The organism is Streptomyces montanisoli, from assembly GCF_017813245.1.
Taxonomy (GTDB): domain Bacteria; phylum Actinomycetota; class Actinomycetes; order Streptomycetales; family Streptomycetaceae; genus Streptomyces; species Streptomyces montanisoli.
This window is the reverse complement of record NZ_JAGIQL010000027.1, coordinates 1-55,609: the sequence shown is the minus strand read 5'-3', so window position 1 is coordinate 55,609 and position 55,609 is coordinate 1. Positions and strand designations below refer to the sequence as shown.

Below are 55,609 nucleotides of genomic sequence, written 5' to 3'. Positions count from 1 at the left end.
GTCGCTCCTACCGCTGCCGGCCGCCGCACGTCGACGGGGGTGGCCCTGGTGACCGGTGCCTCTTCCGGCATCGGGGCCGCCGTCTCGCGGCGCATGGCGGCGGGCGGCTGGGACCTGCTGGTCACCGGCCGCGACGCCGAGCGCCTGCACGAGGTCGCCACCGCCACGTCCGGTGTCGCGCTGCCCGCCGACCTGTCCTCGCCCGAGGGCGCACGCGGGCTGGTGTCGAGCGCGTTCGCCACCACCGACAGGATCGACCTGCTCGTGGCCGGTGCCGGCGTCGGCTGGGCCGGGCCCTTCTCGGCCATGCCGGCGGCCGCCGTCGACCGGGTGGTCTCCGTCGACCTCACGTCGGTGCTGCACCTGGTGCGGCTCGTCCTGCCGCACATGCTCGCGGAGAAGCGCGGCCACATCGTGCTCGTCGGGTCGGTCGCGGGCACGCTCGGGGTACGCGAGGAGGCCGTCTACTCGGCGGCCAAGGCCGCGATCTGCGTCTTCGCGGACGCCCTGCGGTACGAGCTGCGGGGTACGGGGGTACGGGTGACGCATATCGTGCCCGGCGTGGTCGACACGCGGTTCTTCGAGCGGCGCGGCCGGCCCTACACGCGGACGCGTCCGCGGCCCGTGCCGGCCGAACAGGTGGCCGACGCGGTCTGGGACGCGCTGGTGCACGGACGGGACGAGGTGTACGTGCCCGCCTGGCTCCAGTGGCCGCGCAGGGTCCGCGGCGTCGCCCCCACCGTCTACCGGCGCCTCGCCGCGCGGTTCGGATGAGGACGACCGGACGATGAACGCCGTCAGCGTCGCGCTGGCGCTGATCGCCGCGATGGCCAACGGTGGCGCTTCGGTGCTGCAGCGCCGCGCCGCCATGGAGCAGAAGGACCAGGAGAACCGGGGCGGCGACACGGAGGACGACGGAGGCGACGGCGACGGCGACGGCGACGGCGACGGCGACCGCCCACGATCGCCGTCGCCCGCGTCCCCTCCGTCGCCCGCGTCGTCGCGCGTACGCTCCGGGCTGGCCCGCATGGTCGACCTGCTGCACCGCCCCTACTGGCTGACCGGCACCGCCGCGCTCATCGTGTCCGCGGGCTGCCAGGCGGGTGCGCTGGCCGTCGGCAGGCTCTCGGTCGTGCAGCCGCTGCTCGCCACGGAGCTGCTGTTCACCCTGGTCATCGGCAGCATCGTCTTCCACCACACGCCCGATCGGCGGACGTGGCTGTCGTTCCTGATGCTCGCCGTGGGCCTCGGCACGTTTCTGATCTCGGCCTCGCCCACGGCGGGAACCGCCACGTCCGACGCCGGGCGGTGGCTGCCGACCGGGGCCTGCGTGGCGGCGGTCATCGCGCTGCTGCTCCTGGCGGCGAGCCGGTTCGGCGGCGCACCGCGTGCGGCACTGCTCGGCTGCGCGTCGGCCGTCTCGTTCTCCACGACGGCGGCGTTCATGAAGGAGGTCACGGGCAGGCTGGGGGAGGGGTGGGTCCAGCTGCTGACGACCGGCTACCTCTACGTGGGGTGCGCGGTCGGGCTGCTGAGCTTCCTGCTGCTGCAGAGCGCCCTGCGGGCGGGGTCGCTGGCCGCGTCGCAGCCGGCGCTCACCCTGGGCGACGCCATGTCGAGCGTCGTCCTCGGCTGGGCCCTGTTCCAGGAGCGCGTCATGGGCGGCCTCAACGTCCTGCCCGAGGTCTTCGGCGTCTGCCTGATGGTCCTCGGCGCGGTCGGCCTCTCGCGCTCGCCCGCGGTGGCCGGGAACTGGGACACCACCGAGGATCAGGCCGAGGGCGCCGGAAAACGCGAGGAGACGAGCCGGAAGTGATCAGGACCGAAGCACCCAGGACACCGGCGACCGGCCGACAAGGGCCTCACGCATCGGTCGTCCGCACGCGAGGGGCACGATGATCCGCGACCTGGCCAAGCCGGCCGCGGCCGCCTCGCTGCTCGCCCTCGCCGCCCACGTGCTGCCCGCGGGCACATGGCTGCACGGGCCGCGCAGGAGGCTGCTGCCGGGGCTCGCCGGCATCGGGCACCCCGGGCACGTGGCGCTCACCTTCGACGACGGGCCCGACCCCGCCAGCACGCCCCTCTTCCTCGACGCCCTGGACGACCTCTCGGCGCGCGCCACCTTCTTCGTACTCGGCGAGAGCCTGGCACGCCACCCGGAGCTCGGCCGCGAGGCGGTGCGCCGCGGCCACGAACTCGCCGTGCACGGCTGGACCCACTCGCGCCCCTGGCTGCCGGGCCCCGCGCGCGACGCCCGGGAGGTCGCGCGGGCCGCCGAAACCGTCAGGCAGGTGAGCGGCGAGTACCCCCGCTGGTACCGGCCGCCGTACGGCATCCTCACCGGCGGCCGCTGGTACGCCGCCGCGCGCGCCGGGCTGCGGCCCGTGCTGTGGAGCGCGTGGGGCAGGGACTGGACGGCCGACTGCACGCCCGCGTCCGTCGTGAGGACGGCGGAACGCGACCTCGCCGGCGGCGGGACCCTGCTGCTCCACGACACGGACCGCACCTCGGCCGAGGGGTCGTGGCACGCCACCCTGGGCGCCCTGCCGGAACTGGTGCGCGGCCTCAGGACAGCGGGCCTCGCGGTGGGCACCCTGTCGCAGCACTGGGAAGCGCCCGCGCGCTGACCCGCGCGCCCGGCCGGGCGCGCACTCGCGGTCCTGAAGCTCACTCGCGTCCTGGGCTCATTCGGCGCGGTCCCCGGCCGGCGGCCCGCCGGTGCGTGCCGACGGTTCGGCCTGCTGCTGCGAACCCGTTGGCATCATCGGATGGCGGCCGAGCAGGAAGACACCGGTGACGACGGCGACGAGCCCGGCGGCCTCCCCGGCGAGCGCGCCCGGGGTGGTGCGGACGTGGTCGCCGAGGAAGCCGATGCCGCAGGCGATGCCGATGAGGGGTTCGCTCGCGGTGAGGGACGGCAGTGACAGGCGCAGCGGCCCGGTCTCGAAGGCGCTCTGCACGAGCATCAGGCCGGTGACGGCCGCCGCGATGACGCCGTAGGGCTGCCAGGTGAGCAGCAGGCCGCTGACGCCCTTCTCGTCGAAGTTCTGGGTGGAGACGCGGGTGAGCGCGTCCTGCAGCCCGTAGAGCGTGCCCGCGGCGGCGGCGAGGAGGGGCGGCTCCAGGGTCGTGACCCGGCGGGCGAAGGCGACGAGCAGGAGCACCACGGCCAGGACGCTGCCGACGACGAGCCAGTGGCGGAACGCGCCCGCGTCGTGGGTGGACCCCGAGGGACGGCCGGCGATCATGAACGCGGCGACGCCGCCGCTGAGGAGTACGACTCCCGTCCAGCCGGTGACGCCGAGGCGCTGCCCGGTGAGCCGGCGGGCGAGCGCCATCGCGAAGATCAGATTGGTGCTCAGCAGCGGCTCGACGGCGCTGAGTTCGCCGTGGTCGAGCGCGAGGACGCTGACGAGCTGCCCGGCGACCATGCAGCCGATGCCCGCCAGCCACAGCGGGACCTTCACCAGGTCGAGGAGGAGGCGGAAGGACAGGACGTCGGCCGCGGGGGCGCGTTCGGCGGCGTGCTGCTGGAGTACGAACGCCAGGCCGAGCAGGCAGGCGGCCGTCAGACCGTATACGTACAGCACAACAGCCTCCTCGCAGGTCGGTCGCGGCCCATCGCCACCGTGCACCGGCCGGCCGGCGCAGCGTGGCGTGCACGGCGACGATACGAGCTACCGCCCGCGCCCCCCGGTAGCCGGGCCCGAGCGTCCCAGGACTGAGCCGATTGCCCCGCCCGGCGCCCCCCGCCGCGGCAGGACACACGGTGAACCGCGCCCCACCTGGGTACCCGCATGGCTCCGCCGCATCCCCGGACAGGAGAGCAACCATGGCGTCAACCATACGAAGGCGTGCTGTGTCGGCAGGCCGGGAGCTCAGCAGCGCCTACGCCCCCGACGAGGCCATCCCCCTGGGCGGCTACGCCACCCTGGCGGGGCTCTACGCGGGCGGGGTCGGCGCCTTCGCGCTGGCAGCCCGGCGCGCCGGCGTCCGGCTGCCCGAGCGGCTGTCGCCCTTCGACCTCCTGCTGATCGCGGCAGCCACGCACAAGGCGTCGCGGCTGATCGCGAAGGACAAGATCACCAGTTTCGTGCGCGCGCCGTTCACGCGCCGCAAGGAGGCCACGACCGCCAGCGAGGTCATGGACGAGCCGCGCGGCCACGGTCTGGCGCTCGCCGTCGGCGAACTGGCCGCCTGCCCGTTCTGCCTGGCCGCCTGGGTGGCGGGCGGGCTGCTCTGCGGCTACGTCGCGGCGCCGAGGGCGACCAGGCTGGTGGCGGGCGGACTCACCGCTGTCGCCGCGTCGGACTGGCTGCAGTACGCGTGGAGCTCGACGCAGCAGACCGTCGAGGGGTGAGGCGGCCGCACGAAGATCGTCGTGAACCGCCTCACGGAATGCGGTAAGACATCCCGCCCGCGCGACACGAACATGGCTGTGAGCTGTGCGAGGAGTGCGTTCTCCTCGGAAGTGTCAGCGAGAACGGGAGGACGTCATGGGAGACGGCGAGCAGGAGAACGGACTTCTGCGATCCCAGGAAGAACTGGACGAGGACGAGATAGGTGACTACCTCGACGCCGGCTACTCGCCGGCCGAACGTCCCCTGGCCGTCAGGGAGTGGGGCATCACCGAGCGGGAGTCGCACGGCCACGAGTCCCTGTCGCGGCGCCTCGCCCGCGAGGAGAAGCCCGTCGACCGCCTGGAGGGCGAGGGCGACTTCCCGGGCGACACCACGGACACGGACGGAGAGATCATCGACGACCAGGTCGGCGCGGTGCGTTCCGGACGTCTCGTGTCGTGGGACACGGACGTCACCGGCGTCGCGTACGACGGTGACGACTACTGGGCCAGGGACGTGGGGACAGACGGCGGCGCCGCATCGGCTGAGGAGTCGGCCGTCCACATCGTCGACCCGGACCAGTACGGCCCGCGTTGACGTCCTCGAAAGTTACGAATCTACTCATCATGGGAAAAGCTCCCATATCGCTGATCCCCGAGGACGGTGAGTGCGGTGATCATCTCGCGCGGATTCCACGGCAGGCGGCCCACGGCCGACAGGAAACTGCCGCCCGGCCAGTACGAGACCACCGGCTTCCCGGTGCTCTCCGCGGGCCCGACACCGCGTCTCTCGGCGGCTGACACCGAACTGAGCGTGACGGCCGAAACCGGCCGGCGCCACACGTGGCGGTGGGCGGACCTGATGGCCCTGCCCTCGGAGCGCCCCACGGTTGACCTGCACTGCGTGACGAAGTGGTCCAAGTTCGAGACGCGGTGGGAGGGCATCTCCCTGGACGTCCTCCTCGCTGACGTGGAGACGGACGCCGATCACACGCTCGTGTCGTCCCACGGCGGCTACACCACGAACATCCCGCTGGCGGATCTCCTCGACGGGAAGGCGTGGGTCGTGCACACCTACGAGGGCGAGCCGCTGGCGCCCGAGCACGGTGGTCCCCTCAGGCTGCTCGTACCCCACCTCTACCTGTGGAAGTCCGCGAAATGGCTGCGGAGCATCGAGCTTCGCGATGAAGACGAACCCGGCTTCTGGGAAAGCGCCGGCTACCACGACTACGGAGACCCATGGCGCGAGCAACGGTACAGGGGAGACTAGGCGAGCGACTCCGCTGGAGGACGGCCGAGGTCGTCGGGCGCGGCAGCGAGTACGCCGAAGCCACGACGCTGATGCTGAAGGTGCCCGACTGGCCGGGGCACCTCGCGGGCCAGCACGTCGATGTGCGGCTGACCGCCGAGGACGGCTACTCGACCCAGCGGAGCTACTCGGTGGCGTCGACGCCCGAGCCCGGGTACCTCGAGATCACGGTGCAGTCGCTGCCCGACGGCGAGGTGTCGCCCTACCTGGCCCACGACATGGCCGTCGGCGACCTTCTGGAACTGAGGGGACCGGTGGGCGGCTGGTTCGTGTGGCGCCCGGAACAGGAGGAACCCGTCCTGCTGGTGGCGGGTGGCTCCGGCCTCGTGCCGCTCATGTCCATGATCAGGGCCCGCGGCTCCTCCGGCGGCCGTACGCCCTTCCGGCTGCTGTACTCCCTGCGTTCACCCGCGCACGGCCTCTACACGAAGGAACTGCGGGAAGGCCTGCCGGGACTGGACGTGACGTACCTGTACACCCGCGAGGCGCCGGAGGGCGCGAAGCGCGAGCCGGGCCGTATCGTCCCGTCCGATCTTGTCGACCACGGCTGGCCGGCGGAGTTCGCGCCCACGTGCTACGTGTGCGGACCCACGGCCTTCGCCGAGAAGGCGTCCGCCTACCTCGTCCTTCTCGGGCATTCCCCCGAGCGTGTGCGGGTGGAGCGATTCGGCGGTACAGGAGAGTGACATGACGTCAGAAGAGCACCTGCCCGACGATCACGTGGACGGTAACGCCCTGGCCGGCCCCTTGGCCGAGGTGTTCACGGCCGACGTCACCGTCGCGCAGAGCGAATGCGCCCATTGCGGCGCCACAGGACCGGTGGCCCGGCTGCTCGTGTACCGGGACGCGCCCGGCCTTGTCGCACGCTGCCAGGAGTGCGGCCAGGTCGTCCTGCGCTACGTCCGCACGGCGAGCGCGGCGCATCTGGACATGCGCGGCACGGTGACCCTCGCCTTTTCCCTCGCGCCGGAGTGAGTGCGCTCGCAACCGGCGGACAGCCGAAGCCCGATCACCCTGAGAGGTGGACGCCATGGTCACGTGGAGCCACGTGTCGCCCGGTGAAGTCCGGCGCGCCATCGAAGAGTACGACCGCCTGGGAGCGGAGCGGTTCTTCTCGGCCCACGGATTCGGTCCTTCGAGGAGTTACGAGCTCGTGAGCGGAGGTCGGCGCTACCCGCACAAGGCCATCCTGGGCACCGCCTACGAATTCGCGACCGGTGAGCGGCTGAACCCGGGCGACTTCGAAGGCGGCAAGGCGGGTGCCGTTCACGTACTCGAGAAGATGGGCTTCGACGTACAGGCCAGAAAGCCCGCATAACGCCCGGCTCCAACCTCGGCAGTCTCCTGCGCCCGGCGGGATCGCGCATACGCGATCCCGCCGGGCGCAGAATCTTTGACCGTCGTGCAACGCGGGCGGGACCGGCGTCGTACAAGAGGTGTCCATGTGGCACATGCCGACGCCGGAGGGCGTACATCTGTGAGATCGACCAGCGAGCAGGACCGGGAGTTCAGCGAGTACGTGAGAAGGCGGCGCACGGAACTCGTGCGCCTGGCCACCCTTCTGCTGTCGGGCGACCCGAACAGGGCCGAGGACGCGGTGCAGGTGGCGCTCACCCGCCTGTATGTCGCCTGGCCCAGAATCCGCCCCAACACCCGGGACGCCTACATACGCCGTTGTGTGGTGAACGCGACGATCGACGACCGCCGCAGTGTGTTCCGCCGCCGCGAGCAGGCCCACGCCGAGGTGCCCGACGTGCCCGCCGCCGAGCTCGAAGTCGCGGACCACGCGGGGCTCGTGACCCTGCTGGACGTGCTGCCGGCCCGGATGCGGGCCGCGGTCGTGCTGCGCTACGTCGAAGGCCTCGACGTTGCCGACACCGCCAGGGCGCTGGGGTGCCGTGAGGGCACCGTCAGAAGCCAGAGCGCCCGCGGCCTCGAACGGCTGCGCGCCAACCTCACCCGTCTCGAAGCCGCCCACGTCTGAGGGGAACAGGACCACACCATGGAGGAATCTCCCGTGCAGGACGTGATCGACGCGCTCGGGGCGCTGCGCACCACGGGTGCTCAGCCCGACGCGGGCACGGAACAGCTCGCAGCGGACCTCGTCCGCGGACATCGCGCGCTGAACCGCAGGCGCCGCCTGCGCATCGTGGGCGCGGGCCTGACGGCCGCGGTCGCGGCCGCCGGTCTGACCGCCGCCGTCAGCGGACCCTTCGGCGGCTCCGCGCCGAGCGTGGCGGCGCCCCGCACGTCGGCGGTTCGGGCCTCGTCCGCCCCGGTGACCGGGACCCCGCGGACCGGGTCCCCGCAGACCGGGTCCCCGCAGTCATCGGTGGCTGCCGGCTCCCTGCAACTCGCGGCCTACACCGGCGCGCAGCCGGCCGGGTTCAAGGTCGCCACTCTGCCGAAGGGCTGGAAGGTGCGTTCGGTGAGCCAGTACGACTTCGTCGCCGTGCCGCCGGGGACGCCCGAGCGCACGATGCCCCAGGGCGCCGTCTACCTCGCCGACGGCATCGCCGTGTCCTTGCAGGGTGCTTCCCGGTTCTCCGCCGGCGAGTCCCTGAAGAAGGTCAGCGTGCGGGGCAGGACGGGCCAACTGGGATTCACCGGCGACAAGCAGGCAAAGTGGCTCATCTTCCCGTCCGAGGAGGGCCAGAAGGTTCTGATCCAGGTGCCCGTCGAGCTGGGCCTGACCGACTCCCAGATCGTCCGGTTCGCCCAGGGGGTCTCCGCCACCGGCGACGCGAAGCCCACGGGCGGCTGAGTCCGTAAGAGATGTGCCGGGGAACACGCGCCGACGACGAGGGATGCACCGCTGTGCGAGCGACCACTGAACGAGACCGCGAGTGCGGCGGATGCGTGAGCGCATGACGGGCCGAAAGGGGTCCTCCCATCGACGCGCCGGCCGGCGCCGGCGGCCCCTGCTCGCCACGCTGGTGGCCGTCGCCCTGGCCGGCGCGGCGTCGTTCCTCGTCAACGGCGTACGAAGCGACTCGTCGAGCGGATCGCCGCGCGCTGAGGGCCGGACGCACACCACGGCGTCCGGGCCGAACGCCCCCACACCCTCGCCGCCGCCCTCCCCGTCCCCGAGCCCGACGCCCACCCGGATCGAGGTCCCGGCGACGGGCCCCGGCACCTTCGAGACGGCCCGGGCGTCCGGCGCGAGAGTCGGCCAGGGGGCGAAGCCGCTCCGCTACAAGGTCGAGGTCGAGGACGGCGTCGACGTGTCGCCGACGCAGGCGGCGAACGAGATAGCGGACATACTCGCGGCTCCCCGGGGCTGGACCGCCAACGGGACCTCCGCGTTCCAGCTGGTGAGCTCAAAGCCCTACGACCTCGTCGTGAAGATCGCGACACCGGGCACGACCGACGCCCTGTGCTGGGCGGGAATCCATCAGGACACCGAGGGCGAGTACGACTGCGAGGTGCCGGGCGGAGTGGTGGTGAACCTCAAACGCTGGGTCGAGGGCTCACCCACGTTCGACGGGCCGATCCACGACTACCGCGCGCTGATCATCAACCACGAGATGGGGCACTACCTGGGCTTCCAGCACCAGACCTGCCCGGGGCAGGGCCGCCTGGCGCCGGTGATGATGCAGCAGATCAAGGGGCTGCACGGCTGCGTGGCCAACGCATGGCCCTACGACAAGAGCGGCCACTTCGTCTCGGGGCCGCCGGCGGGGTGACGCGTCTACCGTGGCTGCGTGATGATCTGGATCAGGTTGCCGCACGTGTCGTCGAAGACGTTGGTCAGACGGATCCTCATGGACACCGCCTAGCACTCGATGATGTTCACCGCGAGCCCGCCGCGCGCCGTCTCCTTGTACTTGACCGACATGTCACGGCCCGTGTCCCTCATCGTCTTGATGACCTTGTCGAGGGAGACCTTGTGGCTGCCGTCGCCGCGCAGCGCCATCTTCGCGGCCGTCACCGCCTTCACCGCCGCCATGCCGTTGCGCTCGATGCAGGGGATCTGGACCAGGCCGCCGACCGGGTCGCAGGTCAGGCCGAGGTTGTGCTCCATGCCGATCTCGGCCGCGTTCTCCACCTGCTCCGGGCTGCCGCCGAGCACCTCGGCGAGCGCGCCCGCCGCCATCGAGCACGCCGAGCCGACCTCGCCCTGGCAGCCGACCTCGGCGCCCGAGATGGACGCGTTCTCCTTGAACAGCATGCCGATGGCGCCCGCGGCCAGCAGGAAGCGGACCACGTCGTCGTCGCGCTCCCGCTGCGTCGCGCCGTGCGCGCAGAAGTTCATGTAGTAGTGCAGCACCGCGGGGATGATGCCCGCCGCGCCGTTGGTGGGCGCGGTGACGACGCGGCCACCCGCCGCGTTCTCCTCGTTCACGGCCATCGCGTAGAGGGTGATCCACTCCATCGCGTGGCGGTGCGGGTCGCCCTCGGCGCGCAGCTGGCGCGCGGAGTGCGCGGCGCGCCTGCGCACCTTCAGGCCGCCCGGGAGGTTGCCCTCGCGGCTCATGCCACGGCTGACGCACGCCCGCATGACCTGCCAGATCTCCAGCAGGCCCGCCCTGACCTCGTCCTCGGTGCGCCAGGCCAGCTCGTTCTCCATCATCATCGCGGAGATCGACAGGCCGGTCTCGCGTGAGAGGCGCAGCAGCTCGTCGCCCGTCCTGAAGGGGTGCTTGAGCACCGTGTCGTCCAGCTTGATCGGGCTCTCGCCGGCCTTCTCACCGTCGAGGACGTCCTGGTCCACGACGAAACCGCCGCCGACCGAGTAGTACGTCTTCTCCAGCAGCACCTCGCCCGCCGCGTCGCGCGCCGTGCACGTCATGCCGTTGGCGTGGTACGGCAGCCGCTTGCGGCGGTGCAGGACCAGGTCGGCGTCCGGGTCGAACGGGATCTCGTGCACGCCGAGCAGGTTCAGGGCGCGGCCTGTGGAGATACGTTCCGCCTCCTCGTCCGCGTGCTCCACGTCGACCGTGCGCGGCGCGTTGCCCTCAAGGCCGAGCAGCACCGCCTTGGGGGTGCCGTGCCCGTGCCCCGTCGCGCCCAGTGACCCGAACAGCTCGGAGCGCACCGACGCGACATGGACAAGCAGCCCCTCGTTCTTGAGGCGGGTGGCGAACATGCGCGCCGCGCGCATCGGGCCGACCGTGTGGGAACTGGACGGGCCGATGCCGATCGAGAACAGGTCGAAGACCGAGATGGCCACGGGTGACTCCTTGCTGGTCGGTAGACGCCGTTGTCTGCCATATGGGGCATTGCTCGTGGCGCCGCGGCACTCGGGCCGCGCACGCGCACAGGCGCACGGCGGGGCACCGCACGCCACACTCCAGTGTGCGCGATGCCCCGCGTGCACGTGCGGTGACGAGACCGCTACAGGCTGGGGTACAGCGGGTGCCGCGCGGCGAGCGCCGCCACCCTCGCCGCGAGCGCGTCGCGGTCGAACTCGGGCTTCAGCGCCTCGGCGATGACGTCCGCCACCTCGGCGAAGTCCTCGTCCCCGAAGCCGCGGGTGGCAAGCGCCGGGGTGCCGATCCTCAGGCCCGAGGTCACCATCGGCGGCCGCGGGTCGTTGGGGATCGCGTTGCGGTTGACCGTGATGCCGACCTCGTGCAGCCGGTCCTCGGCCTGCCGGCCGTCGAGCTGTGAGTTCCTGAGGTCGACCAGGACGAGGTGCACGTCCGTGCCGCCGGAGAGGACGGAGACTCCGTGCTCGGCGACGTCGGCACGCACCAGCCGCTCGGCGAGGATGCGCGCGCCGTCCAGCGTGCGCTGCTGGCGGTCCTTGAAGTCGTCGGACGCGGCGACCTTGAACGCGACCGCCTTGCCCGCGATGACGTGCTCGAGCGGGCCGCCCTGCTGACCGGGGAAGACCGCGGAGTTGATCTTCTTGGCCAGCGCGGCCGTCGAGAGGATCACACCGCCGCGCGGGCCGCCGAGGGTCTTGTGCGTCGTCGTGGTGACCACGTGCGCGTGCGGCACCGGGTTCGGGTGCAGCCCCGCCGCGACGAGCCCCGCGAAGTGCGCCATGTCGACCATCAGGTACGCGCCGACCTCGTCGGCGATCCGGCGGAACGCCGCGAAGTCCAGCTGCCGCGGGTACGCCGACCAGCCGGCCACGATGAGCTGCGGACGCGACTCCTTGGCGAGGCGCTCCACCTCGGCCATGTCGACCTGGCCCGACTCGCCGTCCACGTGGTACGGGACCACGTTGTACAGCTTGCCGGAGAAGTTGATCTTCATGCCGTGGGTCAGGTGCCCGCCGTGGGCGAGGTTCAGGCCCATGATCGTGTCGCCGGGCTTCAGCAGCGCGAACATTGCGGCCGCGTTGGCCTGCGCGCCCGAGTGCGGCTGCACGTTGGCGTGCTCGGCGCCGAACAGCGCCTTCACCCGGTCGATGGCGATCTGTTCGACCACGTCGACGTGCTCGCAGCCGCCGTAGTAGCGGCGGCCCGGGTAGCCCTCCGCGTACTTGTTGGTGAGGACCGAGCCCTGGGCCTCCATGACGGCGACCGGGGCGAAGTTCTCCGAGGCGATCATCTCCAGCGTGGACTGCTGGCGGTGCAGCTCGGCGTCGACGGCGGCGGCGACGTCGGGGTCGAGCTCGTGCAGCGGGGTGTTCAGGAGGGAAGACAAAGCGGATCAGTCCCTGGTGTCGGCCGGTCCGTGACCGGGCGCGGGTCGGCGGGTCAGTTGCCGGCGAAGTCGGTGTACTCGTCGGCCGAGAGCAGGTCCTTCGGCTCCTCGGAGACGCGGACCTTGAAGAGCCAGCCGCCCTCGAAGGGCGCGGTGTTGACCAGCGACGGGTCGTCGGAGACGTCCTGGTTGACCGCCGTGACCTCGCCGTTCACCGGCGAGTAGAGGTCGCTGACCGACTTGGTGGACTCCAGCTCGCCGCAGGTCGCACCCGCGGCCACCGTGTCCCCCACATCGGGGAGCTGCACGTACACGACGTCGCCGAGGGCGTTCGCCGCGAACTCCGTGATGCCGACCGTCGACACGCCGTCCTCGGCGGCCGTCAGCCACTCGTGTTCCTTGCTGTAACGCAGCTGCTGCGGGTTGCTCATGGGATGCATTCTCCTGTACGCGGGTGGGCGGCCGTGAGCGGCCGGGGGGTGGTGCGGCGGGCGGCCGAATCCGCATCCGAGTCCGTTTCCGGATCCGATTCCGTGTCCGGCCGACGAAGCGGTACGCCTATCACTTCCGGCGCTTGTAGAACGGCAGGGCCACGACCTCGAAGGGCTCGTGCGTGCCGCGGATGTCGACGCCGACGCCCGTCGCGCCGGGCTCCGCGTGGGCCGCGTCCACGTACGCCATCGCGATCGGCTTGCCCAGGGTGGGGGAGGGGGCGCCCGAGGTCACCTCGCCGACGACCGCGTCGCCCGCGACCACGTGGTAGCCGGAGCGCGGCACCCTGCGGCCCTCGGCGACGAGGCCGACCAGCTTGCGCGGCGCCTTCACCGCGGCGAGCTCCGCCGCCGTGGCAAGCGCCATCCGCCCGACGAAGTCGCCTTCCTTCTCGAACTTGACGACCCGGCCGAGACCGGCGTCGTACGGCGTGAGGCCGGTGGTCAGCTCGTTTCCGTACAGCGGCATGCCCGCCTCGAGGCGCAGCGTGTCGCGGCAGGACAGGCCGCACGGCGTGAGGCCCGCGTCCGCGCCGGACTCCGTCAGCGCCTGCCACAGCCGCTCCGCGTCGGCCGGCGCGACGAACAGCTCGAAGCCGTCCTCGCCCGTGTAGCCGGTGCGCGCGATCAGCGCGTCCACCCCGGCCACCGTGCCGGGCAGCCCCGCGTAGTACTTGAGGCCGTCCAGATCCGCGTCCGTCAGCGACTTCACGATCGCCGGCGAGTTCGGGCCCTGCACCGCGAGCAGCGCGTACGCGTCGCGGTCGTCGCGCACGGCCGCGTCGAAGCCGCCGGCGCGCGCCGTCAGCTCGTCCAGCACGACCTGCGCGTTCGACGCGTTCGCGACGACCATGAACTCCTCGTCGCCGAGGCGGTAGACGATCAGGTCGTCGAGGATGCCGCCGTCCTCGCGGCAGATCATCGTGTAGCGGGCGCGGCCCACGGCCAACGCCCCGATGTTGCCGACCAGCGCGTAGTCGAGGGCCGCGGCCGCGCCGGGGCCCGTCAGGGTGATCTCGCCCATGTGGGAGAGGTCGAAGAGGCCGGCGGCCGAGCGTACGGCGTTGTGCTCGTCGCGCTCGCTGCCGTACCGCAGCGGCATGTCCCAGCCCGCGAAGTCGGTCATGGTCGCGCCCAGCGCGCGGTGCACGGCGTCCAGCGCGGTGCGGCGTGTGTCAGGGCTCATCGGTGGCTCCCGGGGTGGATGGCGAGGACGGTCCTCCCCATCTGTCATCGGAACCTGAGAGGTTCGTCATGACCGCCCGGACAGGGCTCATGACTTGCACCTTGGGTGGGGCGCGCGACGCGGCCCGCTTTTCAGATCTGCCTCGCCCGCGCGGTATCGGTGCCTGAGAGATTCAAGGGAGGAACTTGCTCCTTCGGCGTCCGGCGCACCCGAGGTGACCGGAACTCTCCCGCGCGGATTCAAACGGCCGGTATGCAGTTGGCGCCGCCATCATCGCACGCGCGCCCCGCCACGGAAACCTCGGTTGGCATTACCCTTTCTTTACCGAACTGCGGGGGCGGCCATGGTGTTACGGAACGGGACGGCGACGGAACGGGGAGCACCCGCCGTCCGCGACCTACGGGGCAGGCCGCTCGCGCCCGGCGGCGATCTCGTCTACGCGCCGGGCGACCTGGTCGTCGTCTCCGGGCTGCCGGGCAGCGGCAAGTCCACGCTGATCAGGCGGGCCGCGCAGGGCGGCGTCGACTCGCAGGACGCCCGCGAGCGCTGGGCGGGCCGGCTGCCGCGCGTCCCCTACGCCCTCTACCGCCCGCTCGTGCGCCTCGCCCACTACGCCGGTCTTTGGCGCGTGCTGCGCTCGGGCCGCAGCGCCGTCGTGCACGACTGCGGCACGCAGCGGTGGGTGCGCGGCTGGCTCGCCCGCGAGGCACGCGGCCGGGGCCGGGCGCTGCACCTCGTCCTGATCGACGTGGCGCCCGACGTGGCACGTGCCGGGCAGCGCGCACGCGGCAGGGGCGTGTCGCGGTACGCGTTCGCGCGCCACCGCAGGGCCGTGCGGGCGCTGCTGGCCGCCGTCGAGTCGGCCAGGCTGCCCGCCGGCTGCCACTCCGCCGTGCTCCTCGACCGGGAGGCGGCCCGGGCCCTCGCGGGCATCGCCTTCACGGCCGCGGGAACCGGTGGCGAGCAGGGCCGTTAGGGTCTGCTTTCGAAACCACAGGGACGGAGGACGACGCGCAGTGGACACGGCATGGCCGGGCAACGAGCTCGAAGAGGTGCTCGCCGCCTCGCTCGGCAACGAATCGGCGGGCGCCCGACTGGTCGAGGTACTCGGCCGCAGCGAGGTCTGGGTGCCGCTGCCCGAGGGAGGCGGGCCCGGCAGCGCGGACCTCGACCTGCCGACGATGGAGATAGCGGGCGGGGCCTACGTCCCCGTCTTCAGCTCGCGGGAGCAGTTCCTGCACTGCGTCGGCTCCCACATGTCGTTCACCGTCGCGCCCGCGCGCGACTTCGCCCGCGGCCTGCCGCCGCAGCTCGGCATCGTCGTGAACCCCGGGGGCGTGGTGGGCGTTCCGCTGCCGCCCGCCGCGGTCGCCGAGCTGTGCCGCTCGGGCCGCACCCCGCTCGACGGTCCTGAAACGGGCGGCAGGGTCCGGCTGTTCGAGCCGGACTGGCAGGACGAGCCGCTCGACTTCCTCGCCGCCGCGTCCGCCGAGTTCGAGGCGTCCGCGGTGGTCGCGACCGCGCGCCGCGCCCTCGCCTCCGTCGAGGGCGGCGCCGACCAGCTCTTCGTCGGCGTGCAACTGATGCCCTGGGGGCCACTCGACGGGAACGCGGCGCTCGACGCGCTCGGCAGGGCGCTCGGCCGGGTCAACGTGCCCTGGCAGGTCAACCTGCTCCTGCTCGACGTGGCGCGGGAGGACCCGGTCGCCGACTGGATCCTCGGCCGGGTGCGCCCCTTCTACCAGCGCGCGCAGGCCTGACCGCGCGCCGTGACGCCACGCGGTGGCGCCGCGCCCTGCCGCCGTACCTGTAGGGGCGCGGCCGCCTAAGCTGGTTTGATGGCCGATGGCCGATGGCCGATGGCCGATGGCCGGCGGTCGGCGGTCACGGCCGGGGGAGCGGACCGGTCGGCGGGACAGTCGGCGGGACAACGGCTTGCGGGGTCAGTCAGAGGGGCGGGGAACCTTAAGTGAGTGCGCCAGGCACCGCGGAGGCGGGGCAGGTCGAGCAGACGCTGCGCCAGGTGGCGCCGGGCCGCTACGACGCCTACGAGGCACTGCTGCACGCCCTCGCCGACGAGACGGCCGGCCGCCTGTGGATGCTGCTGTGGCAGGGCAGCCCGGGATCGCCCTCCGCGCAGTACGGCAACATGCGGGTGGACGGCCACGGCTACGCGCCCTGCGTGACCTCCGCGCGCGAACTCGCGGCCAGCGGCTGGAACCGCTCCCACGAGGTGGTCACCGCCCGCGACATCGCCGGCGCCCTGTACCCCGACGGCTGGGGCATCTGGCTCAACCCGCACGCGCCGGGCGGCGGCGTCGGCATCCCCTGGCCCGACCTGCGCAGGATCGCCACGGGCCTCGACCGCATGCCCGCGGGCCCCCTGCGGATCACCGAGCCCACGCTACGGATTCCGCGCTTCTACGCTCTCCTCACCCAGAACGCGCACCGCACGCCGCCCGTCAGGTCGCTGCGGCGCGCCTGGGTGCAGCCGGCGCTCGGCGCGGCCTACCTCGCCGTCGGGCTCGACCTCTACGAGACGAGCGGCGCGGCCGTCGGCGCCGTACGCGCGATGATGCGCGAGGCGGTGGCCGCCGTGCCCGAGGGGCTGCCGGTGTCGACGGTCTCGATGTCCGACGACCACGACCCGGTCACGATGTGGCTGCGCGCCAACGCCCGTCCGTTCTACGACCGCGAAGCGCACGGGCCCGCAGCTCCCGCCGTCGGGTACGGATACCCGCCCCCGGCACAACGCTACTGATCAGAGCCGTGCACGGGCGCCGCACGCGCCGTCCGCCGGCCGGCGGACGGGGCCGGCCGAGGCGGCCGGGGATGTCCGGAAGATCCGCTCAGGAGTACCCGGCGTCCGCATAACGGAACCTGATGGGATGCATCACGGTTGAGCAACCATTCCCCGTCAGGTCTGGCGGGTGATCGCGGACTCGCAGAAGACTCCCCCCAGCACGTGGTTCCGTGACGAGGGCACCCCGAACCTGCGGGTGGCGGCCTTCACGTGGCACGGACCGGGCCCCGGTGTCGTATCGGGGACGGGACACATGCACCATGTTGATCGGAATTGATCAGTGAATCGGCCGCCACAGCGGCGCAGTTCCGCCATGTCGGCGGTCGTGGGCCGGTCATCGTCGGCCGAGAAGAGGGGTCTCCAGCGCAATGACGGCACCAATAGAGACCACCAAGTCCGCTGCGAGCGCGCAGCCGGAGGAGGTACTCGCCGGCGCGTCGGGCAAGCAGATCGAGGGGCGCTCGCTCGGCCGGATCGCCTGGACCCGCCTCAAGCGGGACAAGGTCGCGATGGCGGGCGGGGTCGTCGTGGTGCTCCTGATCCTCGTCGCCATCCTGTCCAAGCCGATCCAGGCCATCTTCGGCCTCGACCCCAACGCCTTCCACCAGAGCCTCGTCGACCCGACGCTGCTGGCCCCCAAGGGGGCCTTCGGAGGCATCAGTTGGCACCACCCGTTCGGCGTCGAGCCGCAGACGGGCCGTGATATCTTCGCCCGCATCCTCGACGGCTCCTGGGTGTCGCTGCTCGTGGCGGGCGGCGCGACGATGCTCTCCGTGTGCATCGGCGTCGTCATGGGCGTCGTCGCCGGGTTCTACGGCGGCTGGGTGGACAGCACCATCAGCCGTGTGATGGACACCTTCCTGGCGTTCCCGCTCCTGCTGTTCGCGATCTCCATCTCCGCGACGCTGCAGGGCAAGGCGTTCGGCCTCAGCGGCCTGACGCTCCGCATCGCCGTGCTGGTCTTCGTCATCGGGTTCTTCAACTGGCCGTACATGGGCCGCATCGTGCGTGCGCAGACGCTGTCGCTGCGTGAGCGCGAGTTCGTCGAGGCGTCCAGGTCGCTCGGTGCACGGGGCGTGTTCATCCTGTTCAGGGAGTTGCTGCCGAACCTCGTCGCGCCGATCCTCGTCTACGCGACGCTGCTCATCCCCACCAACATCCTCTTCGAGGCTTCCCTGAGCTATCTGGGCGTCGGCATCGAGCCGCCCCAGTCCTCCTGGGGCGGCATGCTCAACCAGGCGACCGACCTCTACCAGGTCGACCCGATGTTCATGGTCATCCCCGGTGTTGCGATCTTCGTCACCGTCCTGGCCTTCAATCTGCTGGGTGACGGGCTGCGTGACGCGCTCGACCCCCGTGGCAAGTAAGAGCGGCCGTGCCGCACCTGACAACTGAGGGGGACATCCTCACCATGATGAACAGAAGGACGGCCGCGGCGATCTCCGCGGTGCTGGCGCTCGGCTTCGCCGCCAGCGCCTGTGGGGGCGGCGGCTCGAGCGACGGCAGCAACGGCGGCAACGCCAAGGCCAACGCCGCGGTCACCGGCATCGCCAACAAGACGACGAAGAAGGGCGGGACGGTCACCGCGGAGATCTCCAGCGGCGCCGACTCCCTCGACCCGGGCAACACGTACTACGGCTGGGTGCAGAACTTCTCGCGCCTCTACGGCCGCACGCTGCTGACCTTCAAGCCCGTCCCCGGCTCGGGCAACCTGAAGGTCGTCCCCGACCTCGCGACGGGCCCCGGCAAGTCGAGCCCCGACGCCAAGACCTGGACGTACCACATCCGCAAGGGCGTGAAGTTCCAGGACGGCACCGAGGTCACCTCGAAGGACGTCAAGTACGCGATCGAGCGCAGCAACTTCGCGCCCGAGGCGCTGTCGAACGGCCCGACGTACTTCAAGACGTACCTCGCGAACGACAAGGGCTACAAGGGTCCCTACAAGGACAAGTCCGCCGACGGCCTGAAGTCGATCGAGACGCCCGACGCGAACACGATCGTCTTCCACCTGAGCAAGCCGTTCGCCGACATGGACTACCTGGCGACGTTCTCGCAGACCGCACCGGTGGAGAAGAAGTTCGACACCGGCGCGTCCTACCAGAAGAACATCCAGTCGACGGGCCCCTACAAGTTCTCGTCGTTCAGCGAGTCCACGGGCGCCACCTTCGTGCGCAACCCGCAGTGGGACCCGAAGACGGACCCGATCCGCAAGGCCCTGCCGAACAAGATCGTCCTCAAGTACAACGTCAACCAGACGACGGTCGACGAGCACCTGATCAACGACGAGACCACCGTCGACATCGGCGGTACGGGCGTCGCGTCGAAGACGCAGCCGAAGGTGCTCAGCAACCCGCAGGAGAAGGCGCAGACGGACAACCCGTTCGCCGGCGCCCTCCAGTACCTGGCCCTCGACAACAAGGTCAAGCCGTTCGACAACGTCAACTGCCGCCTCGCCGTGCAGTACGCCGTCGACAAGTCCGGCATGATCGACGCGGTCGGCGGCTCGGTGAAGGGCACGCCCGCCACCACCGTCATCCCGCCCACCGTCAACGGGTACAAGAAGTTCGACCTGTACCCGACGGCCGGCAACAAGGGCGACGTCGCGAAGGCCAAGCAGTACCTGGCCAAGTGCGGCAAGCCGAACGGCTTCGCCACGACGCTGACGGCGCGCTCCGACCGGCCTGACGAGATCACGGCGGCCACGCAGCTCCAGCAGTCGCTGAAGAAGGTCGGCATCACCGCCAACATCAAGACCTTCCCGGCCGACAAGTACTTCACGGACTTCGCCGGCGTCCCGGACTGGGTCCACAAGAACAACGCGGGCATGATGATGATGGCGTGGGGCGCCGACTGGCCGACCGGCTACGGCTTCCTCGACCAGATCGCCGACGGCCGGGCCATCAAGCCGTCCGGTGGCACGAACCTGTCGGAGCTCGACGACCCCGCGATCAACAACGAGTTCGACAAGGCCATCGCCACGGTCGACGACACGGCGCGCAACGCCGAGTGGGGCAAGATCGACCAGATGATCATGAAGCAGGGCTCGATCGTCCCGCTCTACTACAAGAAGAACCTGCTGTACCGCCCGAAGTCGGCGGCCAATGTGGAGGTCGCGGCGGCCTACCTCGGCATGTACGACTACACGACCCTGACCTCGACCAAGTAGGAACCACCTCCGGGGGCCGCGGCCCCCGGAGGTCTCCGAGGCTTTCCCTGAAAGGCAGGTGAAGGCGTCGGGCCGGCCGGGACCCACCCGGCCCCGCCGGTCCGGTGCCGTACGGCTGTGGCTGCGTACATCATCCGACGCGTATTCGCCGCGGTATTGCTGCTGCTGGTGGTCAGCGCAGTCACCTTCGCGATCTTCTATCTCCTTCCCCGCGCTGCCGGGCAGTCCATCCAGTCGATGGCCGCCCAGTACGTCGGGAAGTCGCCCGACCCCGACGTGATCAAGGCCGTCATCAAGAACCTCGGCCTCGACCAGCCGATCTACGAGCAGTACTGGCACTTCATCAAGGGCCTCGTCGCCGGTGCCAACTACTCGTTCGGCCCCGACCCGGCCCACTGCTCGGCGCCCTGCTTCGGCTACTCGTTCAAGACCCACACCGCCGTGTGGCCGCAGATCCAGCAGCGCGCCCCGATCACCTTCTCCCTCGCCATCGGCGCGGCGGTGATCTGGCTGATCACGGGCATATCCACCGGCATCCTGTCCGCGCTCAAGCGCGGCTCGATCTGGGACCGCCTCGCCATGGGCATCTCGCTCATGGGCGTCTCGCTCCCGATGTTCTTCACCGGCCTGGCGCTGCTGGCGCTGTTCAGCTTCAACTGGCTGCACATCTGGAACGTGCACTACGTGTCGTTCGTCGACAACCCCGCCCAATGGGCCTGGAACCTGATCCTGCCGTGGGTGTCGCTCGCCTTCCTCTATTCGGCCCTCTACGCGCGGCTCACGCGCGCCGGGATGCTGGAGACCATGGGCGAGGACTACATCAGGACGGCGCGGGCCAAGGGGCTCGTGGAGCGGAAGGTCATCGTCAAGCACGGCCTGCGCTCCGCGCTCACCCCGCTCATCACCATCTTCGGCATGGACTTCGCGCTGCTGCTCGGCGGCGCGGTCATCACCGAATCGGTGTTCTCCTTCCAGGGCCTCGGCGCGTACGCGATCCAGGGCGTCACCGACAACGACCTGCCGATCGTCATGGGCGTGACCCTGCTGACCGCCTTCTTCATCGTTGTCTGCAATCTGCTGGTGGACCTCGTGTACGCCGCGATCGACCCCCGGGTGAGGCTCTCATGAGCGACGACACGCACAAGGACGCCGCCACCAAGGACGCTTCCGCGGCGGCGAAGGACACCGCCGCCAAGGACAGCGCCGGCAAGGGCGCCGCCGGCAAGGCGGAGGGCGCGCGCGAGTTCCTCTCCGTGCGCGACCTGAGGATCCACTTCGACACCGACGACGGCCTCGTCAAGTCCGTCGACGGCGTCAGCTTCGACCTCAAGGCCGGCCAGACCCTCGGCATCGTCGGCGAGTCGGGCTCCGGCAAGTCCGTGACGTCGCTCGGCATCATGGGCCTGCACACCTCCGACCGTGCCAGGATCTCCGGCGAGATCTGGCTCGACGGCGAGGAGCTGATCGGCGCCGACAAGCAGCGCGTACGGGAGCTGCGCGGCCAGAAGATGGCCATGATCTTCCAGGACCCGCTGTCCGCGCTGCACCCCTACTACACGGTCGGCGCGCAGATCGTGGAGGCCTACCGGGTCCACAACAAGGCGGACAAGAAGACCGCGCGCAAGCGGGCCGTCGAGATGCTCGACCGCGTCGGCATCCCCGAGCCCGCCCGCCGCTTCAACGACTTCCCGCACCAGTTCTCCGGCGGCATGCGCCAGCGCGCCATGATCGCCATGGCGCTGGTCAACAACCCGCAGTTGCTGATCGCGGACGAGCCGACGACCGCCCTCGACGTCACCGTCCAGGCGCAGATCCTCGACCTCATCCGCGACCTGCAGAAGGAGTTCGGCTCCGCGGTCGTGATGATCACCCACGACCTGGGCGTCGTCGCCGAGATCGCCGACCGGCTGCTCGTGATGTACGCGGGCCGCTGCATCGAGCGCGGCACCTCGGAGCAGGTCTTCGAGCACCCCCAGCACCCCTACACGTGGGGCCTGCTCGGCTCGATGCCGCGCATCGACCGCGAGCAGACCGACCGGCTCGTGCCGGTCAAGGGGGCGCCGCCCAGCCTGATCAACGTCCCCTCCGGCTGCGCCTTCCACCCGCGCTGCCCGTACGCCGACGTGCCCCCCGACAACGTCACCCGTACCGAGCGGCCCGAGCTGCGGGAGACCACCGGTGGCCACTTCTCCGCGTGCCACATGACGCGCGAACAGCGCGAGAAGATCTGGACCGAAGAGATTGCGCCGAAGCTGTGAGTGAACCGACGAAGCAGGCAACGAACGCCGGGCCGGCCGCGGGTGCGGCGGGCACGGAACCCGAGCCGCTGCTCAGGGTCACCGACCTGGCCAAGCACTTCCCGATCACCAAGGGGATACTGAAGCGCAGGGTCGGCGCCGTCCAGGCGGTCGACGGCCTCTCCTTCGACGTGCGCCCGGGGGAGACCCTCGGCGTGGTCGGCGAGTCCGGCTGCGGCAAGTCCACCATGGGCAGGCTGGTCACCCGGCTGCTCGAACCGACCGGCGGCAAGGTCGAGTTCGAGGGACGGGACATCACGCACCTGTCCGCGGGCCGGATGCGCCCGATGCGGCGCGACGTCCAGATGATCTTCCAGGACCCGTTCGGCTCGCTGAACCCGCGCCACACGGTCGGCGGCATCGTCGCCACCCCCTTCAGGCTCCAGGGCGTCACGCCCGACGGCGGCGTGAAGAAGGAGGTCCAGCGCCTGCTGGAGCTGGTCGGGCTCAACCCCGAGCACTACAACCGCTATCCGCACGAGTTCTCCGGCGGCCAGCGCCAGCGCATCGGCATCGCCCGCGCGCTCGCGCTCAAGCCGAAGCTGGTCGTCGCGGACGAACCGGTCTCCGCGCTCGACGTGTCGATCCAGGCGCAGGTGGTCAACCTGCTGGACGACCTCCAGGACGAGCTCGGCCTCACCTACGTGATCATCGCGCACGACCTGTCGGTCATCCGGCACGTCTCCGACCGCATCGCCGTGATGTACCTCGGCAAGATCGTCGAGCTCGCCGACCGCGACGCGCTCTACTCGTCGCCGATGCACCCGTACACCAAGGCGCTGCTGTCAGCCGTGCCCGTGCCCGATCCCAAGCGGCGCGGCGCCAAGAGCGAGCGCATCCTGCTCAAGGGCGACGTGCCGTCGCCGATCTCGCCGCCCAGCGGCTGCCGCTTCCACACCCGGTGCTGGAAGGCGACCGACGTCTGCGCGACGAAGGAGCCGCCGCTCCTGGAGATAGCGCCGGGCCACCGCACGGCCTGCCACCACCCGGAGAACGCGCCCGACCAGCAGCCGCAGGACACGGAGAAGGTCCTCGTGACCCCCGGGAAGCCGGCCCCCGTGCCCGCCCAGAAGAAGGGCGGCGACGAGGGGACGCAGGAGCAGAAGCCGGCGAAGTGAGCCCGGCGGCGTGAGCGCGGGCGGGCACCGGCGGACGACCGGGCCCGCCCGCGCCGTCGTCGGCCGGTGGCCCTTCGCCGGACACGGCGAGAGGCCACCGGCAGAATTGCGGCGTGGTAGTCGAACTGTTCAGGCCCTCCGTACAGCACGTCCTCGACCTCGTCGGGATCTTCGTCTTCGCGATCTCCGGCGCCCTGCTCGCCGTCCGCAAGAACTTCGACGTCTTCGGCATGGCCGTGCTCGCCGAGGTCACCGCGCTGGGCGGCGGCCTCTTCCGCGACCTCGTGATCGGCGCGGTGCCGCCCGCCGCCTTCACCGACCTCGCCTCGTTCGTGACGCCGTTCGTCGCCACGGCGCTCGTCTTCTTCCTCCACCCGCAGGTCGAGCGGATCCAGGCCGGGGTGTACGTGTTCGACGCGGCCGGGCTCGGCCTGTTCTGCGTCACCGGCACCACCAAGGCGTACGAGTACGGGCTCGGACTCACCGCGTCCGCCGCGCTCGGCACCGCGACGGCCGTCGGCGGCGGCGTGCTGCGCGACGTGCTCGCCAACGAGGTGCCCTCGCTGCTGCGCTGGGACCGCGACCTGTACGCCGTCCCGGCCATCGCGGGCGCCGCGACGACGGCGCTGTGCGTGCGCTTCGGTGCGTTCGGCGCGCTGACCGGCACGCTCGCCGCCCTGTTCGCCTTCCTCCTGCGGCTGTTCGCGATGCGCTACCACTGGCGCGCGCCACGCGCCTGGCACCGCAGGTCGGAGGCGACCGAGGAGGCGTAGCTGAGGCGTAGCGGAGGTGTAGCGAGCGTCACAGGCCCGGCGGCGGTCCGGTCGGCAGCGGGCTAAGCGACTGGTCAGTAGGTGGCGGTAGTCTGATGCCATGGCACAGGCACCCACCGCTGGAAGCGAGTTCGACCGCGACACGGCCGTCACCTCCCGCGCACCCGGGGTATACGAGGCGGACCTGTCACCGGGCTGGTCCATCCTCAAGGCGCTCAACGGCGGCTACGTGCTCGCCACCGCCGGGCGCGCCCTCGGCCTGGCCCTGCCGCACCCGGACCCCTTCACCGTCTCCGCCCACTTCCTGACGCCGTCCGCGCCGGGACCCGCGGTGATCCGCACCGAGACCGTGCGCACCGGAAGGACCGTCTCCACCGGCCAGGCGGCCCTGACCCAGTTCGCCGAGGACGGCAGCGAGGTCGAGCGGGTCAGGGTCCTCGCCACGTACGGCGACCTCGGCGCCCTCACCGACGAGGTCCGCACCAACGCCAAGCCGCCGGCCATGCCGCCGCCCGAGGAGTGCTTCGGCAGCTCGGACGGACCCACGGACGTCTTCGGCGACTCCACGCTGCTCGGCCGGCTCGACGTCAGGATGGACCCGGCCACCAGCGGCTGGGCCATCGGCAAGCCCACGGGCACGGGCGAGCTGCGCGGCTGGTTCGGCCTCGCGGACGGCAGGGACCCCGACCCGCTGTCGCTGCTGCTCGCGGTGGACGCGCTGCCGCCGGCTGCCTTCGACCTCGGCGTCAGCGGCTGGACGCCGACCGTCGAACTGACCGTGCACGTGCGGGCGAGGCCCGCTTCCGGACCGCTCAGGGTCGCCATCGCCACCCGCAACCTCGCGGGCGGCTTCCTGGAGGAGGACGCCGAGGTCTGGGACAGCGCGGACCGGCTGGTCGCCCAGTCCCGCCAGCTCGCCCGCGCGCCGCGCGCGAAGGACCTCGCCTGAGCGCACCGCGGCGGGCGCGGGCGGGTGATGCGAGCGGGTGAGCCGCCGGTCCCGCGAACGGGCCGGCGTGAACCGGAGTGTGCCGCCGGTTACCTGGGTACCGATGCGCAGGCAGCGTTTTCCGGCTCGTAGAATCAGGCGCACCATGGCATACCTCGACCACGCCGCGACCACTCCCATGCTGCCGGAGGCGATCGAGGCGATGACCGCCCGGTTCGGCCTCGCGGGCAACGCCTCCTCGCTCCACGCGGCGGGCCGCAGGGCCAGGCGCACCGTCGAGGAGGCCAGGGAGAGCGTGGCCGCCGCCCTCGGCGCGCGGCCGAGCGAGGTCGTCTTCACCTCGGGCGGCACCGAGGCGGACAACCTCGCCGTCAAGGGCCTGTACTGGGCGCGCAGGGCCGCCGACCCGGCCAGGACGCGCATCCTGGCCAGCCCCGTCGAGCACCACGCCGTCCTCGACACCGTCGACTGGCTCGGGGAGCACGAGGGCGCCACCGTCGAGTACCTGCCCGTCGACCGGTACGGAAGGGTCGAGCCCGAGGCGCTGCGCGAGGCCGTCGAGCGCGAACCGGGCGACGTGGCGCTTGTCACCGTGATGTGGGCCAACAACGAGATCGGCACGCTGCTGCCCGTGCCCGAGCTGGCCGAGGTCGCCCGCGCCCACGGCATCCCGCTGCACACCGACGCCGTCCAGGCCTTCGGCCAGACCGAGCTGGACTTCGGCGCGTCGGGCTGCGCCGCGATGACCGTCTCGGGACACAAGATCGGCGGGCCCTACGGCATCGGAGCGCTGCTGCTCGGCAGGGAACACGCCCCCGTGCCCGTCCTGCACGGCGGCGGCCAGGAGCGCCAGGTGCGCTCCGGCACGCTCGACGTGCCCGCCATCGCGTCCTTCGCCGTCGCCGCGAGCCTCGCCGCCGAGCGGCGCGAGACCTTCGCCCGTGAGATCGGCGCCCTGCGCGACGAGCTCGTCGACGCCGTGCTCAAGGCGGTCCCCGACGCGGTGCTCGGCGGCGACCCGGAGCGCAGGCTGCCCGCCAACGCGCACTTCTCGTTCCCCGGCTGCGAGGGCGATTCACTGCTCCTGCTCCTCGACGCCCAGGGCATCGAGTGCTCCACCGGCTCCGCCTGCACGGCCGGTGTCGCCCAGCCGAGCCATGTCGTACTCGCCACGGGCCGCGACGCCGACCTGGCGCGCGGCACGCTGCGCTTCTCCCTCGGCCACACCTCGACGCGCGAGGACGTGGCCGCCGTCGCGCGGGCCATCGGCCCTGCGGTGGAGCGCGCGCGGGGCGCGGGCCTGAGCTGACCCGCGGGGCGCGGACCCGGGCTGACCCGCGGGGCGCGGACCCGGGCTGACCTGCGGGGCGCCGGTCGCCGGTGCGTCCTGCGCCCGCCGCGCCCTACGCGTCCCGTTCCCGTGCCCGCGCGACCAGCCGCATGTACCGCGGCCAGTCCCAGAACCTGCCGGGGTCCGTGTGGTCCGTGCCCGGCACCTCGACGTGGCCGATCACGTGCCTGCGGTCCACCGGGACGCCGTAGCGGCGGCACACGTCGGCGGTCAGCCGCGCGGACGCCGCGTACATCGCGTCCGTGAAGTCGCGCGGTCGCGTCACGAACCCCTCGTGCTCGATGCCGACGCTGTGGTCGTTGTACCAGCGGTTGCCCGCGTGGAACGCCACGTCCAGCTCGCGGATCATCTGCGTCACCCGGCCGTCCTGCCTGACCACGTAGTGTGCCGCCGCCTCGTGGCGCGGGTCCTCGAAGAGCCGCACGGTCGTGTCGTAGTCGGCCTGGGTGACGTGGACGACCACCATCTCTATGCGGAAGTCGTGCGGGCGGTCCGCCACCCGGTAGTTGTCCGTGGACGCCGCGACCCAGCGCGCGTCCGCGTAGTCGGGCCGGCCCGGCGCGCGTGGGCCGGTCCCCGGCGCGCCACGGCCGGACAGCCCCTCGGCCAGCGCGACGGCGCCGCCGAGCAGCGCCGCACCGCCGCCGATCAGCACCGCGCGGCGGCCCGGTGTGGCGCCCCTGCCGCCCCAGGCAGGCGGGAGTTCGCGTCCCATGCAGCGTTCAACGCATATCCGCGCGACCGCTGTTCCCGGCGGCACGTACCCTGGGGAGCGCTATGACTGAGAACTCGCAGCGCCGCCCCCTCCGCGTACTCGCCGCCATGTCGGGCGGCGTGGACTCCGCCGTCGCCGCCGCGCGCGCCGCCGAGGCCGGGCACGACGTCACCGGTGTGCACCTCGCCCTCTCGGCCAACCCGCAGTCGTTCCGTACCGGGGCGCGCGGCTGCTGCACGCTGGAGGACTCACGCGACGCCCGCCGCGCGGCCGACGTCATCGGCATCCCCTTCTACGTGTGGGATCTCGCCGAGCGGTTCCGCGAGGACGTCGTGGAGGACTTCGTCGCGGAGTACGAGGCGGGCCGCACGCCCAACCCGTGCCTGCGGTGCAACGAGAAGATCAAGTTCGCCGCGCTGCTGGACAAGGCGCTGGCGCTCGGTTTCGACGCGGTGTGCACGGGCCACTACGCGACGGTCGTCACGCGCGAGGACGGCGCCCGCGAGCTGCACCGCGCCAGCGACCCGGCCAAGGATCAGTCGTACGTGCTCGGCGTGCTGGACGAGCGCCAGCTCGCGCACGCGATGTTCCCGCTCGGCGACACCCTCACCACCAAGGACGAGATCAGGGCCGAGGCGGAGCGGCGCGGCCTCGCCGTGGCGAGGAAGCCCGACAGCCACGACATCTGCTTCATCGCCGACGGCGACACCCAGGGCTTCCTGGCGCAGCGCCTCGGCCGCGCCGAGGGCGACATCGTCGACGAGTCGGGCGCGAGGGTGGGCACGCACGACGGCGCCTACGGCTTCACGATCGGCCAGCGCAAGGGTCTGCGCATCGGCCACCCGGCGGCTGACGGCAAGCCGCGCTACGTCCTCGACATCTCCCCGGTCGACAACACCGTCACCGTGGGGCCCGCCGCCGCGCTCGACGTCACGGCGCTCACCGCCGTCAGGCCCCGCTGGTGCGGGGCGGCGCCCGCCGGCCCCGGCACGTACACGGCGCAGCTGCGGGCTCACGGCGGCGAGACGCCGGCCACGGCTGAACTGGCCGACGGCACGCTGCGGGTGGAGTTCCCCGAGCCGGTGCGCGGCGTCGCCCCGGGCCAGGCGATCGTGCTCTACGACGGCACCCGCGTCGTCGGCTCGGCGACGATCGCCACGACGCGCCGCCGGGACCTGGCCGCCACCGCCGGCTGACCCGGCCCGGGCCCCCGCACGGGCACCATTGCGGGCCCCCGGCCGTCCGTCAGCCGGCGCCCGTCAGCCGGCGCCCGTCAGACGGCGCCCGTCCGCGTCACCAGAACATGCCGGTCGGCAGCGGTACCGACAGCGCGAGGGCGAACACGCCCTCCGTGAGCACGCCCATGACGACCGCGCTGACGACCGCGGTGCGCCACGCCCGCATGACCGCGAAGTAGGCGAAGAAGAACAGCGGGATGGCCACCGCGTAGCCGAGCACGTAGGTGCCGGCCAGCAGTCCCGCGATCCACGCGATGGCGATCAGTATCTGCCGCGAGTCGCCCTGCGCCATCGACATCGACGGGGAAGCGGGGGCGGCCTCGCCGTGGGCCGTCTCGCCGTCGGCCGCGGCGGCCTGCGCCTCGTCCGCCTCCTGAGCCGGGGAGGGAACGGCCCGCGGCTCCTGCCGCCGCCCGTCCTTGCCGTGGGTCAACCCCCACAGCCCGGGAACCACGTGGGCGAGCAGGTGCAGCGCGCCCAGGGCCAGCGCGATCCAGCCGACGACATCAGGAACCTGCCGTCCCTGCGGCGGGTACTTGCTCGCGGCGTGCAGATACAGCAGCGAGCCCGCCACGATCGCGAGATCGATGAGGAGTTCGCCGAGGTGAAGACGGCGCCGCTCGCCGTGCGTGCCGTTCGCAGCCGTGTCGCTCATCGTTTGTCTCCTGCTTTGGAAGTGCGGGAGGCCGGTTCTGCCCCCGCTTCGTCGTCGTCCACGTCCACGACAGGGGGTGCGGAGCCGGCCGGGGCGGCCCGGCCGGCGCGCCGCGGCGACACCAGGCGCAGGCCGCGGCGGAGCAGCGGACCGAACAGGCTCAGCAGGGTGATCGCCAGCAGGATGTCGGTGATCGGGCGGTGCAGGGAGCCCCAGCCCTGCAACTGGGAGACGAGGTACAGATTGTTCTCGACGACCTTGCCCAGGATGAAGCCGATCATCGCCGCGGGCAGGCTGTAGCCGAAGCGGGTCATGAGGTAGCCCGCCACGCCGAAGGCCACCATGACCGCCACCTGTGCCGCCTCGTCCGACGCGGCGAACACGCCGAGGAATCCGAGCGCGACGACGAACGGCACCAGCGTCCGCCCCGGCACCTTGGCCAGGCGCGCGAGGAACGGGGCGAGGCCCAGGCCCGTCAGGCTGGCGAGCAGGGACCCGACACCGATCACGAGGGCCATCGCCCACACGGCGTCGACGTGGTCCTCGAGCATCGCGGGCCCCGGCACGATCCCGAGGATGGTGAAACCGCTCAGCAGGACGGCCATCCCGACACCGCCGGGCACGCCCAGCGCGACGGTGGGCAGGAGCGCCCCCGCCTCCTTCGAGATCGACGAGGACTCGGGGGCGATGATGCCCTCGGGGGTGCCCTGGCCGAACCGCTCCGGGTGCTTGGACGTCTTCATCGCCTGCCCGTAGGAGATGAAGTTGGCGGCGATGCCGCCGATGCCCGGGACGATCCCGAGGGCCGTCCCGAGGATCGCCGAGCGGATCGTCAGCCAAGGGTGGTCGAGCACGTCCCGCACGCCGAGCACCACGCGGTTTCCCGGGGTGCCGCCCTTGCGGATGGCCCCGCCGCCGGACTCCGACAGCGAGCGGCGGCCCGTGCCGTAGATCCGGATCATCTCGGAGAGCGCGAACAGCCCGAGGGCCGCCGCGGTGATGTTGATCCCGTCGTACAGCGACTGCTGGCCGCCCGTGAAGCGCTGCACGCCGGTGATCGGGTCGAACCCGACGAACGACGCCATGAGGCCGAGCGCCCCCGACAGCAGGCCCTTGGTGACGGACCCCGCCCGCATCTGGCCGATCAGCACGATGGCGAGTACGGCCAGCGCGAGGTATTCGGACGCGTGGAAGAGCGTGGCCAGCTTGCTCATGAACGGGATGAGCACGGCGAGCAGCAGCACGCCCACCCAGCCGCCGATGGTCGTCGCGGTGGCGGAGATGCCGAGCGCCCTCGCGGGCTGGCCTCTTCGCGTCATCGCGTAGCCGTCGAACGTCGTCGCCGCCGATTCCGGGGCGCCCGGCGTGTTGAAGAGGATGGCGGTGACCGAGCCGCTGAAGTAGATGCCGGTGTGCGCGGCGAGCAGCAGGGCCAGCGCGGGCACGATCGGCATGCCGTAGATGAACGGCAGCAGCAGTGTCAGCAGGACGGCGCCGCCGAGTCCCGGGATGGCGCCGACCAGCGTGCCCACCAGCGTTCCCAGGAGGAGCAGCAGCAGGGTGTAGGGGTCCAGCAGGCCGGACAGCCCTGACAGCAGGCCGTGAATCACGTCGTTTCCTTCCGCTTCCCAGTTCGGACCTGAGCCGGAATCAGCTCGTCTTCAGCAGGTCGCCGAAGAGCGCGCCCTGGCTGAGCGCCTTGCTGACCGCCGCCGACAGGTCGCTGCTCGACTCGTAGCCCTGGTAGAGGCCGGCCTTCTTGGCGGCCTTCTGGAAGGCGGGGTCGTCCATCGACTTCTTGAACGCGGTGCGCAGCGCCGTGAGCCGGGCGGACGGGACGCCGGGGGGCGCGAAGAAGGCGTGTCCGAGGTCCATGACGTCGGTGAGGGCGTGCAGGGCCTGCAGCGTGTTGCCCGAGATCCCGTGCTTCTGGGCCTCCTGGATCACGGTGGGGACCTTCGGCAGCTTGCTGAACGGGCTGGACGAGACCACCAGGACGGTGTTGGCGGAGTTGGAGATCGACGCGATGTCCGAGGAGGAGACGGAGGCCGACGTGCCTTCGCCGCTCGTGAAGGCCGCCTTCTCGGCGCTGCTGCCCGAGAACGCGGCGACCATCTTGAACGGCACCTTGAACGCGTTGTAGACGATCACCGCGGCGTTGTAGTCGGAGCTGCCCTTGCCCGTCGCCAGCGCGGAGATCTTGCCCTTGCTGCCTGCCAGCTGGTCGAACGTCTTGTAGGGGCCCTTGGAGTGGGTGGCGATGATGTGCGGGTCGTCGTCGGGACGGCCGAGCCAGCTGACCTTCCGCATGTCCAGGTTGAACCCGGAGGCGTGGTCGATCTGGTCGAAGACGTCGCCGCCGGCGTTCGTGTCGCCGATGGTCAGCCCGTCCGCGGGCGCGTGGTAGATCGCCTGGGTGCCCACAAGACCGCCGCCGCCGGGGGCGTTGACGATCTTCACGCTGCCGGCCCCGAGGTACTTCTGCATGTACGGCGCTATGACGCGCGCCCACTGGTCGTAGCCGCCGCCAGGACCGTAGGGGACCTCGATCGTGAGCGTCTTGCCCGAGTAGAAGGAGCTGCCTCCACCGCCCGAAGCGGACGAGCTGCTGCCTTTGGGCTGGCAACCGGTGAGCACGGTCACCGCGACGGCTCCGGCCACGGCACAGGTGGTGACGCGCGCAGCGCCGTTGAGGGTGTGGAACAGCATCGTCGGGTCCTCACGGAGGTCGAGTGGGATGTGGCGACAGTATTACCATTAGGCCTTTAGGTGGGGAAGGGCTCGTACGCAAACCGGTTGAGAAAGTGGACAACGGTGGATAAACAGGCTGTTCCGACGTCATCACTGGGGAGACATGACCGAACACACCGCACCATCCGTCCCGTCCGTCCCATCCGCCCCGTCGCTCCCGCCAGGGGTGATGCTCAGGCCGCTGGCCGACGCGAGCGAACTGCCGCTCTTCACGTCGCTGCCCTATGTGCTCGACGACGAGCTCGCGGGTGACCTCGACGCGGGGCGGCGGCACACGTCATGGCTGTGGATGGCGCTGCGCGACGGCCGCGTCGTGGCGCGCGCCGGGTGGTGGGCGCGGCAGCGGGGCGACGGCCCGATGCTGCTCGACGTCTTCGACATCGAGGCGGGCGCCGGCACTGGCCCCTCCACCGGCCCGGACATCGGCGCCGCGCTCCTGGAGACGGCGATGGCGCAGCTGTTCCCCGACTGCGAGCCGCGCCCGGACTACGGCAGGTACCTCACACCCGGCTGGCACGAGGACCCCGAGGAGGCCCGCGCCGTCGCCGTACGGACCGACGCCCTGGCAAGGACCGGCGCGCGCCCGCTGGTGGAGCGGCTGCGCCTGCAGTGGGCCCCGTCGGCCGGCGTGCCCGCCGCGTCCCCACGCCTGCTGTTCCGGCAAGTGGCCTCGCGGGACGAGCTGGTGGGCCTGATGGCGGCCGTCCTCGACGGCACCCTCGACGCGCACAGCAGGCGGGACCTCGCCACGATGCCGGCGCAGCGGTGCGCACGCGAGCAGTACGACGGGGAACTGGCGCGTTACCGCAGCCCCCGGCAGTGGTGGCGCGTCGCGACGCTCCCCACCGGCGAGCCCGTCGGCTTCGTCGTCCCCGCGCGCAACGCCTACGGGCCGATCATCGCCTACCTCGGCGTCCTGCCGGCCCACCGCGGGCACGGGTACGCGGACGACCTGCTGGCCGAGGGCACGCGCGTGCTGGCCGCCTCGGGCGCGCGCCGCGTCAGGGCCTCGACGGACGTGGCGAACACGCCGATGGCGGCGGCGTTCGCGCGGGCGGGATACGAGACGTTCCAGCGGGAGCTCGCCATGGCGTGGCCGTAGGAATCCGCGTGGGCGCCCTCCGCGCGCCCGGACGCGTACCATCGGTGCCGGGCCGTGACTGGCGCTGAGGTGGGTCACCACCGGGGAGCGGCCCGGCACCCGCTGCCACTGCCGTGCGCCTGGGCGACTTCCGCGTTCGTGGACCCAGGAGGAGCCCGCACATGACGCAGCCCGCCACCGACCACACCGCCCGCCTCATGGACGGCGCGGCACTCGCCCGCCGCATCGTGGACGAGGCCGCCGCCACCGCCGCGGGCATCACGTCGCGCACCGGCGCGGCCCCCTGCCTCGCCACCGTCCTCGTCGGCGACGACCCGGCGTCCGTCACGTACGTCCGCATGAAGCGCAACCGCTGCGCCCGCGCCGGCATCGAGTCGCGCCATGTGGCGCTGCCCGCCGGCGTCACCACCGCGGAACTGGTCGACACCGTCACCGGCCTGTCCGAGGACCCCTCGGTCCACGGCATCCTGCTCCAGCACCCGATGGGCCGTCACATCGACGAGCGCGCCGCCTTCGAGGCCATCGCGCCGGGCAAGGACGTCGACGGCGTCACCACGCACGCGTTCGCCGCGATGGCCTTCGGCCTGCCCGGCTTCGTCTCCTGCACGCCCGGCGGCATCATGCGCCTGCTCGACGCCCACGACGTCGACCTCGCGGGCAAGCACGCCGTCGTCGTCGGCCGCAGCGCCATCCTCGGCAAGCCGGCCGGCATGCTCCTGCTGGGCCGGGACGCCACCGTCACCTACTGCCACTCCCGCACGCGGGACCTCGCGGCGCACGTGCGGGAGGCGGACGTCCTGGTCGCGGCGGTCGGCAGGCCGCGCTTCATCGGCGGGGACGCGATCAAGCCGGGCGCCGTCGTCATCGACGCCGGCTACAACGAGGGCAACGTCGGCGACGTCGACTTCGACACCGCCCGGCGGCGCGCGAGCCTCATCACGCCGGTGCCCGGCGGGGTGGGCCCGATGACGATCGCCGTCCTCCTGTCCCAGACGGTGCGGGCGGCGGCCCACCAGGAGAGCCTCAGGCGCTGACGATCTCCGTGTCGTAGAAGCAGAAGTGGCCCTTGATCGCCTTCACCGACTCCTTCGGCTCCTCGTACGCCCAGACCAGGTCGGGCGCGTCCGGCAGCGACCAGTAGGAGGCGTCGCCCTTGAAGGGGCAGTGCGTCGTCGTCCCCGAGGGCGTCAGCAGCTCCACCCTGACGTCCTCGGGAGGCAGGTAGTAGCGCACGGGACAGCCCGTCTCGTGCAGGGCCAGCGGGTGGTGGCTGTCGGCGAGCACCTGCCCGTCCCGCTCCACCCGTACGTGCTGCGTGCTCGATTCGACGGTGATCGTGTGTCCAGCGGCCATGGTCGTGGCGTCCCTTCGCGATGCGCGCGCGTCAAAGTCGTGCGGTCCTTGTGCACTACAGCGTCGCGCGGGCCCGTACTCTTCCCCGGCCGCCGCACCGGATCGCCCGCTGATTAACGAGCTGGTGCACGATAGCGAGCGGGCTCCCGACGCCCTGCGGTCCGCCTCCGGCGTTGTCGTCAGTCGCCGACGTCCCCCAGCCTCCGGCCGGGAGGTGCCCCCACCGCGTCGACTCCCTCCTCCGCCTTGGATTCGAAGCCGCAGGACGCCGCTCGCTGATCCACTCTCCATCGCGCACCAGCTCGTAACGTGGCCCCATGAACATCTGCGTCTTCCTCTCCGCCGCCGAGCTCGACGAGCGCTACACGCGCCCCGCCCGCGAATTCGCCGAGCTGATCGGCTGCGGCGGCCACACCCTCGTGTGGGGCGGCTCCGACGTCGGGCTGATGAAGGTGGTCGCGGACGGCGTCGCCGAGACCGGCGGCAGGCTCGTCGGCGTCTCCGTCGACTTCCTCTCGGCCGTCGCGCGCGCCGAGGCGCACGAGATGGTCGTGGCCAGCGACCTCGCCGAGCGCAAGGCGCTGCTGCTCGCGAAGTCCGACGCCGTCGTGGTGATGGTCGGCGGCACCGGCACGCTGGACGAGGCGACCGAGATCCTGGAGCTGAAGAAGCACGGCAAGCACGCGAAGCCGGTGGTGCTGCTGAACACCGCCGGGTTCTACGACGGCCTCAAGCAGCAGTTCCTGCGCATGGAGGAGGAGGGCTTCCTCCCCGTACCCCTCACCGACCTGGTGTTCTTCGCGGAGGACGGCGTCGCCGCCCTCGCGTTCCTGGAGGAGTCCATGGGCGTGCGGTGAGCGGTGCCCGTGGCGCTCGTGGTGCTCGTGCGCCGCGGTCAGCCGCGTGATGCGACCATGACCGCATGGCAACACACCTGATCACCGGCGCCGGCTCCGGCATCGGCGCCGCCGTGGCGCGCCGCCTGCACGAGCGCGGCGACGACCTGCTGCTCCTCGCCCGCGACGCCGGCCGCGCCAAGGAGATCGCGGCGGACCTGCCCGGCGCCCGCACCCTCGTCGGCGACCTCGCGGCCCCCGACAGGCTCTCCTGGGCGCTGTCCCACCAGACGCTGCCCGACCGCCTCGACTCCGTCCTGCACATCGCGGGCGTCGTCGACCTCGGGCCCGTCGCCGAGCTGTCCGTGAAGACGTGGCGCGCGCAGCTCGACGTGAACCTGCTGGCGCCCGCCGAGCTGATCCGGCTGCTGCTGCCGCAGCTGCGCGCCGCGAGGGGGCAGGCGATCTTCGTCAACTCGGGCGCCGGGCTGTCCGCGAACGCCGAGTGGGGCGCGTACGCCGCGTCCAAGCACGGGCTGAAGGCGCTGGCGGACGCCCTGCGCGCGGAGGAGAGCGCCAACGGCGTGCGCGTGACGACCGTCTACCCCGGCCGCACCGCGAGCCCCATGCAGGAGAAGGTGCACCGGCAGGAGGGCAAGGCGTACGACGCCTCGGGGCTGATCGACCCCGAGTCCGTCGCCACCGCGATCCTGTCGGCGCTCGACCTGCCGCGCGACGCGCGCATCGACGACATGACCGTGCGGCCGGGCCGGTGAGCGCCGCGCCGAGCGCCGCGCCCGGGCCCGCCATGGGGCGCTGGGGCCCGGCCACCGGCGTCGGGTCGATGCCGGGAGGCGACGCGCGCGACACGGCGAGGGGCATCACCGCCACCACGGAGGGCTTCCCCTTCCTCGCCGAGCTGCCCGCGCGCGGCCCCGGCGCGGACATGATCGGCCGCACCGCGGGCCTGCTGGTCGAGGTGTACGCGCACGTCGAGCCGAGCGGTTGGCGCGTCAGCGACCGGCCAGGACGCGACACCCGGCGCGCCAGGTCGCTGCTCGGGGAGGACCTGGACGCGCTGGAGGAGTTCACCCAGGGCTACGAGGGGCCGCTGAAGGTGCAGGCCGTGGGGCCGTGGACGCTGGCGGCCGGGCTCGAACTGCGCGGCGGCGAGGCGGCGCTCGGCGACACAGGCGCCCGCAGGTACCTGGCCGAGTCGCTCACCGAGGGGCTCGCGGCGCACGTCGCCGAGGTGCGCCGGCGTGTCCCGGGCGCGGCCGTCGTGCTCCAGCTGGACGAGCCGTCGCTGACCGCCGTGCTGCGCGGGCAGGTCAGGACCGCCAGCGGCTACCGCACGTACGCCGCCGTCGACCGGCAGGTCGTCGCGGACGCGCTGCGGCAGGTGCTCGACGGCTCGGGCGCAGCCGGCACGGTCGTCCACTCGTGCGCCCCGGACGTGCCGTTCGCACTGCTGCGCGCGGCGGGCGCGTCGGCCGTCTCCTTCGACTTCTCGCTGCTCACCGAGCGTCACGACGAGGTGATCGGGGAGGCCGTCGAGGGCGGCACTACCCTCCTCGCGGGGATCGTGCCCGGCACGGACACCCCGTTGTCAGACCCTGCCGGTAGCGTCATGGGTGTCAGGTCGATGTGGCGCAGGCTGGGGCTGGATCCGGGACTTCTGGCGGAGTCCGTGGTGTGCACCCCCACGTGCGGGCTCGCGGGCGCTTCGCCCGCCTATGCCCGTAAGGCGCTCGCGCATGTCGTCCGGGCGGCGAGATCTCTCGCGGACAACCCTGAGTGACGGCACGGGAGGACAAGACGGTGGCAGGCGAACACCACGCACGGCCCGCGGGGACCGGACGGCCCGACTCGGTGCCCGCGGAGGCGCGCGAGCGGCACAAGCGCCTCTCCGAGGAGATCGAGGAGCACCGCTTCCGCTACTACGTGAAGGACCAGCCGGTCATCACCGACCGGGAGTTCGACGAGATGCTCCGCGCCCTGGAGGCGCTGGAGGACGAGCACGCCGAGCTGCGCACGCCCGACTCGCCGACGCAGAAGGTCTCCGTCCAGTACGAGACCGACCTGGCGGAGGTCACGCACCGCGAGCGCATGCTCTCCCTGGACAACGCGTTCGACGACGAGGAGCTGGCGGCCTGGGCCGACCGCGTCGCCAAGGAGGTCGCCGGCACCGGCTACCACTTCCTGTGCGAGCTGAAGGTCGACGGCCTCGCCGTCAACCTCACGTACGAGCACGGCGTGCTGACCCGCGCCGCCACGCGCGGCACGGGCCGCACGGGCGAGGACATCACGCCCAACATCCGCACGATCGAGGAGATCCCGCACCGCCTCGCGGGCGACCGGGTGCCCGCGCTGGTGGAGATCAGGGGCGAGGTCTACTTCCCGATGGAGGCCTTCCAGGAGCTCAACGCGCGGCGCGTGGAGGCGGGCGAGAAGCCCTACGCCAACCCGCGCAACTCGGCCTCGGGCTCGCTGCGCCAGAAGGACCCGAAGGTCACGGCAACGCTCCCGCTGCACATGGTGGTGCACGGCATCGGCGCGCGCGAGGGCCTGGAGATCGGCCGCCTCTCCGAGGCATACGGCCTGCTGAGCGAGTGGGGGCTGCCGACGGGGGAGCACAACCGCGTGGTCGACTCGCTCGACGGCGTACGGGAGTTCATCGCGTACTTCGGCGAGCACCGGCACTCGGTGGCGCACGAGATCGACGGCGTCGTCGTCAAGCTCGACGAGATCCCCCTCCAGGGGCGGCTCGGGTCGACGTCGCGTGCGCCCCGGTGGGCCATCGCGTGGAAGTACGCGCCCGAGGAGGTCAACACCAAGCTGGTGGACATCCGCGTGGGCGTCGGGCGCACGGGGCGCGTCACGCCGTACGCGGTGGTCGAGCCGGTCACGGTCGCCGGTTCCGAGGTCGAGTTCGCCACGCTGCACAACCAGGACGTGGTGAAGGCGAAGGGCGTCCTCATCGGGGACACGGTCGTGCTGCGCAAGGCCGGCGACGTCATCCCGGAGATCCTCGGCCCGGTCGCCGACCTGCGGCCCGACGACGCGCGCCCGTTCGTCATGCCGAAGGAGTGCCCCGAGTGCGGCACGCCCCTGAAACCCATGAAGGAAGGGGACGTCGACCTCCGCTGCCCCAACGCCCGCGCGTGCCCCGCCCAGTTGCGCGAGCGCCTGTTCTACCTGGCCGGCCGCAAGTGCCTGGACATCGAGAACTTCGGCTATGTGGCGGCCGCCGCGCTCACCAGGCCGCTGGAGCCGGCACAGCCGCCCCTGCGGGACGAGGGCGACCTCTTCGACCTGACGATGGAACAGCTGCTGCCCATCAAGGCCTACGTACTCGACCAGGACAGCGGGCTGCCCAAGCGCGACCCGGAGTCGGGCGAGGAGAAGGTCGTCACCGTCTTCGCCAACCAGGAGGGCAGCCCGCGGAAGAACGCGGTGGCGATGCTCGAACACATCTCCGAGGCCAAGGCGCGGCCGCTGGCGCGCATCCTGGCCGGGCTGTCGATCCGCCATGTCGGCCCGGTCGCGGCCGAGGCGCTCGCCAGGGAGTTCCGCTCGGTCGAGCGCATCGAGGGCGCGACGGAGGAGGAGCTGGCCGCCGTCGAGGGCGTCGGCCCGACGATCGCCGCCTCGCTCAAGGCGTGGTTCGAGGTGGACTGGCACCGCGAGATCCTGCGCAAATGGCGCGCGGCGGGCGTGCGCATGGAGGAGGAGTCCACCGGGGAGGACGAGGGGCCGCGGCCGCTCGAAGGGCTCACGGTCGTCGTCACCGGCACGCTGGAGCGCTGGACGCGCGACGCGGCCAAGGAGGCGCTCCAGGCGCGCGGCGCGAAGGTCACGGGCTCCGTCTCGAAGAAGACGGCGTTCGTGGTCGTCGGGGAGAATCCCGGGTCCAAGCACGACAAGGCCGTCCAGCTGAAGGTGCCGGTCCTGGACGAGGCGGGGCTGACGGTCCTGCTCGAACAGGGTCCTGACGCGGCGCGGGAGGCCGCCGTCGTGCCTGACGAGCCGTCGGAGGGTGGCGACGGCGAGGGCGCCGAGGAGGACGCCGCGAGCTGAGGCGGGCGCCACCGCGCGTCGTCCCGCGAGGGCGGCGGCGCGGGGGCGGCGCGGCGCGCAAGGGCGGGGCAAAGCTCACCCGTTCGGCGCATAACGGCCCGATAGGGACTGCGAGGTCGCATTCGGGCAACAGCCTCCGAGCGCTGCCCACCCGGGCGTTCGGCGGCCTACTGTTGGGGGGTGCGCCTGTCGTGCACGGCTGCGTGGAGTCAGACGAGTCGTGATGGCATGACAACGTGCCATCGCGTGGCATCGGCTCAGCCGGCTGTGAGAGGGACGGGAATGAAACCGACGGAGAGCGCCGCCCTTGTTCCACCCGCGCGCGCCCGCGCCGGGCTCGCGGGCTTCGTCGACGTGGTGGCCAGATTCCCTGGCATCGTTGTCGGGCTGGCCGCGGCCGTGCTGCTGACCGGCGTCGTCGTCGGGGCGGGCGAGGGCCACGCGCTGTTCCCCGGCTCCACGGCGGGCTGGGCGCTCGCCGTCCTCACCGGCGCCATCGTCGGGCACCTGGTCGCGCTGGGCAGGGACCGCTGGTTCGGCGGCACGGGCTCGGGCGCCGCCCTCACCCTCGCCGTCCTGCTCCTCTACGGCTGGGTGCCCGCGGGGCTCGTCAGCCTGGCGGTCGTGGTCGTCGTCGGCGTCGCGCGCAGGCACAGCTGGCGGGGCAGCGCCCTGCACGGCGCGTGCGACGTGCTCGGCATCGGCGCCGCGGCCCTCGTACTCGCCGCGTTCGGGGACGTGCCGAGCGTCGCCACGCCATGGCAGCCGCTGGACTGGGACGTCGCCAGCGTGCCCGGCATCGTCCTCGCGGCCGCCGTCTACCTGGCGGTGTCCCGGATGCTGCTGTCCTCCGTGTTCGCGCCGCAGGGCAGCGCCAGGCCGGCGCTCGACCGGGCGTCCCTGGTGCGCCAGGGCCTCGTCGCGGCCGCCCTGCTCGGCATCGCCCCGCTGATCTGCGTGGTCGCGGCGTCGCGGCCGGTGCTGCTGCCGCTGTTCGCCATCCCGCTGATAGCCCTCGACTCGACGCTGTGGATCGCCAGGGCGCGCGCCGAGGAGCAGTTGAGGGACCCGCTGACCGGGCTGCCGAACCGGCAGTGGCTGCTGGAGCGCACGTGGACGGCGCTCGAGCACGCGGGCTCCGTGGACGCGCGCTCGGCGCTCGTCCTCATCGACCTCGACAGGTTCCGCTCCGTCAACGACACGCTCGGCCACCTCGCGGGGGACCGCCTGCTGCTCCAGATAGCCGACCGGCTCCGGGTGGCGCTGCCGCGCGGGGCCGAGGCGGCGCGGCTCGGCGGCGACGAGTTCGCGGTGCTGCTGCCGACATGCGACTCCACGACCAGCGCCCAGCGGGTCGCCCGCCACCTGGTGGCCGAACTCTCCTCGCCGCTCGATCTCGACGGTCTCACGCTCGTGCTGGAGGCCAGCGCGGGTGTCGCCGTCTTCCCCGAGCACGCGCTGGACGCCGAGGGGCTGCTGCGCCGGGCCGACGTGGCGATGTACCAGGCGAAGCGCGACCGCACGGGTGTCGAGGTGTACGAGTCGAAGCGCGACTCGAACACGCCGGACAGGCTCGGCCTGCTCGGCGACCTCAGACGCGCGCTCGACGCGGGCGAGGTCGAACTGCACTACCAGCCCAAGGTCCGCTTCGACGGGCACGTGGCGGGCCTCGAGGCGCTGGTGCGCTGGGTGCACCCGGACCGCGGGCGCGTCCCGCCCGACGAGTTCATCGCCATCGCCGAATCGTCCGGCCTCATGCCGCATCTGACGGAGTACGTGCTGGAGACGGCGCTCGCGCAGGTCGCGCGGTGGCGGGCGCACGGCCTGATGGTGCCGGTCGCGGTGAACGTCTCGCCGCGCGACGTCCACACCCCCGGGTTCGCGGGCGCCGTCGCCGCACGCCTGGCGCGCCACGGCGTGCCGCCGGAGGCGCTCCAGCTGGAGATCACGGAGCACGTGCTCCTCGAAGACCCGCAGCGCGCCGCGGACACCCTCGCGGGCCTCACCGCGCACGGCGTGAAGATGTCCCTCGACGACTTCGGCACGGGCTACTCGTCCCTCGTCCACCTGCGCAGGCTGCCGGTCAGCGAGCTCAAGATCGACCGTTCGTTCGTCGCCAAGTCCGCCGTCGACGCGGAGGACGGCGAGATCGTCCGCTGCACGGTCGACCTGGCGCACTCGCTGGGGCTCGTGGTCATCGCGGAGGGCGTCGAGGACGACGAGACGTGGGAGCGCCTGCGCGACCTCGGCTGCGACGCGGTGCAGGGCTGGCTGGTGGCCGCGGCGATGCCGCCCGAGGAGACGACGGCGTGGCTGCGGGCGCGCGGCGAGCGCGGCTGGCACCGCCCGGCGGCGGCCATCGAACCCCCGGCCCGCCAGGACGAGCCGGGCCACGCGGTGAAGTAACCCCCACCGGGCGACGGCCGGTTCCGGCCGCGCCGCCGACGCCCGCGCGTGGCTCCGCACCACGTGTGCCGTCCCCGTCCGTGCACCGTCCGCTGCGGGCACCGCCCGTGCTGCCCGCCCGGTCACATGCCACTCGTGCCGCCCGCACCGCCGCGTGCGCGCGCACCACGTGCGCCGTCGTCCTCCGGGCGAATCGTCCGCCGGCGCGCATCGCCCGTGCTGCCCGCGCCGCCTCAAGCAGGAGCCCACCGCACCGCCTCGGGCGCGCCCGCAGCGCCCTATGCCGGACGGTGCCGTGCACGACGCTGAAGCCACCCACGCCCCCGTGTCGCCCGCACCACGTGCCGTCGCCCTCCGCGCGCCGTCGGCTGCCTCGCGTCGCCCGTGCCGCGCACCGCCCGCACCGGCCCGGTGCAGCGGCGTACCGTCCGTGTGGACCGCACCGGTCAGGTGCCACCCGTGCGGCCCGCACAGGGCCCGGTGCGGGCCACCGCCCCATGTCGGCGCGTTCCGCCGCCACGTTCGGGGGACCCGCGGCAGGGCGGACGGCGTGGTTCGCGCGGGGTCCGCGCGCCCCTCGGGAGAACGGCTTCGCGGGCACGCATGCGCGCGCCATAGGATTGGGCGGTCTCCACATGTACGCAAGCCCACCACTCACCCTGAGGATCGTTGCATGCCTGGCATCACGCGCGAGGAGGTCGCCCACCTCGCCCGGCTGGCGCGCCTGGAGCTGAAGGACGAAGAGCTCGATCACTTCGCCGGACAGCTCGACGACATCATCGGCGCGGTCGCCCGCGTCTCGGAGGTCGCCGACCAGGACGTACCGCCGACGTCGCACCCGCTGCCGCTGACCAATGTCATGCGGGCGGACGAGGTCCGCCCTTCGCTCACGCCCGAGCAGGCCCTGTCCGGCGCCCCCGCCCAGGAGCAGCAGCGTTTCAAGGTGCCTCAGATCCTCGGGGAGGAGTCATGACCGACACGACCGCCATCACCAGGCTCACCGCCGCCGAGACCGCCGAGAAGATCGCCTCGGGGGCCCTGACGGCCGTCGAGGTCACCGAGGCGCACCTCGCCCGCATCGAGGCCGTCGACGAGAAGGTGCACGCCTTCCTGCACGTCGACCGCGAGGGCGCGCTCGCCCAGGCCCGCGCCGTGGACGCCAAGCGCGCGGCGGGCGAGGAACTCGGCCCGCTCGCGGGCGTGCCCCTCGCGCTGAAGGACATCTTCACCACCGAGGGCGTGCCGACGACCGTCGGCTCCAAGATCCTCGAAGGCTGGCTCCCGCCGTACGACGCCACGGTGACCAAGCGCCTCAAGGCCGCCGGCATCGTGATCCTCGGCAAGACCAACATGGACGAGTTCGCCATGGGCTCGTCCACCGAGAACAGCGCCTACGGGCCGACGGGCAACCCGTGGGACCTCACCCGCATCCCCGGCGGCTCGGGCGGTGGCTCGTCCGCGGCGATCGCGTCCTTCCAGGCGCCGCTCGCCATCGGCACGGACACCGGCGGCTCCATCCGCCAGCCGGCCGCCGTCACCGGCACGGTCGGCGTCAAGCCGACGTACGGCGGCGTCTCCCGCTACGGCATGGTGGCGTTCTCCTCGTCCCTCGACCAGGGCGGCCCCTGCGCCCGCACGGTCCTCGACGCGGCCCTGCTGCACGAGGCCATGGCCGGGCACGACCCGCTCGACTCGACGTCCGTCGACGCCCCGGTGCCGCCGGTGGTCGAGGCGGCGCGCGCCGGCTCCGTGGCCGGGATGCGCGTCGGCGTCGTCAAGCAGTTCCGCGGCGAGGGCTACCAGGCCGGTGTCGTCCAGCGGTTCGACGAGGCCGTCGCGGTGCTGAAGGAGCTGGGCGCCGAGGTCGTCGAGGTGGACTGCCCGTCCTTCGACCTCGCGCTGTCCGCGTACTACCTGATCGCGCCGTCCGAGTGCTCCTCGAACCTCGCGCGCTTCGACGCCATGCGCTACGGCCTGCGCGTCGGCGACGACGGCAGCCACTCGGCGGAGGACGTCACCGCCCTCAGCCGCGAGGCCGGCTTCGGCGACGAGGTGAAGCGGCGCATCATGCTCGGCACGTACGCGCTCTCCTCCGGCTACTACGACGCGTACTACGGCTCGGCGCAGAAGGTGCGCACCCTGATCAAGCGGGACTTCGAGAGCGCCTTCGAACGGGTCGACGTGCTGGTCTCGCCGACCACCCCGACCACCGCCTTCCCGATCGGCGAGCGCGCCGACGACCCGATGGCGATGTACCTGGCGGACCTGTGCACGATCCCCGCCAACCTGGCGGGCAACGCCGCGATGTCGCTCCCGTGCGGCCTCGCCCCCGAGGACGGCCTCCCCGTCGGTCTCCAGATCATCGCGCCCGCGATGAAGGACGAGCGGCTGTACCAGGTCGGTGCCGCTGTCGAGGCGGCCTTCGTGGAAAAGTGGGGTCATCACTTGATCGAGGAGGCACCGTCGCTATGAGCAAGGCGATGAGCAAGGCCAAGGGCTTCAAGAAGTCCAAGCAGGGCACGTACCTGTCGATGGCGACCACCGCGTTCGGCGCGGTCAGCGTGGCCAAGCAGGTCAAGCGGGCCCGTGCGGAGAACGACACGCTGCGCCTGGTGGACGCCGCCGTGACGGCGGTGACCATCGCCACCGGCCTCGCGATCCTGTACCGCGAGCTGAAGCGCCTGGGCGACGACGACGTCCTGTTCGGCTGATCCCCGGTCCGGCCGCACCGGCCGCCCGGCCGGGAACGCACCGTTCCCGGCCGGGCGGCCCGACCCGGTGGGACCGACACCGAAGTAGTACTGAAGAGGAAGAAGTACCTGTGACCGTCATCGACCTGGTGTCGTACGAGGACGCCCTCGCGACCTACGATCCCGTCATGGGCCTTGAGGTCCACGTCGAGCTCGGCACCAAGACCAAGATGTTCTGCGGCTGCTCCACCGAGCTCGGCGCCCCCGCCAACTCGCAGACCTGCCCCACCTGTCTCGGCCTGCCCGGGGCGCTCCCCGTGGTCAACGCGGTCGGTGTGGAGTCGGCGGTCAGGATCGGCCTCGCGCTGAACTGCGAGATCGCCGAGTGGTGCCGCTTCGCCCGGAAGAACTACTTCTACCCGGACATGCCGAAGAACTTCCAGACCTCCCAGTACGACGAGCCGATCGCGTACAACGGCCACCTGGACGTGCAGTTGGCGGACGGCGAGGTCTTCCGCGTGGAGATCGAGCGCGCGCACATGGAGGAGGACACCGGCAAGTCGACGCACATCGGCGGCGCGACAGGCCGGATCCACGGCGCCTCGCACTCCCTGCTCGACTACAACCGGGCCGGCATCCCGCTGATCGAGATCGTCACCAAGCCCATCGAGGGCGCGGGCGAGCGCGCCCCCGAGGTCGCGCGCGCCTACGTGGCCGAGCTGCGCGAGCTCATCAAGGCGCTCGGCGTCTCCGACGCCCGCATGGAGATGGGCCAGATGCGCTGCGACGTCAACCTGTCGCTGCGCCCGAAGGGCCGGGAGAAGTTCGGCACGCGCTCCGAGACGAAGAACGTCAACTCGCTGCGCAGCGTCGAGCGCGCAGCGCGGTTCGAGATCCAGCGGCACGCCGCGGTCCTCTCCTCGGGCGGCACGATCCTCCAGGAGACCCGCCACTTCCACGAGGAGGACGGCTCCACGACCTCGGGCCGCATCAAGGAGGAGGCGGAGGACTACCGCTACTTCCCCGAGCCCGACCTGGTGCCGGTGGCGCCGCCGCGCGAGTGGGTCGAGGAGATCCGCGGCTCGCTGCCCGAACTGCCGCGCCTGCGGCGCAACCGGCTGCGCGAGGAGTGGGACGTCTCCGAGCACGACATGCAGTCCATCCTCAACGCGGGCGCCATCGACCCGATCGTCGCCACGATCGACGCGGGGGCCCCGGCCGACCAGGCACGCAAGTGGTGGATGGGCGAGCTGGCGCGCAACGCGAACGAGACGGGCCGCGCGCTCGACGAGCTGCCGATCACGCCGGCGCAGGTCGCGCGGGTCGCCGAACTCGTCGCGGCGGGCGACCTCAACGACAAGCTGGCCCGGCAGGTCATCGACGGCGTGCTGGCCGGCGAGGGCGACCCGGACACCGTGGTGGACAAGCGCGGCCTGAAGGTCGTCTCGGACGACGGCGCTCTCGGCGCCGCGGTGGACGAGGCCATCGCGGGCAACGCGGGCGTCGTGGAGAAGATCAAGGGCGGCAAGGTCGCCGCCGTGGGCGCGCTGGTCGGCGCGGTCATGAAGGCGACGCGCGGCCAGGCGGACGCGGCGCGCGCCCGCGAGCTGATCCTGGAGAAGCTCGGCGTCGAGGGCTGACACCCACCGCACCACCCGTACACGCGTGAAGGGGGCGGCGCACCGGCAGCGGTGCGCCGCCCCCCTCGCGGTTTGGAGCCCACCCTGAACGGCGTCTTCGCGGAGATCGTCTCCGTCGCACTGCTGCTGGCCGTGCTGGCGTTCGCCGTGCTGCGGCCCAAGGGGCTGCCCGAGGCGGTGGCCGCCGTGCCCGCGGCCGGCGTGGTGATCGCGATCGGCGCCGTGACACCCGGCCAGGCCTGGCAGCAGACCAGGGAACTGCTTCCGGTGGTCGCCTTCCTCGCCGCGGTGCTGGTGCTCGCGGAACTGTGCGCGGTCGACGGCCTGTTCGAGGCGGCGGGCGACATGGTGGCCCGCGCGTGCGGCGGGCGCCCCGGGCGGCTGCTCGCCGGGGTGTTCGCGGTGGCCGCGCTGACGACGGCCGTCCTCAGCCTGGACGCGACGGTCGTGCTGCTCACCCCGGTCGTCTTCGCGACGGCGGCGCGCGTGGGCGCGCGCGCCAGGCCGCACGTGTACGCGTCCGCGCACCTGGCCAACTCCGCGTCCCTGCTGCTGCCGGTCTCCAACCTGACGAACCTCCTCGCGCTGTCCGCGAGCGGGCTGTCCTTCACACGCTTCGCGGCCCTGATGGCGCTGCCCTGGCTGGCGTCCATCGCCGCCGAGTACGTCGTCTTCCGCCGCTGGTTCGCCACCGACCTGGCAGCCGGCGGCCACCCGCCGCGCGCCTCGCGGCGCACACCGCTGCCCGTCTTCGCCACGACGGTGCTCTGCCTGACGCTCGCCGGGTTCGCGGTGACCTCGCTGGTGGGCGTGGAGCCAGTCTGGGCGGCGGCGGGCGGCGCCCTCGTACTGGCGGTGCGCGGACTGTTGCCGCGGCGCCGGGCCGAGAAGCCGGAAGCCGCCGAGGGAAGAGAACCGCTCACCGTGACCGGTCTCGCCCGCGCGGCCTCACCGCTGTTCCTGCTGTTCGTCCTGGCGCTCGGCGTGATCGTCAAGGCCGTCGTGGAGAACGGGCTCGGCACCGGTATCGGCGCAGTCCTGCCGGACGGCTCGTCGCTCGGGGCGCTGCTCGCGGTGGCGGGCGTCGCCGCGGTGCTCGCGAACGTCATCAACAACCTGCCCGCGGTCCTCGCCCTGCTCCCGGTGGTCGCCCCGGCGGGCCCCGGCCCGGTGCTCGCCGCGCTGATCGGCGTCAACCTGGGCCCCAACCTGACGTACGTGGGCTCGCTCGCGACGCTGCTGTGGCGCCGGATCCTGCACGAACACGACACGGAGCCCGCGCTCGGCCACTTCACACGCCTCGGCCTCATCACCGTCCCGGCCACGCTGCTGGTGGCCACGCTGGCACTGTGGGCCTCCCTCGCACTCCTCGGAACGTGAGCGCGCCGCCCCCATTTTCCGGCAAGTCGTGGTCAGAGGTTGTCGAAATCCCCGGCCGCCATGCCGGACTTGAAGGCCCGCCACTCACCGGCGGTGAAACACAGGTGGGGAGCGGTCGGGTTCTTCGAGTCGCGAACGGCGACGCCCCCTTGGGGGAGCGGCGCGAGCTCGAAGCACTCGCCGTTGTTGGCGGTGAAGCTGCTCTTCTGCCAGGTCAGGGTGGCAGGGTCAATCGCGTAAAGGTCTATCTTCTCCATGAGTCAGACACCCTTGTTTCTCGTGCGAGCGATGACATCGCGGCTCTCGCTCGGTGAGAGGGCCGCGTCGGCGAGGCTGCGGAACAGCCTGTGCAATCGTCGCAGATCCCTCGGGTCGTCCATGGTCAGGCTACCGGCGACCGACTCGCCGAAGGCAACGTCTGGCACGTCGTCGTCCGCGAATTGCAGAATTCTGAACGCGGCGATCTGAGCGGCCTGCTCCCCCTTCTCGTACGGGACGACGCGGAGATCGACCGAGTCGTGTGTCGAGATCTCCAGTAGGTGGTCCAGCTGCTGCAAGTGGGTCTGCCTGCCTCCCACCTGGAAGTCCAGGGCTGCCTGAGTGACAACGTAGCGGCACGTCAGCGGGGACTCCGTGTCCAGCAGACGGTGTCGCTGCCGGAGGCCGCGAACCTCGACCAGCGCTTCGATCTGGTCGGGCCCCAGGGAAGTGAAGCCCACGCCGGTCACCGCCTGTGCGTAGGCCTCCGTCTGCAACAGCCCTGGCAAGATGCCTACTTGATACTCGTTGACGGTTGAGGCGGCGGCTTCGAAGCCGAGGAAGCGCTCGTACTGAGCGCTGATGACCTCACTGTATGGGGCCCACCAGGGCAGCTGACGATCGCGCGCGGCAGCGAACAGTTCGGCAAGCTCGTCGCGCTGGGCAGCCGAGACCCCGTAGAGGTCCATCAGCTTGGCGAAGTGCTGCTGAGAGCAGACGCGCTTCCCGTTCTCGATGCGGCTGATCAAAGACACGTCACAGCCGAGGGACGAGGCGACGTCCGCGAGCGTGAGCCGATCCGCCTCGGCGCGCAGGCGCCGGAGCGTACGGCCGAACGTCACGCGGGACATCATGAGTGTGTTCGCACTACCGGACATGTGTACCTCTCGCCTCGTGAACGAGGCAGGCTCGAACGCTCCATCTCGATCACATCCAATCCGTAATCGACACAAGCAAGCAGCCTCGATCCACGGTGATGTCAATTGACAGGAGCGTGACTTGACGTTGTGTCGCATCGGGTTCATCTTAGCTTCTGTAACGCACCGCGATCGAACCACCGCCGAAAGTGGTCGCCGTCAGGTCACGGCTTCCAGGCGGCTCGAGAGCTGCCCGCAAACCGATGGGAGCTGTGATGGACGAACCCCGCGTCGCGAACTTCAAGCTGGCCCGCGACCCGAGCAGCGTCCCCCGCGCGCGGACGCTGCTGCGCGCCAGGCTCGGCGAGTGGCGGGCGAACCAGGACACGGTGGCGGACGCCGAGTTGGTGCTGTCGGAGCTGGTGACCAACGCCGTCCGCGTGCGGGCACCGGGCGACCGGATGGTCGGCGTGCGCATCGAGTGCCGGGAGCGAGGCGGCCTGCTGAGGCTGGAGGTGAGCGACGCCGGCAAGGGCAGCCCGGAGGTGCGCAGTCCTGGCGAAGGGGAGACCTGCGGGCGCGGACTGCTGCTGGTTTCCTCGCTGGCCTACCGGTGGGGCGTGAAGGACCGGCTTCTGGGCGTCGGGAAGACGATCTGGGCCGAGTTGGTGGCGCCGGGGTTCGTCCCCGGGCCGTCGGAGACCGAGATCGCGGCCGTGAACGTACGGGCCGGTCAGTGCGTGCGAGTCTGGGGCGGCTGGCAAGCCGTCCGCAGCGTGCGCAGCGAGCGGTCCGCCTCCGGCGGGCTCGCGGTCGTCATCGGCCTGGAGGACGGACCCGCCCTGCGGCTGCACGCCGCGGAACCGGTGCTGGTGCGCGACGCAGGGCAGGCCCCAGGAACGGGAACGGCCGTCGTCACCGCGCCGGGCCGGAGTGCCACACCGATGCCGGATCAGGTGCCTGAGGTTCCCCGGTAGTCGGCTAGTTCTCCGGCGCCGTGGGAGTGGAGGCCCTATCCCGTCGTCAGCCGGGGTGCGGGCAAGGAAGCCACGCGGCGGTCGACATAGGAGGCGATGTCCTCGCCGTCCTCGTACAGCCCTGCGACGAAGCGCTCCCAGCGGGCGACCAGGCCCGGCTCGGTGTGGCGCACCGCCCCGTCGAGGAGGCCCGCCTGCGTGTACCGGACCTCGTAGAGCACCCGGCCGCCCAGCGTGACGACCTCCGGCAGTGGGCGGGCGGCTTCCAGGGGCCGCACCTTCTCCGCGCTGACGACCCGGACCGGCGAGCCGCTCTCGCCCTGGACCCGCAGGGCGTGCAGCTCCCACTGGAGGTACGGGGTCAGTGGTTCCTCCACGACACGCACCCGGTGGAAAACGCTGCCCCGCGCCCTGTCCTCCCGCGCGATACGCTCCCAGCGGTCCCGCTTCTCCCCGTGCAACCGCAGCGCCTCCTGCCAGTCACCGCGCAGGAACGCGTCCCAACTGGGCGAGTGGCCCTCCTCGAACTGCTGCCGACGCTCCAGCTTCCAGCTGTTCCGGCCGGTCACCTCACCGTCACGCAGCCGGAAGTCGCGCCGGTAGGCCTCGGTCGTCAGCCGCTCGCCCGGTACGTCTGCCAGGTCCAGGTCACCGGGATCAGGCATCGGCGATGTCCCGCTTCGCTGCCCGCAGCGTGCGCCCCGGGATGACGACCAGACGTTCGTCCTCGGCGATCGTGGCATCGGTGGGTAGGCGCGCGGCGTAGACGTCCGTCAGATCATGGCCGATCACGGCGATGTCGCCGTTGTCCAGCTCCCAGATGTCCGGGCAACCGTCCCTGTCCTCCGTGACCTCCAGCGCCTGCGGCGACTTCCCCAGTCGGCGCCGGAACGAAGCGGCCGGATCGGCCTCCCACACACGAGCCATGCGCCCACCTCTCCAGGCGTTCACGGACAGACACCCGCAGCCATCCCCGGGGGGAGTGTACGGAGCGTGTCCGTCTGCTCTCAATGACGCTTCCGGCCATCCGCGCGAGGCGATGGTCGTGTTCATCGCTCGGCGCCCCGCGTCGGCTTCTGGCGGAACTTGCGCTGTCGACGGCTTGGTCGACACCGCGGGAGACATGGTGGCCCCGCGCGCGGCGGGCGGCCCGGGCGGCTGCTCGTGTGGCTCGAGCCTGAGCGCGGAGCAGCCTATGGCTCGGGGCCGGACCTGGTGCCCCCCCCCACTCCAGTAGTACGAGGAACCGCCGCCTGCACCGCCATCGCCTGCACCTTCCTCTGGCACCACGGGCTGACGGCCTGACAGGCGGCGCTCGCAGATGGGACGATCCACAGCATGACCGAATGGATGCACCGCGCTCCGCGCTGGGTCGTCATTTCGGTCTGCGCCATCGCAGGCGTCCTGATCTTCGTCGGCGCTCTCACGCACATCACCGACCTCCTCAGTCACGGTCTGCACCCCTACGACTGGGGCCCGGGCTGGCTCAACCTCTACTGGTCGTCACTGGCCCTGTTCGACACGCTCGCCGCTGCGCTCCTGATCAGAGGCAAACGCCGAGGGGCTGACCTCGCCTGCGCCATCATGGCGACCGACCTAGCCGCCAACTGGTACGCGATTTACGGCATCCAGCACAGCAGTTTGGCCGCACAGCCCGGCCTGCAACGACTGGCCGTCTTCGCCGCACTCGTCGTGGTAGCGGCGCCATTCATCCGACGTCACCTCACCAATTGAGACGACGTGTTAGCGGAAACCGGGCCGCGGAGGTCGGCGTCCTTCCATGAGCCCGCAAGATCGACTGCACTGAGGGACGCATCCATGACCGGTACTGCCGCTCGCTACCTCTACCTCGTCCGCCACGCCGAGGCATCGCCGGACGAGAGTGCGTTGTCGGACAGAGGGCGCCGCCAGGCCGTCCTGCTGGGGAAGCGGCTCCGTGGGGTCCCGCTGACGCCGATCCACCACGGGCCCCTCGCCCGTGCCGAACAGACAGCGCGGCTGGTCGGTGAGCAACTCGACGGAGTTCCTTGCCATCGTTCTGAAGCGGCCGGCGACTACCTCCCCTACATGCCGACACGCGAGGAACTGCCGCCGGAGGCAGCTGACGCCTGGACCGAGTTCCTGCACCAGTTCACGGCCGAGGAACGCGAGCAGGGGCCCGGGCTCGCGGCTGCGGCGCTCGCAGAGTTCACCGGGACCGTCGAAGGACACATACCGCGGCACGAGCTTGTCATCACCCACAACTTCCTCGTCGGCTGGCTCGTCCGAGCCGCCCTCGATGCCCCGAGGTGGCGATGGCTGGGCATCAACCATGCCAACGCGGCCCTGACCGTGATCCGCTACTCACCTGACCGCCCCCCGTCGGTCCTCCTCTTCAACGACGCATGCCACCTCCCCGCCGAACTCCGCTGGACCGGCTTTCCGCAGGAGCTCCGTGTCTGAGGCCCGTAGGTGAGACCGATGTACGGCGTCCCGCCGCCTAAGGCGCCCGGCAGGGGGCCTTAGGGGCCGTACGTGCGGCCGCGCCCGGCGCCTAAGGCAGCCGGGCGCCGCCAATATGCGGAAGTCGCCCGATGCGGCAGGGGCACCTCGGCGGCGAGGGTGGAGGCGTCAACAGGACGCTCGCCACCAGCACCGAGGAGAACCCGATGATCGCGTACGACGTGCAGAAGGCCCACCACGCCGACCTGCTCCGCGAGGCCGCCGCCCGGCGCCTGGCCCGGCGGGTCAAGGACGCCCGCAAGGCGGCGGCCGGCGAGCGGGGGCATGGCAGCGGGCGGCGGGTGAGGCCGTTGCAGCAGCTGTTCGACCACGCGGCGTGAGAGGTGAGGCCGGCGTGCGGACCCCGGAGGCGGACGCCTGTGCGATGCTCGGGCCTGTGGAGAGCAGATCCGTCAGCCCGGTGTTCGTCGGCAGGGCACGAGAGATGGCCGCCCTACGGCAGGCCCTGGCCGACGCGGCCGCCGGAGAGCCGCAGGCCGTGCTCGTCGGCGGAGAGGCCGGGGTCGGCAAGACCCGCCTCGTGGAGGAACTCGCCGACGCGGCCTGCGAGCGTGACGCGATCGTCGTCACCGGCGGATGCGTCGAGATCGGCGCGGAGGGGCTGCCCTTCGCGCCCTTCTCCACCGCGCTGCGCTCCCTGCGCCGCCGCCTGCCCGACGAACTCGCCGCCGCGGCCGACGGGCAGGAGAACGAGCTTTCCCGGATCCTGCCCGAACTGGGCACGCCGCTTCCCGACGCGCTCGAACAGGACGGCACCGCCCGGCTGTTCGAGCTGACGGCTCGGCTGCTCGAGCGCGTCGCGGCCGACCGCACGGTCGTCCTCGTCATCGAGGACCTGCACTGGGCCGACGCCTCGACCCGCCACCTGCTCGCGTACCTCTTCCGCGCGCTGCGCCGCGGCCGCCTCCTCGTCATCGCCACCTACCGGTCCGACGACATCCACCGCCGCCACCCCCTGCGGCCGCTCCTCGCCGAACTCGACAGGCTGCGCTCCCTGCGCCACGTCGACCTGGAGCGCTTCACCCGCGCCGAGGTGCGCCGCCAGCTCACCGGCATCCGGGCCGCGGAACCGGACGCCGCGCTCGTCGACCGGATCTTCCGGCGCTCCGACGGCAACGCGTTCTTCGTCGAGGAACTGTCCTGCTCCTACGACGAGGGCTGCGCGAGCGGCATGACCGACTCGCTGCGCGACCTGCTCCTCGTGCGCGTCGAACGGCTGCCCGAGGACACCCAGCGCGTGGTGAGGGTCGCCGCGGAGGGCGGCACCACCGTCGAGTACCCGCTGCTGCTCGCCGTCGCCGGACTGGCCGAGGACGACCTCATAGCGGCGCTGCGCCTCGCCGTCGGCGCGAACGTCCTGCTGCCCACCGCGGACGGCGACGGCTACCGCTTCCGCCACTCGCTGGTGCGCGAGGCCGTCAGCGACGACCTGCTGCCCGGCGAGCGCTCCCGCCTCAACCGCCGCTACGCGCAAGCCCTTGAGGCCGATCCGTCGCTCGTGCGGGCGGACGAGCGCACGACGCGCCTGGCCAGCCACTGGTACAGCGCGCACGACCGCGCCAAGGCGCTGCCCGCCGTGCTCCTCGCCGCCGTCGAGGCGCGCCGCCGCTCCGCGCACGCCGAACGGCTGCGGCTGCTGGAACGGGCGCTCGAACTGTGGGACGAGACGCCCGACGAGGTACGGGCCGGGCTGCGGCCCATCGACCGCGTCGACGTGTACCCGGCGTGCGGCACCGCCGCCGACGGCTCCCACGCGGACGGGCACCCGGACGGGCATCCGGACACGCCCGCCGGCCCCCTGCGCCACATCGACCTCCTCGCGGAGATCGTCGTCGCCGCCAGGCTCAGCGGCGACAGGGAACGTGCCCTCGCCGTCGCCAAGAAGGCCCTGCGCGTGCTGGAGGACGAGGGCGACGCGCTGCGCTCCGCGTGGTTCTGGCTCCAGCGCTCGAACCTCGTGCAGGACCTCGACCGCGGCGACGGCCGACACGAACTCGGCGTCGCCCAGGAGCTGACGCGCGGCCTGCCGCCTTCCGCCGTGCACGCCGAGGTGCACAGCAGGTCCGCGACCTGGGGCGCGCTGCACAGGCCCGGGCCCGAGGCGCTCGCCGCAGCCGACCGCGCCGTGGAGTACGCACGCCTCGTCGGCGCCGGGTACACCGAACTCCAGGCCCGGCTCACCCGCGGCTGGCTCGTCGCGGACGCCGGTGGCGTCGAGGAGGGCCTCGCCGAGATGTACGAGGTGCGCGAGCGCGCGGAGGCGCTCGGCGCCACCGAGCTGACCGGCCGCGTCGCCACCAACCTGCCCTCCACGCTGGAGAGCGTCGGCCGTTCGCAGGAGGCGGTGGCCGCCGCGGAGGCGGGGATCGAGGCGACCCGCTCGCTCGGCCTCGCCCACCAGGAGGCATGGACGCGCGCCAACATGGCGCGGTCCCTGTTCTCCCTCGGCCGCTGGGACGAGATGGCGGCCTTGCTCGACGCCGTCGGCGAGGACGGGGACACCGCCAAGGTGCGCGGCACGTTCGCGACGCACCGCGCGGAACTCGCCCTCGCCCGCGGCGACCTCGACGAGGCGCGGCGCCAGGTCGACCGGGCGCGGGCCGGGTTCGGCACCCACGACCCGCAGCCGCAGCACTTCATCCAGCCCGCCCGCCTCGCCATGACCGTCGCCGGGCGGCGCGGCGACATCGCCGCCGCGCGTGCGGAGTTCGAACGGGTCGCGGCCGGCGGATTCGGCCTCGGAATGCAGCGCTACGCACTGCCCCTGCTCGTCGCTGCCGCCGCGATCGAGGCCGACCACCGCGGCAGGCCCGAGGCGGAGGACGGACGCGCGGCCGTCCTCGAAGCGATCGGCGCGCACGCGAAGCGGATGCCGACGGCGGTCCCCGTGTGGGAGGCGTACGCCCTGATGCTGGAGGCGGAGCGCGCGCGTGCCTGCGGCGACCCCGCGCCCCGCCTGTGGGCTCGCACCACCCACGCGTTCACCGAGCTGAGCAGGCCCTACGAGCTGGCCCGCGCCCGGATGCGGTGGGCGGGCGCGCTGCTCGAGTCGCACGCGGACCGCGAGGAGGTCGCGGCGCTGCTCGGCGAGGCGCACACGACGGCGACGGCGCTCGGCGCGCGGCCCCTCGCCGAGGACGTGGCGCTCCTCGCGTCCCGGGCCCGCATCACCCTGGGCGCGCCGGGCGCCGCGGCGCACGCGCCGGACTCGCCGGGGCTCTCACTCGGCCTGACGCCACGGGAACACGACGTGCTGCGGCTGGTCGCCGACGGGCTGAGCAACCGTAGGATCGCGGAGGAGCTGTACATCTCGCCGAAGACGGCGAGCGTGCACGTCTCCAACATCCTGGCGAAGCTCGGCGTCGCCGGCCGCACGGAGGCGGCGGCGACGGCCCACCGCCTGGGCCTGTTCACCTGACCGCCCGCCGGGCCGGGACGTGCGCCAGGGCGCGCGAGCGGCACGCCCGCACCGCGTGGGCCGGCCCCGGCCCGTGGGCGACGGACAGGCACCGATCGGGGTGCCCGCACGCACCGCGGCGCCCGCGTGCGGCGCGGGACGGGGGCGCCCCACCGGCGGCGCGCCCGCGAAGACCCGCGGCAGGCGCGGTGCGTAGAAGTGTGCCGGGGCCCGCTTGTTCGGCGTGTGTTCCTCCGCGCGAGGACGAGGCCCAATGGCCGCGGGGCGGGCGGGCCCGGGGCCCGGCGGCCCGCGTGCCAGGGGCGCCGCCCTCCCCCTCGGGGGGGGGGGGGGGGGGGGGGGGGGGGGGGGGGGGCGGGGGGGGGGGGG

Annotated in this window: 55 protein-coding genes and 3 riboswitches (1 of these 58 cut by a window edge); of the genes, 41 read left to right on the top strand and 14 right to left on the bottom strand. The window is 72.2% G+C overall.

What is annotated here, in order from left to right; translation table 11 throughout:
• From JFN87_RS09640 to JFN87_RS09630, 3 genes are all read left to right on the top strand, one after another.
• On the top strand, window positions 1-774 hold the 3' portion of the coding sequence (locus tag JFN87_RS09640; protein WP_372449209.1) for an SDR family NAD(P)-dependent oxidoreductase. Its footprint begins 36 nt before the window's first position; 774 of the gene's 810 nt are visible here — the last part of the coding sequence; the start codon falls outside the window, past its left edge; it ends in the stop codon at window positions 772-774.
• Between the two features lie 13 nt (window positions 775-787).
• Complete coding sequence (locus JFN87_RS09635; protein ID WP_209339522.1) at window positions 788-1,816, top strand: DMT family transporter; 1,029 nt, start codon at window positions 788-790, stop codon at window positions 1,814-1,816.
• 79 nt (window positions 1,817-1,895) lie between these two features.
• On the top strand, window positions 1,896-2,627 hold the full coding sequence (locus JFN87_RS09630; RefSeq protein ID WP_209339521.1) for a polysaccharide deacetylase family protein: 732 nt from the start codon (window positions 1,896-1,898) through the stop codon (window positions 2,625-2,627).
• Window positions 2,628-2,684: 57 nt separating this feature from the next.
• On the opposite strand, the gene JFN87_RS09625 is transcribed toward JFN87_RS09630, so the two are convergent.
• Complete coding sequence (locus JFN87_RS09625) at window positions 2,685-3,590, bottom strand: DMT family transporter (protein WP_209339520.1); 906 nt, start codon at window positions 3,588-3,590, stop codon at window positions 2,685-2,687.
• 242 nt (window positions 3,591-3,832) lie between these two features.
• Here JFN87_RS09625 and JFN87_RS09620 point away from each other — a divergent pair, with 242 nt between their 5' ends.
• From JFN87_RS09620 to JFN87_RS09580, 9 genes are all read left to right on the top strand, one after another.
• Window positions 3,833-4,360, top strand: coding sequence for a DUF1360 domain-containing protein (locus JFN87_RS09620; RefSeq protein WP_209339519.1), 528 nt, complete (start codon window positions 3,833-3,835; stop codon window positions 4,358-4,360).
• Window positions 4,361-4,496: 136 nt separating this feature from the next.
• Window positions 4,497-4,937: a DUF5709 domain-containing protein gene (locus JFN87_RS09615; protein WP_209339518.1), complete on the top strand. Its 441-nt coding sequence runs from the start codon at window positions 4,497-4,499 to the stop codon at window positions 4,935-4,937.
• 75 nt (window positions 4,938-5,012) lie between these two features.
• On the top strand, window positions 5,013-5,609 hold the full coding sequence (locus JFN87_RS09610) for a molybdopterin-dependent oxidoreductase (protein WP_307865377.1): 597 nt from the start codon (window positions 5,013-5,015) through the stop codon (window positions 5,607-5,609).
• Window positions 5,579-6,334, top strand: coding sequence for a ferredoxin reductase (locus JFN87_RS09605; RefSeq protein WP_209339517.1), 756 nt, complete (start codon window positions 5,579-5,581; stop codon window positions 6,332-6,334). Before JFN87_RS09610 ends, JFN87_RS09605 begins: the two co-directional genes overlap by 31 nt.
• Before the next feature lies 1 nt (window position 6,335).
• A complete protein-coding gene (locus tag JFN87_RS09600; protein WP_209339516.1) occupies window positions 6,336-6,623 on the top strand; it encodes a DUF6510 family protein in 288 nt (95 codons plus the stop codon).
• A gap of 55 nt (window positions 6,624-6,678) precedes the next feature.
• Window positions 6,679-6,966 (top strand): ScoMcrA-related endonuclease, encoded by a 288-nt coding sequence (locus JFN87_RS09595; protein WP_209339515.1) that lies wholly within the window; start codon window positions 6,679-6,681, stop codon window positions 6,964-6,966.
• A 159-nt stretch (window positions 6,967-7,125) separates the two neighbouring features.
• Window positions 7,126-7,632: a SigE family RNA polymerase sigma factor gene (locus JFN87_RS09590; RefSeq protein ID WP_209339514.1), complete on the top strand. Its 507-nt coding sequence runs from the start codon at window positions 7,126-7,128 to the stop codon at window positions 7,630-7,632.
• Between the two features lie 18 nt (window positions 7,633-7,650).
• Window positions 7,651-8,412, top strand: a complete 762-nt coding sequence (locus tag JFN87_RS09585; protein ID WP_209339513.1) for a hypothetical protein — start codon at window positions 7,651-7,653, stop codon at window positions 8,410-8,412.
• A gap of 103 nt (window positions 8,413-8,515) precedes the next feature.
• Complete coding sequence (locus tag JFN87_RS09580) at window positions 8,516-9,334, top strand: DUF3152 domain-containing protein (RefSeq protein WP_245179050.1); 819 nt, start codon at window positions 8,516-8,518, stop codon at window positions 9,332-9,334.
• Between the two features lie 89 nt (window positions 9,335-9,423).
• Here JFN87_RS09580 and JFN87_RS09575 read toward each other — a convergent pair whose 3' ends face one another.
• The 4 genes from JFN87_RS09575 to gcvT all read right to left on the bottom strand — a co-directional run bounded on the left by JFN87_RS09575 (window position 9,424) and on the right by gcvT (window position 13,925).
• Complete coding sequence (locus JFN87_RS09575) at window positions 9,424-10,821, bottom strand: L-serine ammonia-lyase (protein WP_209339511.1); 1,398 nt, start codon at window positions 10,819-10,821, stop codon at window positions 9,424-9,426.
• A 164-nt stretch (window positions 10,822-10,985) separates the two neighbouring features.
• Window positions 10,986-12,248 (bottom strand): serine hydroxymethyltransferase, encoded by a 1,263-nt coding sequence (gene glyA / locus JFN87_RS09570; RefSeq protein WP_282961569.1) that lies wholly within the window; start codon window positions 12,246-12,248, stop codon window positions 10,986-10,988.
• 53 nt (window positions 12,249-12,301) lie between these two features.
• Window positions 12,302-12,679 carry a glycine cleavage system protein GcvH gene (gene gcvH, locus JFN87_RS09565; protein ID WP_209339510.1) on the bottom strand — a complete coding sequence of 126 codons (378 nt, stop codon included), beginning with the start codon at window positions 12,677-12,679 and terminating at the stop codon, window positions 12,302-12,304.
• A gap of 130 nt (window positions 12,680-12,809) precedes the next feature.
• A complete protein-coding gene (gene gcvT / locus JFN87_RS09560) occupies window positions 12,810-13,925 on the bottom strand; it encodes a glycine cleavage system aminomethyltransferase GcvT (RefSeq protein ID WP_209339509.1) in 1,116 nt (371 codons plus the stop codon).
• Window positions 13,926-13,956: 31 nt separating this feature from the next.
• Window positions 13,957-14,066, bottom strand: a riboswitch (glycine riboswitch).
• Window positions 14,067-14,167, bottom strand: a riboswitch (glycine riboswitch).
• Between the two features lie 101 nt (window positions 14,168-14,268).
• Here gcvT and JFN87_RS09555 point away from each other — a divergent pair.
• From JFN87_RS09555 to JFN87_RS09505, 11 genes are all read left to right on the top strand, one after another.
• Window positions 14,269-14,901, top strand: coding sequence for an AAA family ATPase (locus tag JFN87_RS09555; protein WP_209339508.1), 633 nt, complete (start codon window positions 14,269-14,271; stop codon window positions 14,899-14,901).
• A 40-nt stretch (window positions 14,902-14,941) separates the two neighbouring features.
• Window positions 14,942-15,685: an enhanced serine sensitivity protein SseB C-terminal domain-containing protein gene (locus tag JFN87_RS09550; RefSeq protein WP_209339507.1), complete on the top strand. Its 744-nt coding sequence runs from the start codon at window positions 14,942-14,944 to the stop codon at window positions 15,683-15,685.
• A gap of 209 nt (window positions 15,686-15,894) precedes the next feature.
• Complete coding sequence (locus JFN87_RS09545) at window positions 15,895-16,686, top strand: enhanced serine sensitivity protein SseB C-terminal domain-containing protein (protein ID WP_209339506.1); 792 nt, start codon at window positions 15,895-15,897, stop codon at window positions 16,684-16,686.
• 410 nt (window positions 16,687-17,096) lie between these two features.
• A complete protein-coding gene (locus JFN87_RS09540; protein WP_209339505.1) occupies window positions 17,097-18,095 on the top strand; it encodes an ABC transporter permease in 999 nt (332 codons plus the stop codon).
• A gap of 44 nt (window positions 18,096-18,139) precedes the next feature.
• Window positions 18,140-19,894: an ABC transporter substrate-binding protein gene (locus JFN87_RS09535; protein WP_209339526.1), complete on the top strand. Its 1,755-nt coding sequence runs from the start codon at window positions 18,140-18,142 to the stop codon at window positions 19,892-19,894.
• Window positions 19,895-20,011: 117 nt separating this feature from the next.
• On the top strand, window positions 20,012-21,022 hold the full coding sequence (locus JFN87_RS09530) for an ABC transporter permease (protein ID WP_209339504.1): 1,011 nt from the start codon (window positions 20,012-20,014) through the stop codon (window positions 21,020-21,022).
• The gene (locus JFN87_RS09525; protein WP_209339503.1) at window positions 21,019-22,152 is read left to right on the top strand and encodes an ABC transporter ATP-binding protein; all 1,134 of its coding nucleotides are present in this window, start codon (window positions 21,019-21,021) and stop codon (window positions 22,150-22,152) included. Before JFN87_RS09530 ends, JFN87_RS09525 begins: the two co-directional genes overlap by 4 nt.
• A complete protein-coding gene (locus JFN87_RS09520) occupies window positions 22,149-23,309 on the top strand; it encodes an ABC transporter ATP-binding protein (protein WP_209339502.1) in 1,161 nt (386 codons plus the stop codon). The genes JFN87_RS09525 and JFN87_RS09520 overlap by 4 nt, the downstream gene beginning before the upstream one ends.
• Window positions 23,310-23,422: 113 nt before the next feature.
• The gene (locus tag JFN87_RS09515) at window positions 23,423-24,082 is read left to right on the top strand and encodes a trimeric intracellular cation channel family protein (protein WP_209339501.1); all 660 of its coding nucleotides are present in this window, start codon (window positions 23,423-23,425) and stop codon (window positions 24,080-24,082) included.
• A gap of 100 nt (window positions 24,083-24,182) precedes the next feature.
• Entirely contained in the window at window positions 24,183-25,031 is an 849-nt protein-coding gene (locus tag JFN87_RS09510) for a thioesterase family protein (protein ID WP_209339500.1), read from the top strand.
• Between the two features lie 145 nt (window positions 25,032-25,176).
• Entirely contained in the window at window positions 25,177-26,340 is a 1,164-nt protein-coding gene (locus JFN87_RS09505) for a cysteine desulfurase family protein (protein WP_209339499.1), read from the top strand.
• Window positions 26,341-26,434: 94 nt separating this feature from the next.
• Here JFN87_RS09505 and JFN87_RS09500 read toward each other — a convergent pair whose 3' ends face one another.
• Window positions 26,435-27,097, bottom strand: a complete 663-nt coding sequence (locus tag JFN87_RS09500) for an N-acetylmuramoyl-L-alanine amidase (RefSeq protein ID WP_209339498.1) — start codon at window positions 27,095-27,097, stop codon at window positions 26,435-26,437.
• Window positions 27,098-27,159: 62 nt separating this feature from the next.
• Here JFN87_RS09500 and mnmA point away from each other — a divergent pair, with 62 nt between their 5' ends.
• On the top strand, window positions 27,160-28,293 hold the full coding sequence (gene mnmA, locus JFN87_RS09495) for a tRNA 2-thiouridine(34) synthase MnmA (protein ID WP_209339497.1): 1,134 nt from the start codon (window positions 27,160-27,162) through the stop codon (window positions 28,291-28,293).
• Between the two features lie 97 nt (window positions 28,294-28,390).
• Here the strand turns inward: mnmA and JFN87_RS09490 are convergent, their stop codons facing one another.
• The 3 genes from JFN87_RS09490 to JFN87_RS09480 are packed head-to-tail and all read right to left on the bottom strand — an operon-like array spanning window position 28,391 to window position 31,699.
• The gene (locus JFN87_RS09490) at window positions 28,391-28,990 is read right to left on the bottom strand and encodes a tripartite tricarboxylate transporter TctB family protein (protein ID WP_209339496.1); all 600 of its coding nucleotides are present in this window, start codon (window positions 28,988-28,990) and stop codon (window positions 28,391-28,393) included.
• Window positions 28,987-30,600, bottom strand: a complete 1,614-nt coding sequence (locus JFN87_RS09485; protein ID WP_209339495.1) for a tripartite tricarboxylate transporter permease — start codon at window positions 30,598-30,600, stop codon at window positions 28,987-28,989. The genes JFN87_RS09490 and JFN87_RS09485 overlap by 4 nt, the downstream gene beginning before the upstream one ends.
• Before the next feature lie 40 nt (window positions 30,601-30,640).
• Entirely contained in the window at window positions 30,641-31,699 is a 1,059-nt protein-coding gene (locus JFN87_RS09480) for a tripartite tricarboxylate transporter substrate-binding protein (RefSeq protein ID WP_209339494.1), read from the bottom strand.
• A gap of 145 nt (window positions 31,700-31,844) precedes the next feature.
• Between JFN87_RS09480 and JFN87_RS09475 the strand changes: the two genes are divergently transcribed.
• Complete coding sequence (locus JFN87_RS09475; protein ID WP_209339493.1) at window positions 31,845-32,843, top strand: GNAT family N-acetyltransferase; 999 nt, start codon at window positions 31,845-31,847, stop codon at window positions 32,841-32,843.
• 44 nt (window positions 32,844-32,887) lie between these two features.
• Window positions 32,888-32,975: riboswitch (ZMP/ZTP riboswitch) on the top strand.
• A 29-nt stretch (window positions 32,976-33,004) separates the two neighbouring features.
• Window positions 33,005-33,877 carry a bifunctional 5,10-methylenetetrahydrofolate dehydrogenase/5,10-methenyltetrahydrofolate cyclohydrolase gene (locus JFN87_RS09470; protein WP_209339492.1) on the top strand — a complete coding sequence of 291 codons (873 nt, stop codon included), beginning with the start codon at window positions 33,005-33,007 and terminating at the stop codon, window positions 33,875-33,877.
• Here the strand turns inward: JFN87_RS09470 and JFN87_RS09465 are convergent.
• Window positions 33,867-34,196, bottom strand: coding sequence for a DUF427 domain-containing protein (locus JFN87_RS09465; protein ID WP_209339491.1), 330 nt, complete (start codon window positions 34,194-34,196; stop codon window positions 33,867-33,869). The two genes, JFN87_RS09470 and JFN87_RS09465, sit on opposite strands and share 11 nt — an antisense overlap.
• A gap of 317 nt (window positions 34,197-34,513) precedes the next feature.
• Here JFN87_RS09465 and JFN87_RS09460 point away from each other — a divergent pair, with 317 nt between their 5' ends.
• From JFN87_RS09460 to JFN87_RS09415, 10 genes are all read left to right on the top strand, one after another.
• On the top strand, window positions 34,514-35,053 hold the full coding sequence (locus JFN87_RS09460; protein WP_209339490.1) for an LOG family protein: 540 nt from the start codon (window positions 34,514-34,516) through the stop codon (window positions 35,051-35,053).
• Window positions 35,054-35,118: 65 nt separating this feature from the next.
• Entirely contained in the window at window positions 35,119-35,808 is a 690-nt protein-coding gene (locus JFN87_RS09455) for an SDR family oxidoreductase (protein WP_209339489.1), read from the top strand.
• Window positions 35,809-35,840: 32 nt separating this feature from the next.
• Window positions 35,841-36,833 carry a methionine synthase gene (locus JFN87_RS09450; RefSeq protein ID WP_209339525.1) on the top strand — a complete coding sequence of 331 codons (993 nt, stop codon included), beginning with the start codon at window positions 35,841-35,843 and terminating at the stop codon, window positions 36,831-36,833.
• Between the two features lie 20 nt (window positions 36,834-36,853).
• Window positions 36,854-39,112, top strand: coding sequence for an NAD-dependent DNA ligase LigA (gene ligA / locus JFN87_RS09445; RefSeq protein WP_209339488.1), 2,259 nt, complete (start codon window positions 36,854-36,856; stop codon window positions 39,110-39,112).
• 282 nt (window positions 39,113-39,394) lie between these two features.
• Window positions 39,395-41,518, top strand: a complete 2,124-nt coding sequence (locus JFN87_RS09440) for a putative bifunctional diguanylate cyclase/phosphodiesterase (RefSeq protein WP_209339487.1) — start codon at window positions 39,395-39,397, stop codon at window positions 41,516-41,518.
• Window positions 41,519-42,191: 673 nt separating this feature from the next.
• Window positions 42,192-42,491, top strand: coding sequence for an Asp-tRNA(Asn)/Glu-tRNA(Gln) amidotransferase subunit GatC (gene gatC, locus JFN87_RS09435; protein ID WP_030900242.1), 300 nt, complete (start codon window positions 42,192-42,194; stop codon window positions 42,489-42,491).
• Complete coding sequence (gatA, locus tag JFN87_RS09430) at window positions 42,488-43,990, top strand: Asp-tRNA(Asn)/Glu-tRNA(Gln) amidotransferase subunit GatA (protein ID WP_209339486.1); 1,503 nt, start codon at window positions 42,488-42,490, stop codon at window positions 43,988-43,990. The genes gatC and gatA overlap by 4 nt, the downstream gene beginning before the upstream one ends.
• The gene (locus JFN87_RS09425) at window positions 43,987-44,229 is read left to right on the top strand and encodes a hypothetical protein (RefSeq protein WP_209339485.1); all 243 of its coding nucleotides are present in this window, start codon (window positions 43,987-43,989) and stop codon (window positions 44,227-44,229) included. The genes gatA and JFN87_RS09425 overlap by 4 nt, the downstream gene beginning before the upstream one ends.
• A 110-nt stretch (window positions 44,230-44,339) precedes the next feature.
• Window positions 44,340-45,848, top strand: coding sequence for an Asp-tRNA(Asn)/Glu-tRNA(Gln) amidotransferase subunit GatB (gatB, locus tag JFN87_RS09420; protein ID WP_209339484.1), 1,509 nt, complete (start codon window positions 44,340-44,342; stop codon window positions 45,846-45,848).
• Window positions 45,849-45,920: 72 nt separating this feature from the next.
• Complete coding sequence (locus tag JFN87_RS09415; RefSeq protein ID WP_245179049.1) at window positions 45,921-47,228, top strand: SLC13 family permease; 1,308 nt, start codon at window positions 45,921-45,923, stop codon at window positions 47,226-47,228.
• Between the two features lie 32 nt (window positions 47,229-47,260).
• Here the strand turns inward: JFN87_RS09415 and JFN87_RS09410 are convergent, their stop codons facing one another.
• Entirely contained in the window at window positions 47,261-47,485 is a 225-nt protein-coding gene (locus JFN87_RS09410) for a DUF397 domain-containing protein (RefSeq protein WP_209339483.1), read from the bottom strand.
• A gap of 3 nt (window positions 47,486-47,488) precedes the next feature.
• Window positions 47,489-48,328 carry a helix-turn-helix domain-containing protein gene (locus tag JFN87_RS09405; RefSeq protein WP_209339482.1) on the bottom strand — a complete coding sequence of 280 codons (840 nt, stop codon included), beginning with the start codon at window positions 48,326-48,328 and terminating at the stop codon, window positions 47,489-47,491.
• Between the two features lie 290 nt (window positions 48,329-48,618).
• Here JFN87_RS09405 and JFN87_RS09400 point away from each other — a divergent pair, with 290 nt between their 5' ends.
• Window positions 48,619-49,320, top strand: coding sequence for an ATP-binding protein (locus JFN87_RS09400; RefSeq protein ID WP_209339481.1), 702 nt, complete (start codon window positions 48,619-48,621; stop codon window positions 49,318-49,320).
• 35 nt (window positions 49,321-49,355) lie between these two features.
• Here the strand turns inward: JFN87_RS09400 and JFN87_RS09395 are convergent, their stop codons facing one another.
• Both JFN87_RS09395 and JFN87_RS09390 read right to left on the bottom strand, forming a co-directional pair.
• Window positions 49,356-49,985 carry a DUF6879 family protein gene (locus JFN87_RS09395; protein ID WP_209339480.1) on the bottom strand — a complete coding sequence of 210 codons (630 nt, stop codon included), beginning with the start codon at window positions 49,983-49,985 and terminating at the stop codon, window positions 49,356-49,358.
• Window positions 49,978-50,247, bottom strand: a complete 270-nt coding sequence (locus JFN87_RS09390; RefSeq protein WP_209339479.1) for a hypothetical protein — start codon at window positions 50,245-50,247, stop codon at window positions 49,978-49,980. The genes JFN87_RS09395 and JFN87_RS09390 overlap by 8 nt, the downstream gene beginning before the upstream one ends.
• Window positions 50,248-50,658: 411 nt before the next feature.
• On the opposite strand from JFN87_RS09390, the gene JFN87_RS09385 reads away from it, so the two are divergent.
• The 4 genes from JFN87_RS09385 (at window position 50,659) to JFN87_RS09370 (ending at window position 55,240) form a co-directional block, all read left to right on the top strand.
• Entirely contained in the window at window positions 50,659-51,054 is a 396-nt protein-coding gene (locus JFN87_RS09385; protein ID WP_245179045.1) for a hypothetical protein, read from the top strand.
• 84 nt (window positions 51,055-51,138) lie between these two features.
• Window positions 51,139-51,762, top strand: a complete 624-nt coding sequence (locus JFN87_RS09380) for a histidine phosphatase family protein (RefSeq protein ID WP_209339478.1) — start codon at window positions 51,139-51,141, stop codon at window positions 51,760-51,762.
• A 131-nt stretch (window positions 51,763-51,893) separates the two neighbouring features.
• A complete protein-coding gene (locus JFN87_RS09375; protein ID WP_209339477.1) occupies window positions 51,894-52,142 on the top strand; it encodes a hypothetical protein in 249 nt (82 codons plus the stop codon).
• Between the two features lie 44 nt (window positions 52,143-52,186).
• Window positions 52,187-55,240, top strand: a complete 3,054-nt coding sequence (locus tag JFN87_RS09370) for a helix-turn-helix transcriptional regulator (RefSeq protein ID WP_209339523.1) — start codon at window positions 52,187-52,189, stop codon at window positions 55,238-55,240.
• Window positions 55,241-55,609 lie beyond the last annotated feature (369 nt).

What these genes read in the sequence shown, in the direction of transcription:
- JFN87_RS09375 (WP_209339477.1), top strand. Translation starts at nt 51,894, where the DNA reads ATGCGGCAGGGGCACCTCGGCGGCGAGGGTGGAGGCGTCAACAGGACG.
- JFN87_RS09410 (WP_209339483.1), bottom strand. Translation starts at nt 47,485, where the DNA reads ATGGAGAAGATAGACCTTTACGCGATTGACCCTGCCACCCTGACCTGG.
- JFN87_RS09595 (WP_209339515.1), top strand. Translation starts at nt 6,679, where the DNA reads ATGGTCACGTGGAGCCACGTGTCGCCCGGTGAAGTCCGGCGCGCCATC.
- JFN87_RS09635 (WP_209339522.1), top strand. Translation starts at nt 788, where the DNA reads ATGAACGCCGTCAGCGTCGCGCTGGCGCTGATCGCCGCGATGGCCAAC.
- JFN87_RS09510 (WP_209339500.1), top strand. Translation starts at nt 24,183, where the DNA reads ATGGCACAGGCACCCACCGCTGGAAGCGAGTTCGACCGCGACACGGCC.
- JFN87_RS09425 (WP_209339485.1), top strand. Translation starts at nt 43,987, where the DNA reads ATGAGCAAGGCGATGAGCAAGGCCAAGGGCTTCAAGAAGTCCAAGCAG.
- JFN87_RS09465 (WP_209339491.1), bottom strand. Translation starts at nt 34,196, where the DNA reads ATGGCCGCTGGACACACGATCACCGTCGAATCGAGCACGCAGCACGTA.
- JFN87_RS09615 (WP_209339518.1), top strand. Translation starts at nt 4,497, where the DNA reads ATGGGAGACGGCGAGCAGGAGAACGGACTTCTGCGATCCCAGGAAGAA.
- JFN87_RS09500 (WP_209339498.1), bottom strand. Translation starts at nt 27,097, where the DNA reads ATGGGACGCGAACTCCCGCCTGCCTGGGGCGGCAGGGGCGCCACACCG.
- JFN87_RS09470 (WP_209339492.1), top strand. Translation starts at nt 33,005, where the DNA reads ATGACGCAGCCCGCCACCGACCACACCGCCCGCCTCATGGACGGCGCG.
- mnmA (WP_209339497.1), top strand. Translation starts at nt 27,160, where the DNA reads ATGACTGAGAACTCGCAGCGCCGCCCCCTCCGCGTACTCGCCGCCATG.
- gatC (WP_030900242.1), top strand. Translation starts at nt 42,192, where the DNA reads ATGCCTGGCATCACGCGCGAGGAGGTCGCCCACCTCGCCCGGCTGGCG.
- JFN87_RS09540 (WP_209339505.1), top strand. Translation starts at nt 17,097, where the DNA reads ATGACGGCACCAATAGAGACCACCAAGTCCGCTGCGAGCGCGCAGCCG.
- JFN87_RS09505 (WP_209339499.1), top strand. Translation starts at nt 25,177, where the DNA reads ATGGCATACCTCGACCACGCCGCGACCACTCCCATGCTGCCGGAGGCG.
- gcvH (WP_209339510.1), bottom strand. Translation starts at nt 12,679, where the DNA reads ATGAGCAACCCGCAGCAGCTGCGTTACAGCAAGGAACACGAGTGGCTG.
- JFN87_RS09580 (WP_245179050.1), top strand. Translation starts at nt 8,516, where the DNA reads ATGACGGGCCGAAAGGGGTCCTCCCATCGACGCGCCGGCCGGCGCCGG.
- JFN87_RS09555 (WP_209339508.1), top strand. Translation starts at nt 14,269, where the DNA reads ATGGTGTTACGGAACGGGACGGCGACGGAACGGGGAGCACCCGCCGTC.
- JFN87_RS09395 (WP_209339480.1), bottom strand. Translation starts at nt 49,985, where the DNA reads ATGCCTGATCCCGGTGACCTGGACCTGGCAGACGTACCGGGCGAGCGG.
- JFN87_RS09620 (WP_209339519.1), top strand. Translation starts at nt 3,833, where the DNA reads ATGGCGTCAACCATACGAAGGCGTGCTGTGTCGGCAGGCCGGGAGCTC.
- JFN87_RS09490 (WP_209339496.1), bottom strand. Translation starts at nt 28,990, where the DNA reads ATGAGCGACACGGCTGCGAACGGCACGCACGGCGAGCGGCGCCGTCTT.
- JFN87_RS09605 (WP_209339517.1), top strand. Translation starts at nt 5,579, where the DNA reads ATGGCGCGAGCAACGGTACAGGGGAGACTAGGCGAGCGACTCCGCTGG.
- JFN87_RS09630 (WP_209339521.1), top strand. Translation starts at nt 1,896, where the DNA reads ATGATCCGCGACCTGGCCAAGCCGGCCGCGGCCGCCTCGCTGCTCGCC.
- JFN87_RS09390 (WP_209339479.1), bottom strand. Translation starts at nt 50,247, where the DNA reads ATGGCTCGTGTGTGGGAGGCCGATCCGGCCGCTTCGTTCCGGCGCCGA.
- JFN87_RS09460 (WP_209339490.1), top strand. Translation starts at nt 34,514, where the DNA reads ATGAACATCTGCGTCTTCCTCTCCGCCGCCGAGCTCGACGAGCGCTAC.
- gatA (WP_209339486.1), top strand. Translation starts at nt 42,488, where the DNA reads ATGACCGACACGACCGCCATCACCAGGCTCACCGCCGCCGAGACCGCC.
- JFN87_RS09380 (WP_209339478.1), top strand. Translation starts at nt 51,139, where the DNA reads ATGACCGGTACTGCCGCTCGCTACCTCTACCTCGTCCGCCACGCCGAG.
- JFN87_RS09600 (WP_209339516.1), top strand. Translation starts at nt 6,336, where the DNA reads ATGACGTCAGAAGAGCACCTGCCCGACGATCACGTGGACGGTAACGCC.
- JFN87_RS09370 (WP_209339523.1), top strand. Translation starts at nt 52,187, where the DNA reads ATGCTCGGGCCTGTGGAGAGCAGATCCGTCAGCCCGGTGTTCGTCGGC.
- JFN87_RS09385 (WP_245179045.1), top strand. Translation starts at nt 50,659, where the DNA reads ATGACCGAATGGATGCACCGCGCTCCGCGCTGGGTCGTCATTTCGGTC.
- JFN87_RS09525 (WP_209339503.1), top strand. Translation starts at nt 21,019, where the DNA reads ATGAGCGACGACACGCACAAGGACGCCGCCACCAAGGACGCTTCCGCG.
- JFN87_RS09585 (WP_209339513.1), top strand. Translation starts at nt 7,651, where the DNA reads ATGGAGGAATCTCCCGTGCAGGACGTGATCGACGCGCTCGGGGCGCTG.
- JFN87_RS09440 (WP_209339487.1), top strand. Translation starts at nt 39,395, where the DNA reads ATGAAACCGACGGAGAGCGCCGCCCTTGTTCCACCCGCGCGCGCCCGC.
- JFN87_RS09450 (WP_209339525.1), top strand. Translation starts at nt 35,841, where the DNA reads ATGGGGCGCTGGGGCCCGGCCACCGGCGTCGGGTCGATGCCGGGAGGC.
- JFN87_RS09455 (WP_209339489.1), top strand. Translation starts at nt 35,119, where the DNA reads ATGGCAACACACCTGATCACCGGCGCCGGCTCCGGCATCGGCGCCGCC.
- gcvT (WP_209339509.1), bottom strand. Translation starts at nt 13,925, where the DNA reads ATGAGCCCTGACACACGCCGCACCGCGCTGGACGCCGTGCACCGCGCG.
- JFN87_RS09535 (WP_209339526.1), top strand. Translation starts at nt 18,140, where the DNA reads ATGATGAACAGAAGGACGGCCGCGGCGATCTCCGCGGTGCTGGCGCTC.
- JFN87_RS09480 (WP_209339494.1), bottom strand. Translation starts at nt 31,699, where the DNA reads ATGCTGTTCCACACCCTCAACGGCGCTGCGCGCGTCACCACCTGTGCC.
- JFN87_RS09400 (WP_209339481.1), top strand. Translation starts at nt 48,619, where the DNA reads ATGGACGAACCCCGCGTCGCGAACTTCAAGCTGGCCCGCGACCCGAGC.
- JFN87_RS09475 (WP_209339493.1), top strand. Translation starts at nt 31,845, where the DNA reads ATGACCGAACACACCGCACCATCCGTCCCGTCCGTCCCATCCGCCCCG.